Below are 44,864 nucleotides of genomic sequence, written 5' to 3' on the forward strand. Positions count from 1 at the left end.
AGATGCTCGCCGAGGGATTCGACGGGCTCATCCACTGCGAAGCCGGGGATGTCGGTCGCGATCTCGAACAGCACGCCGCCTGGCTCGCGGAAATAGACCGAACGGAAGTAGTTGCGGTCCTTCTGCTCCGTCGGCTGCTGGCCGTGGTTCTTCACCAGCTTGTTGGCCATCACCTGTTGGTCGGCATCGTCAACGGCGCGGAAGGCGACGTGATGCACCGAACCGCGGCCCTGGCGACCCGGCAGGAAGCCACCGGCTTCGTAGATATCGACGATGCCGCCTTCGACACTGTTGGCGCTCAGGCGGATGATCGAGCCTTCGCGTGCGGTTTCCTTGAAGCCGAACACGTCGGTGAGGATCGCGCTGGTCTTCTCGGCCTTCTCCAGCAACAGCGTCACGCCATGGAAGCCGCGGATCGCATGCTCGGCCGGCACGTCACCATTGCTCCAGCCGGGCTCGTTCTCGATGCCGGGAATGCCGACCAGCGCGAGGCTCATGCCGTCCGGATCGGTGAACGGAAGCACGGCTTCGCCGAAGCGCTTTTCGAGCGCTTCATGGGCAATGCCCTTTTCGATAAAGCGATGCGTCCAGTAGCCGAGCGAACGGGCAGGGACCCGGAACGAGGTCTGCTGGGTCTGGCCTACGCCGCCGCGGCCAGGGGCTGCGTGCTCCCACGGGAAGAAGGTCAGGATGGTGCCTGGCTTGCCGGTCTCGTCGCCGTAATAGAAGTGATAGGTACCCGGATCGTCGAAATTGACGGTCTTCTTGACGAAGCGCATGCCCAGCGCGCGGGTGTAAAAGTCGAAGTTCCGCAAGGCGTTACCGGCGATTGCAGTCACATGATGGATGCCTGACATGGTCTGTCTCCTAGGTTGGGAAGGCGTCTCGTCTTCCGTTGCCGGGATAATTGGGCGATCTCTAATCAAAGACAATCTGGCTATTTGTGACATGACTGTCTATAAATTAGGGACAGTCAGGAATGCCCGATGGACAAACTCAACAGCCTGCGTGCCTTCGTCAAAGTGGTCGAACTCGGCAGTTTCTCCGAGGCCGGGCGGCAGTTGCGGCTGTCGCGTTCGGCGATCTCCAAATATGTCGGCGAGCTCGAACAGGATCTCGGCGTTCAATTGCTCAATCGCACCACGCGCCACGCCAGCGCCACCGAGAATGGCCATGCCTATTTCGAACGCGCGCTCAGTATTCTGGCCGATCTCGATGCCGCCGATCAGGCGGTGGCGCACGCCCAGTCGACGCCACGCGGATTGCTGCGCGTCAATGCGCCGATGTCGTTCGGTACGCTGCAACTTGGTCCAGCCATCGCCGATTTCATGGCGCAGTGCCCGGAGCTGCAAATTCAGCTCGTGCTCTCCGACGATCAGGTCGATCCGATGCAGGGCGGCTTCGATGTCACCTTGCGCATCGCCGATCTGGAATCATCGAGCCTGATCGCGCGCAAGATCGTCGGCATCGATCGCGTGGTCTGTGCATCGCCGGACTATTTCAAGCAACACGGCACGCCGAAACTGCCGGAAGACCTACGCAACCACGCGCTGCTGACCTATGGTTTCCTGCTCACCGGCAATCAGTGGAAGTTGACCGGAAAAAATGGTGACGATCACTGGATCCAGCCGAGCTGGACGCTGTGTGTCAACAACGCCGAAGTACTGCGCGATGCGGCTATCAAGGGGAGGGGTGTCGCGCTGCTGCCGACTTTCATCGCCGGCGACGCCTTGCGCGCCGGATCGCTGCGCGGCGTGCTCAATAGCTATAAAGCGCCGCCTCTGACGCTCTATGCGATCTATCCGCCGACGCGGCATCTCGCCGTAAAGGTGCGGCTGTTCATCGATTTCCTGGTGGCGCGCTTCGCAGGCGTGCCTGAGTGGGACCTGGATCTCTAGATAAGTGCCACACACTCAGGCGTCGTCCCCGCCTAGCGCGCCGAAGGCGGGACCCACAACCAGGGTCAGCGTGCAAGGCGCTCGATCGCTAGGGTTTGGTCAAGCAGATTGGAATCGCAGCGGCAGTGTCTGTCACCTATTCCCGATGGGGAGAGGTGACAGAACGCTACAATTCGCTTCAACGTTACCGGATCACGCTCTAGCCCAGAGCTTCTGCGGAAGCCCAAGCTTCTGCGGAGAGGACGGAGGCTATGGGGCCCCCGGCTTCTGTGTGGGGGGGCGACATGGTGAGAGTGCCGCGCCTTACTGCTTCTCGATCCCTGCATCCGTGATCAGCTTCTCCCACACTTTGAGCTGATCCTTCAGGAACGCGTCGAATTCTTCCGGCGTACCGGAGAAGGCTTCCATGCCGCGGTTGGCGAGGTCTTTCTGGATATCGGGGCGCTCGACGATCTTGCGGATTTCGGCGTTGAGCTTGACGACGATGTCCTTCGGCATGTTGGCCGGGCCGAGATAACCCTGCCATGACGTAATGTCGAAGCCCTTCACGCCGGCCTCGTCCATGGTCGGCAGGTCCGGTAGCAGCTTGGAGCGATATTTCGTCGTCACCGCAAGCGACTTCAACGCCTTGGCGTTGACATGCGGCAGGCCGGTCGGCACGTCGACGAACATCATGCTGACGCGGCCGGCGATGACATCGGTGAGCGCGGGCGGGGAGCTTTTGTAGGGCACGTGGAGGAGATCGAGCTTGGCGAGGCGGGCAAAGGTCGCGCCCGAGACGATCGCCGACGAACTGCCCGATGCGTAGGAGTACTTGCCGGGCTCCTTCTTGGCGAGCGCGATCAGTTCTTCCACGGAGTTGGCCGGAATCTCGGGATTGATCACCAGCATGAAGGGCAGGTCGCCGGTGCGCGCGATCGGTGTGAAATCCTTGATCGGATCGTAGCTCATATTCTTGAGCAGATAGGGATTGGCCGAATGCGTCGTGTTCGTCGTCACGAACAGCGTATAGCCATCGGCAGGCGCGCGGGCGACGAAGCTGGCGGCGATCGAGCCGTTGGCACCGGCCTTGTTGTCGATCACGGTGTTGGCGTTCAGTGCAGTCCCGAGTTCCTTGGCGATCAGGCGCGTCGTGGTGTCGGTGCCGCTGCCGGCGGCGAAAGGGAGCACCAGCGTGATCGGCCGATTCGGATAGTTGGCCGTCTGCGCCAGTACGGCCGATGCGGAACACAGCAGCGCTCCGGCCACTGTAGCGCGTAATGCCGCGCAAACCACATTACGCATCGTTGGAAGTCCGATCATCCAGTCATCTCCCTCTATTGGCCTTGTTAGCCAGTGTTGTTGGGCGTCAAGCTAGCCGAGCTCCGTGATGCACGGAAGCGGAAATCCAGCACACGGTTGACGACGTCGTGGACGCCGGAGCCCGCCCGCTTCTCCTCGTTCAAGAGATCATGCACGCGCCAGTGCGCCCAGAAAGCTCACGTTCGTTCTGTGTCGCGCTCCGAAAGGTCTGGCTCGCGATTGCCTGCAATACGGCCAGCGTGGCTATCGTCGCGATGCGATAAACACGCCCGATAGCACCAGCACGTAACCGACGAGATGAAACAACTGCGGTTGCTCGCCGAGAAACGCGATCGCCAATACCGAGCCGAACACCGGCATCAGATGCAGAAATGGTGCAGCGCGATTCGGGCCGATCAATGCGATGCCGCGATTGAAGAACAGATAGGCCAGCGTCGACGGAAAGATCATGGCGTAGGCAAGGGTGAGCAAGGTTACCGTGTCGAAGATCAACGGCGAGCCGGAATTGAGTTCCCAGAGGCTGACCGGCACGGTCAGGATCGCGCCGCCCGCGGTGGTGAAGGTAATCAGCGACATCGGGTGGGTCACCGGTCGCCGCAGCATCAGCGCCGAATAGATGCCGAACACCAGGAGCGCTGCGAACAACATCGCATCGCCCTTGTTGATCTGGATGCTGGCCAGCGCGGTGACGTCGCCGCGCAGGATGATAATGAACACGCCGGACATGGACACGACGATGCCGAGCAATTGCGCGAGCGTCAGCCGCACGCCGAACAGGATCAGCGTCCACAGCGCGACGCAGAGCGGGCCGGACGACTGGATCAGCAGCGCGTTCAGGGCCTGTGTGTATTGCAGGCCCCAATAGGCCAGCACCGTATTGGCGGCGAAGCCGGTGAGCGCCAGCATGGCCATCAGTGGCAGATGGGCCCGCAGCACCGGCCAGTCCGTGCGCAGATGCGTCCAGGCGAAGGGCAGCAACAGGAAGAAGGCGCCGATCCAGCGCACGCAGGCCAGCGTCACCGGCGGCACGTGGCCGGCGACATAGCGGCCGAGCACGATATTCCCGGCCCAGAACAGCGAGGTGAGGCTGAGCAGGAGATAGGGCTGGTTGGCGAACCAGCCCACAAATGTTTGCCGCGGCGGGGGTGGAGAGGTCATCGGCTCAAGGGTCAATGCAGCCTTCCATAGGCGGCAGTTCGCAGAGCGGCACAAGCCACGCTGGCGCGCGGCGTCTATGCACGCCCGGGGAGCAAGCTTCGGTACATGTGTCGAATAGACGCTGGGAATGAGCCGTAATTCAGGTATTCAGATGCCGAAAAGCACGTGAAATCAGATGATTATACCTTTTCCGCCAGGCGAACATTAACGGCTTTCCAATGGCTTCCGGGTAGGACTGAATCGTTATGGTGGAACTTGTTTCTTGAATTGCGGGCCGGATACCTCGTCGACGTTGTCCAGTGGTGTGTCTGGAGCCGTTCGACTTTTGAGCGCACGACCGAGGGGTCGGTGCCCGACAGGAGATTGCAATGTCGTTGTCCGACTCCCAACCCAAATCCGGCCGCCGCCGGGGTCTCGGTCTTGGCCCGCGCATCATGTTGATGACGGTCTCCGGCATTCTCATTCTCGGCGTCTGCATCACGTTGGTCGCCAAATATGTGCTCGAACAGGGCGCCGCCAAATCCGCGACGGAACGGGTCGAGACCAACATGCGCGTCGCCTGGAACGTGCTGCGGGAGAGCGGTGACAAGTACAGTATCGCGGATGGCAAGCTGCTTGCCGACGGCAAGCCGCTGAACGGCAATTTCGCAGCGGTCGACAAGATCAAGGCGCTGGTCGGCGGCACCGCCACGATCTTCATGAACGATACCCGCATCTCGACCAATGTGATGAAGCCGGATGGCACGCGTGCCATCGGCACGCAGTTGGCGAAAGGGCCAGCCTATGACGCGGTCTTCACCGGCAAGACCGCGTTCCGTGGTGAAGTAGCGATCCTCGGCGAGCCTTATATGACCGTCTATGATCCGATCTTCGACGCCAGCCGCAACGTGATCGGTATCCTCTATGTTGGCATCAAGAAGGTCGAGTTTCTCGAGACCGCCAACGACACGCTCTGGACCATTATCTATGCGACGCTCGGCGTGATGCTGCTCGCCATTATTGTCAGCTATGTTGTGGCGCGCAGCAGCGTGGTGCGTCCGTTGAAGGCAAGCATCGCGACCATGAACCGCTTGGCGAAGGGCGATCTGTCCGTCGATATTCCGGCGACAGCGCGCCACGACGAAATAGGCGAGATCATGACAGCGCTCGGCGTGTTCAAGGCCAACGGCCTTGAAGTCGAACGCATGAAGGCCGAGCAGCTCGCCACGGAGAGCCGCACGGCCGAACAGCGCAAGGCAGACATGATGAAGCTCGCCGCCGATTTCGAAGGCGCTGTCGGTCAGATCGTCGAGACCGTGTCATCTGCTTCGAAGGAACTGGAAGGTTCGGCCACCACATTGACGGCAACATCGGATCGCTCGCAGGCTCTGGCGATCGCGGTGTCGGCGGCATCGGAAGAAGCAGCCACCAATGTGCAATCGGTTGCATCCGCCACCGAGGAGATGTCGTCGTCGGTGCACGAGATCAGCCGGCAGGTGCAGGGTGCCGCGCGCATTGCCAGCGAGGCCGTTGCGCAGGCTGACAACACCAACAACCGCGTCGGCGAGCTGGCGACGGCCGCGGCACGCATCGGCGATGTCGTCGAGCTGATCAACAATATCGCGGGACAGACCAATCTGCTCGCGCTCAACGCGACCATCGAGGCCGCGCGCGCTGGCGAGGCCGGCCGCGGCTTTGCAGTGGTTGCCGCGGAAGTGAAAGCGCTGGCCGAGCAGACCGCGAAAGCCACTGGTGAAATCAGCCAGCAGGTCAGCGGGATCCAGAAGGCGACCGAGGATTCGGTCTCGGCCATCAGGGAAATCTCGACCACCATCGGCCAGATGTCGGAAATCGCGTCCGCCATCGCATCGGCGGTTGAAGAGCAGGGCGCCACCACGCAGGAGATCTCGCGCAACGTGCAGCAGGCCGCAGCCGGCACGATGCAGGTGAGCGCGAACATCACCGACGTGCAGCGCGGTGTCGAAGAAGCAGGCTCCGCCTCGTCGCAGGTTCTGTCCGCAGCGCAATCACTGTCGAGCGAAAGCGCGCGACTAAAGCATGAGGTCGGGAACTTCCTGCGCTCGGTGCGCGCCGCGTAACCATCCACCGCGAAAGAATCACATGCGCGAAGGCGTCCTAGTTATTTCCGGACAGAAATAATCGTCGCGCCCTGGCTGCATCTCGCTGAGAAAATATCCGCTCACTTAGAACCATTAAAATCTGCGGCAGTGATGTCACACTGCTGCAGATTACTTGTTGTTTGGAACGCTTCTATTGGCCGTGACGTCGGCCACCCTCTAACCCCAATCCATCACATTGAGGCATCCGTCATCGAATATGTCGATGCGGATGGGATTTTGGGGATCGCCTTGAACACCACCATTTGCTTGTCGCGTATCGCGCTTCTGTCGTCGGTCTGCGCGCTCAGCGTCGTCACGCTCGATATGTCGCTGGCGCAGTCCAGTTCCACGCAGACGGGTGCGCAGCCTTTGCCGCCCGTGGTCGTCAACCAGCCGCAGCAGCGTCGCCGAGTGACGACCGCACCGAGCCGCACGCCGCGTGCCCGCACGGCAGTCGCGCCGCGCCCGGTGGCTCCGCGCCAGACCAATGTGTTCGTCGAAAGCCCGCGCGGTCCGATCCAGGGTTACGTCGCCAATCGCAGCTCGACCGGCACCAAGACCAACACGCCGATCAACGAAACGCCGCAGGCCATCTCGGTGGTTGGTGCCGAGCAGATTCGCGATCAAAAGCCCCGTAGCTTCGACGACGTCCTGCGCTATGTGCCGGGTGTTGCTGCTGGTACCTTCGGCTCCGACTTCCGCAACGACTGGTTCCTGATCCGCGGCTTCAAGTCCGACGATAACAGCGTGTTCCTCGACGGCATGCAGCTGTTCTACACGTCCTATGCGAGCTGGAAGCTGCAGCCATTCAACATGGAGCGCGTTGAGATTCTGCGCGGTCCTTCGGCGATCCTGTATGGCGGCTCGAGCCCCAGCGGCCTCGTCAACGTCGTCAGCAAGATGCCGCAGGCCGAGCCGATCCGTTACATCGAGACCGGCGTCGATAATTTCGGCAACGCCTATTTCGGCTTTGATATCAACACGCCGATCAAGCTGGCTCCGGGCAACGGCGAGCTCTACACCCGTATCGTCGGCCAGGTGCAGAACGGCGGCACGCAGACCGATTTCACGCCGAACAATAACTACTTCATCGCGCCGTCGGTGACCTGGAAGCCGGACGTCGACACCACGCTCACCATTCTCGGTTCGGCGTCGTATAACGAGACCCGTGCAGCGCAATTCCTGCCCTATGTCGGCACGGTGACCAACGGACCGTTCGGTCGTATTCCCACCAGCTTCTTTGGTGGTGAGCCGAATTTCGACAAGTTCAAGCGCGAGCAGGAGATGCTCGGCTACCAGTTCGAGCGCAAGCTGTCCGACAGTGTCACGTTCCGCCAGAATGCACGCTTCTCGCATGTCGACGTGAACTACACCGGCGTCACCGGCAACGGCTACGCCAACCAGACCACGGGTGACTTCGCACGCTATTCGTTTGGCACCCGCGGCATCGCCGATCAGGCGCAGATGGACAGCCAGGTCGAGTACCGCTTCAACACCGGCATTCTCAGCCACACCACGCTGTTCGGCCTCGACTTGAAGTACTACTCGATCAGCGACACCCAGGCCTTCGCATTCGGAAATCCGTCGATTAACGTGCTGAATCCAGTCTATACCGGTGCTCCGCCGCTGACCGCCGCGCCTTATCGCGATACGCAGCTGACGCAGCAGCAGCTCGGCGTCTATGTCCAGGACCAGATCAAGCTCGACCGCTTCACGCTGGTACTGTCGGGCCGTAACGACTGGGTCGACGTCAACGACGTTAGCCGCATTACTGGCACCGCGCCGCTCGGACGTAGCGACAACAAGTTCTCGGGGCGAGCCGGCCTGATCTACAACTTCGACAGCGGTGTCGCGCCGTACGTGTCGTATGCCACCAGCTACAATCCGATCATCGGCACCAACTCGTCCGGTCAGTTGCTGCTGCCCGAAACCGGCGAACAGGCCGAGATCGGCGTCAAGTTTCAGCCCGCCGGCTTCGACGGTCACTTCGGCTTCGCTTATTTCGACCTGAAGCGGAAGAACGTACTGACGACCGATCCGAACAGCATCCCGCCGAACCTGCAGATGCAGAACGCTGAGGTGACGTCGCGCGGCCTCGAACTAGAAGCCGTCGCTAACTTGGCTCCGGGCCTCAAGGTCGTCGGCTCATTCACCGCCTACAACCTGTTCAACAGTACGAACGCTGATCCGACTTTGATCGGCAAGGTGCCGACCAACACGCCGCGCCAGCTCGCGTCGGGCTGGGCTGACTACACGTTCCAGGACGGCGTCCTGCGTGGCTTCGGTTTCGGCGGCGGCGTGCGCTATGTCGGCGGCTCTTTTGCCGATACTGCGAATACACTCGCTGTGCCGTCACGGACCCTTGGCGATCTCGCGGTTCACTACGACTATCAGAACTGGCGTTTTGCTGTGAATGCCAACAACGTTACCGACGAGATCTACGTTGCGAGCTGTTCGACCGCGAATGCCTGCTTCTATGGTGATCGCCGCCGCGTGACCGGCAGTATCGGCTACAAGTGGTAACGGTGTGGGCGAGCGAGTCGGCACGACAATAGGTCGCCGCCCGTCCTGCTCGCCGCACGGTCGCCACGTCAAAATGATCGGCCAATGTCGTCTCCGGCTCACCGGAGACGGCATTTTCCGTTAGGCCGAGCAGACAGGAAAGGATCGATTCCCTGAAAGCCCGCACTGCCCGCATCTGGTCGCTGATCCACAAATGGACCAGCCTTGTCTCGACCGTGTTCCTGCTGCTGCTGTGCCTCACCGGCCTGCCGTTGATCTTTCATCACGAGATCGACGAGGCGCTCGGCTATGCGCCGAAGATGGACGTGCATGCGCCCGGCGCGGCGAAGCTCAGCCTGGATGCCGTCGGCCGCGCGGCGATCGCGGATCATCCCGGCAGCGTGTTGCTCTACATGGCCTGGGACAAGGACGAGCCCGGCATGGTCTCGACCTTCACCAACACGTCGGTGACCTCCGATCCGCAGACCACGGTGGTGAAGGCATTCGATGCCTATACGGCGAAGCCGGTGGGTCTACTCGGCACCGGCCCGATGCTGGTGATGCTGCGGCTGCATACCGACATGTATCTCGGGCTTCCCGGCAAGTGGTTCATGGGCGTCATGGGCTTCCTCTTCATTGTCGCGATCATCTCCGGCGTGGTGCTGTACTGGCCGTTCACGCGTCGACTGAATTTCGCGGCGATCCGCAAACAGAAGTCGCGCCGGGTCTTATGGCTCGACTGGCACAATCTGCTTGGCGTGGTCACCCTCGTCTGGGCGCTGGTGGTCGGCGGCACCGGCGTTATCAATGCCTATGCCGAAGTCATGCTCGGCATCTGGCAGCGCAACGAGCTGGCCGCCATGGCCGCGCCCTATGCCGGCAAGCCGACACCGACGCAACTGGCGTTGCTGGACAAGGTCGTCGGCAATGCCATGAAGACGACGCCGGGCATGGATGTCGCGTTCGTCGCCTTTCCCGGTACGCCGTTCACGTCGACGCATCATTTTGCGGTGTTCCTGCGCGGTGACACGCCGCTGACATCGCGGCTGGTAAAGCCCGTGCTGCTCGATGGCGAGACCGGAGAGGTGTCGGATACCAGCGAGCTGCCGACCTACCTGAAAGCCGTGCTGGTCTCGCAGCCGCTGCATTTCGGAGATTATGGCGGCATGCCGCTGAAGATCATCTGGGCGCTGCTCACCATGTTCACCATCATCGTGCTGGGCAGCGGGCTTTATCTGTGGGCGATCAAGCGCAGCAAGGTCAGGCGCGGCGCACGGCTGTCGGCCAGCACCACGGCCGCCCTTGGACCATCGTCATGAGCGAGGCGCCGCAGCACAGAGCGAACTGGTGGCGCGTGTTCGGTGCACCGATCGTCGTCGGCGTTTTATCGCTGGCAGGTCTGCTGTCGGCGCTGCTCGCCGGCGATCCGGGTCGGTATTTCTCGTGGTTCGCGCTTGGTGTGCCACTGGCGATCGCGGCATGGGCCTATTTGCGAAAAGCGTGAGTTACGCCACCTTCGGTTTCCGCGCCGCCACAACGATGCCGGCCAGCACCAGCGCATAGCCGATCACATGATACAGATGCAGGCTCTCGCCGACGAACACGATGGCCATCACCGAGCCGAAAACCGGCACCAGATGGAAGAACGGCGCCGAGCGGTTCGGGCCGATCAGCTGGACACCGCGATTGTAGCAGAGATAGGCCAGCGTCGAGGGAAACAGGATCACGTAGAACAACGCGAACAAGTTCAACGACGTCGCCTCCGGCAGGGGGCGCGCCGACAACTCCCAGACCAGCAGCGGCAACAGGAACAGCGCGCCGCAGCCGAACACGAAGGCCAGAAACGAGCTCTGCTGGATTACCGGGCGTTTCTGCACCAGTGCGGAATAGAGCCCAAAGATCGCCAGCGCCAGTACCACCAGCACATCGCCGATATTGAGTTCGATGGTGGCGAGCCTGGTGAGATCGCCATGCATGATGATGGTGAGCACGCCCAGCAGAGACACCAGAATTCCGGCGAGTTGGATCAGTGTCAGTCGCACGCGCAGTACGACCAGTGACCATCCCGCAAGAAACAGCGGCGTCGAGGACTGCAGCAGCAGCGCATTCAGCGCGGTGGTGTGCTCCAGCGCCGTATAGAGCATGGTGTTAAAGCAGGAGATGCCGCAGATCGCCATCACGACCATGACGCCGAGTTTGCTGCGGATCGCCGGCCAGTCGGTCTGCAGATCGCGCCATGCGAAAGGCAGGATGATCAGGAAGGCGCCGGTCCAGCGCAACACCGACAGGGTAACGGGCGGGAAATGCCCGGCGACAAGACGTCCAACGATCGCATTGCCCGCCCAGAACAGCGAGGGCAGGCAGAGCAGGATGTATGGTTGATCGTTCAGCCAACGCAGCGGACTGCGGCGGGAGATGGAAGCGGAGGACGACATCGACAAGGGCCTGACAGCAAACAACCCAGGCACGTTTGCCCAAGTTGCCTGACAGACACGGAAACACCGCGGAGTTCAATGGCTGCGGCGCATGGACCCCATGCACCGTTCTTGCTGCAGCGCAGTGCCTTACCAGCGCCGATCCCAGTTATTGTTCCAGCCGTTGTCCCAGCCGTCCGGCTGGCCGCGCATGGCGCGGCTCTTGCCGCGGCGCTGGTCGCCATAGGCCAGCATCGGATTCTGCATGCAGTCGCCGCGCTGGCCGCTCACGGTGGCCATGCACTGGTTATAGGATGTGAAGCTGCAGCTCGGATTGAAGCCGGTGGCCGAGGTGCGCGAGCACCATGGATATTCGCGGGCCATGGAGGGCGTAGCGCCCATCACGACCAGAAGTGCAGTTGCTGCCAGAACTGAGCGCATGTCGATTCTCCCTTGAGGTCCGAAATCGATAATGCGCAGCTTACATCGCCGTTCCCTCCTGCGACAGCGCGTCATGATCACAGCGTCCTGCCGGGGCTTCAAACCGCGGTGATGCGCATCAGTCCGTCAGTGTGGCCACCATCGCATCCAGCGCCGTCCGTGCTGCCTCCGGAGCGATCTCGATCTGCAACCCGCGCTGGCCCCCATTAAGATAGACGGTGGTCTCCGAAAGTGCATCCTGCTCCATGGCGACGGGCACGCGCTTCTTCTGTCCGAACGGGCTGATGCCGCCGACATGATAACCGGTCATCCGTTCTGCATCGGCCGGGCGCATCATCTTCGCGCTCTTGCCGCGAAACGCCGCGGCGAGCTTCTTCATGCTGACCTCCTTGTCGGAGGGCACGACGACGCAGACTGGCTTGCCGTCCACCTCGGCCATCAGCGTCTTCAGCATGCGCCGCGGCGCAATGCCGAGTGCCTCCGCCGCCTGCAGGCCGATGCTCTCGGCGTCCGGGTCGTAATCGTAAGTATGCAGGGTGAACGCAGCGCCGAGCTTGCTCAGCGTCTGCGTTGCGTGGGTGGTTTTCGACATGTGAGACTCAAGGGAATTGGAACGCTCAAGAGGGTGGTGAACTCAGACGACCTCGGACACGGGCTGCATGTCGATAGCAAAACTTTCGAGGAATTTCGAGGTCATGATGTAGAAGCCGACCGAGAGCTGCAATTCCACCAGCGCGCCGGGTGTCAGCTTGGTTGCGATCGCCTTGAATGTGACGTCCGTCGGGCGATGCAGCGCGACGATCTCATCGGTGAAGGCCAGCGCCGCGCGCTGCGTGTCATCGAAGCATGTAGCTGTCTGCCAGTCCTCCAGCGCGGCGTTCTGTTCGTCTGACACGCCGACATAGCCGCCGATGCGCTTGTGCGCGGCGATTTCATACGGCGCCTCGCAGAGAATGCCGGTGCGGGTGATTGCCAGTTCGCGGATGACGGGATCCAGCTCGCCCTTGTTGCGGATCGCGCCGCCGAGCCGGCAATATTGTTCGAGATAGGCTGGCGAATGCGCCATCATGCGAAAGATGTTGGCGTTGCGGTTCTTGCCGAGAATTTCGCGGGTGCGTTCGCTGGCGGAGGCGGGATCGCTGTAGTCGATACGGGCCATGTTTTCTCCCTGATGCCGTGCCGTCGCTCTCTGCAAATGAAAAGCGTTCCGACGACAACGTCGTTCTAGCCGAGCGGGGAGGCGTCTGCCAGATCACAAGCCGGCAGGGCTGTTCTTCGCTCTTGAAGCGCCGAAAGTCATTGAACAATTGATAGCTGCATCTATGGTGCTCGCGTGACAATGAAACCTCTTGCCGAGGCCGTCATGAGACCTTCACGATTTTCTGTCCTGACGCTGGTACTTGGGCTGGGTTTGTGTGCGGCCACCCTTGGCAATATGGCTATCGCTGCCGAACAGCAGCGCCCCGCCGATTGGCCGACGCAGGGCTGGCAGACATCCACGCCGGAAGAGCAGGGTATGGATCCCGTAGCGCTCGCCAGGCTGGTTGAGTCCGGTGCTCGCCAAAGCATGGACAGTATTCTGATCGTGCGCCACGGCAAGATCGTACTGGATGCGTATTACGCGCCGTACAGCGCGGACATGCCTCACGTGGTCAACTCCGTCACCAAGGCCGTGATCGGCACGCTGACGTCATTCGCCTTGAAGGATGGTCTGCTGACGGGCACCGATCAGCCGGCGCTGCCATTCTTCGGCGAGCGCAATATCCTCAACCTCGATGACAGAAAGAAAGCCATCACGCTTCAAGGTCTGCTGGACATGACCTCCGGACTGACGTGGGAGGAAGGGCTCGGCGAAGGACCACCGCTGTCGGTGATCGACATGGAGCGAAGCCGGAACTGGATCGAGTTCATCCTCAATCGACAGATGGCCGCGACGCCCGGAGACGGCTTCAATTACAATAGCGGCAATCCACATCTGCTGTCTGCGATCCTCACCAAGGTGACGGGGATGAGCGCGGAGGATTACGCCAAGGCGAGGCTGTTCGGCCCGCTGGGTATCACGGCATGGAAATGGCGGCGCGATCTGCAGGGCATCTCGACCGGCGGATACGGTCTGGCGCTGCACCCGCGCGATATGGCGAAGTTCGGCTATCTCTATCTGCGCAATGGCGAGTGGGAGGGTAAACCGCTGGTGCCGCGGGACTGGATCGACAAGGTGAACCACGCCACGGTGGACATGCACCTCTCATTTGCTCCGGCATGGCGTTATTCGAATTTCTTCTGGGCTCTTCCCGATAGCAACGTCTATTGGGCGAGTGGCTATCATTGTCAGTTGATCGTGGTCTATCCAGCGCTGGATCTTGTGGCGGTGACAACAGGCAGAAACGGCTGCGCCGTGACGACTCTCCTGCCGTCCATCGCGGCATCTATCAAATCCGAGACTGCAATACAGCCGGACACGGACGGCACAGAATTATTGGCGAGCGCCATCCGCGCCATATCGACAGAGAAGCCGTCAGAGGTCGGACCGACGCCAGAGATCGCATCGACGATCTCTGGCAAGATCTATGCGTTCGCCCGCAATCCGCTGGGCGTGAAATCGCTGACGCTGACACTGGTTGGCCCGAACCCGCATTATGATTTCGAACTCTACAGCCGCAATTCGGCGCGGCCGCCCGAGATGATCAGCGGCCCTATCGGGCTCGACGGATTGTATCGCAAGGGAAAGGACACACCCTATGGGCCGCTTGCCGTGAAGGGACGGTGGCTGGATGATCATGCGTTCGAAGTCGAGCGCATCAATATCGGCTCGAGCGAACTGTCGCGGAAATGGACGCTGTCATTCGATGGAGACAAGGTCAGTCTTCGCGGCAAGAACTATGAAGGCGTCGATGTTGCGATCGACGGACAGTCGGGCGGTTGATCGCCGAAAAGCACGGGAAATCCTGAGACCTCCCGTGCGGTCTTGCGGCGTCAGACCGGCATGATGCCTGGCGCCCGGCGCGGCCACTTGGCGATGACTTCCGGTGCGACGTTGAGATGTTGTGCGACGAGGGCCGGGGGCGTGTGCGTCAGCCAGTCGGACAGCGACACTTCCTCGTAATGCGCCGTGCGGAACACCTCGATGAATTGCAGGTCGGTGTCGCCGGTGTTCTCGATATAGTGGCCGAAGTTGCGTTTGACGTAGCCGACATCGCCCGGTGTGAAATCGATAGTGGTGGCATTCGGGCCGGAATTGAACAGGGTCATCCGCGCGCGACCCGCGAGATAATACTGCCACTCGTCGGCATTCGGATGCCAGTGCATCTCGCGCATGCCGCCGGGCTTCACCGTCACCAGCGCCACCGCGATCGTCGCCGAAGCGGTGAAGTTGCTGGTATCGGCAATCCGGATCTCGCCGTTGCGCGTGGATTTGACCGGCTTCGACGATCCCAGCGAATAGGTGAACGGATAGAGCGCGACATCCGCATCGCGATAGGACGATGCCTGATCGGCCGCGAGCGGACCGGGCACCGTGCCCTGGAAGATCCAGAGATTCTGCAGTGGGATTTTCGCGAAGCTCTCGACCGGTACACCGAAGTTCTTGGCGAGGATTTCGGGCGGCGTGTGCGCGATCCAGTCCGACAGCAGCAGCGTATTGAACTCGTTGGCCTGGCCGTCGTCGAAGCAGATCACGAATTCGCAGCCATCGGGGCCGAGGCCCTGCAGCGAATGCGGGGCGCCGGAAGGGAAGTACCAGAGATCACCGGCATTGACGTCGGCGACATAAGGCCGGCCCTGATTGTCGAGCACAGTCACGCGGCACGAGCCATAAGTCATGATCGCCCACTCGCCGGCCTGGTGCCAATGCATCTCGCGGATGCCACCCGCGGTGAGCCGCATATTAACGCCGGAGATCGTGGTTGAGATCGCAAAATCCGCCTGCGTCACCTGCCGTGCCCAGCCGCCGTTCTGGATGCGCCGCGGTGCATTGTTGAACGTCGCCCAGGGCAACGCCATGCCGCCGATATCGGTCGCTGGCGGCAATTGCGAGGATGGAAACTGGCCGGCGATGACGCGATTCTGCGGGCCAGGATCGCTCAGATTGTTCGGTCCCTTGGCGTTGATCGCGCCCTGCGGCGGCAGATCTGGATTGCCGAATGTAGCGGCCTGTGCGGACGCTGCGGCGGTCATCACGATGCCCGATGCTGTTGCTGCCATGAGATCTCTCCGTGAGAACATGGGACGTCCTCCTGTTGCGACGCGTTGCGCGTCTTGCATTTCGGATCGAGGTTGAGAGATGCGCGCCGGGTGACACCCGACGCGCATTATTGGTAAGGCGTCGCGTAGCTACTTCTTGACGCCTGCCGCAGCGAGGATCAGGTCGGCGACTTCCTTGGGATGCGAGACCAGCGAGAGATGGCCCGCATTGAGCTCGATCGTGGTCGCATTCATGCGCTTGGCGAGGAAACGTTCGAGATCGGGATTGATCGTCTTGTCCTGCTTCGAGACTGCATAGAACGAGGGCTTGTCGTGCCAGGCGGCCGCCGTGGTGCGCCCCGCAAAGATGGATGCGGCGGTTGATCCCTGCACGGCATAGAGCACTTCAGCCTGCTTGCGCGGAACGCCATTGGCGAAATATTTCAGGAACGAATCTTCGGACAGTTGCGTGTAGCCATCATGGGTCTGGATTCCGGCGCGCACCTCGCCCGTCGGGAATTTGCCGGACAGCGCCACGAAATCCTCATTGGCATCCGGTGCACGGGCCGCGACATAGACCAGCGCCGAGACCTTTGGATCGGTACCGACGTCGCTGATCACAGTGCCGGCCCAGGAATGCGCGACCAGCACGGTCGGGCCGTCCTGCAGCGCCAATGCGCGGCGCGTCGCCGCATCGGAGTCTTCCAGAGAGCTCAGCGGATTTTGCACCGCCGTGACGTGAAGGCCGGCCGCCTGCAAGCGCGGGATGACCTCAGCCCAGCTCGACCCGTCGGCCCAGGCGCCATGCACCAGCACCACGTTCTTCGCCTTCACGGGCGCTGCGGTTGCGGCTTCCGCCATCGGCGCCGTCAGCAGGCAGATGGCCGCCGTCAGCATTGCACGCAGTGTGAACTTGGAAAGGGAATTCATCAGCATTGTATCACCATTCGGTTGCCCGGCGATTGTCTCGGCCGGAAGGATGAGGGAAGAATGGATGTTGCGCTTGACGTGTTTGCGCCGCGCAGCTCGAAGGGAGATGATCGGCGTGGCACGATCTGGTTTATGGGATCGCGACGCCGCAGTGAATCGGACGGTGGTGTGCGGCCGTCATACCTAGGTTTATGGCTACGAATACGCAGCTCCGGCGCGACTGTTACGCCGGCGAACCCGGCGGTAACGGAATGGTGAGGGTTACAGGATGATCGACTACGTCACCGTGGATGTGTTCACGGATACGCGCTTCGGGGGCAATCCGCTGGCCGTGGTTCCCGATGCGCGCGACATCGACGAGACGCTGCTGCAGAAGATCGCCACCGAGTTCAATTACTCGGAAACGACCTTCGTGTTTCCGCCGGATGATCCCGCGCATACTGCACGCGTTCGCATCTTCACGCCGACCGATGAGATTCCGTTCGCCGGTCATCCCAATGTCGGCACCGCTTATGTGCTTGGCCGTCGGGGCACGGCGTTCGGCAAGCCTGTCGGTGATCATATGGTGTTCGAGGAGAAGGCAGGCCTCGTCCATCTCGATCTGTTGCGCGATGGCGGCGAGATTGTCGGCACCGGCTTCGTCGCGCCGCAGCCACTCACGATGCAGGGTGAGGTTGATCGTGACATGATGGCAGCCTGCATATCGCTCGCGTCCGATGCCATCGTCACGTCAACGCACGGGCCGCGCATGGTGTCCGTCGGTCTGCCTTTCGCGGTGGCCGAACTGGCCAGTCTCGATGCGCTGGCCTCCGCGCGACCAAGCACAACGGCCTTCGAGCAAGCCGAACGGAAACATCGGTCTCGCGACGATCGCTTCTCGGTCTTCATCTATGTCCGTACCGGCGACAGTTTCGATCACCTGCGCGCGCGGATGTTCGCGCCGCTCGACAATGTCCCTGAAGATCCGGCAACCGGGAGCGCCTCTGCGGCGCTTGCGGCCTATCTCGTTACATTCGATCCGCGCCGTGACGCGATCTGCAATATCACCATCGAGCAGGGCGTCGAGATGGGACGCCGCAGCCTCATCGAAGTTGAGGTGCGGAAGCGTGATGGACATGTCGAGAGCGTTCGCATTTCCGGCCGTTGCGTGCCGGTGATGCAGGGCCGCATCGATCTGTAAGCTGAATCACGCCTCTCCCGGCAGGTCGCTCATGCGCCACAGCGCCAGTGATTTGTCGGCATAGTCGCCACCAGCTTCCGTGCAGCCTTCGTTGATCACCGCTTCAGGCACAGGAAACAGGAACGGTGCCTGTTGAAGGTTCAGCACGCGCCAGTCGCCGTCCTCGATATCGCGATTGGCCGGTGCGTCGGGGAATGTCGTGGTCAGCAGCCAGCGCGTGCCGGAGTGTTTCAGATTGGCGATGGCGCGGTGGATGTTGGCGAAAGACAGATGCACAAGGCAGTCGCGGCACAACACGAGATCGGCAGCGGGGAGGGGATCGCTGACGAGATCGAGCAGGCGGAAGTCGACGTGGTCGGCGCGCCCGTAGCGCGCGACGTTGGAGGCGATGATGTCCGGCACGATGTCGGTGCCGAGATAGGCGATACCGCGAAGATCCATCTGCGCCATCCAGGTGAAGTCGCCGCAGGGCAGATCGAGGAGTGTTTTCACCTCAAAGCGCTTCAGAAGTTGCGACAGCTCCCGGCGCAGCATTGATGTCGCGTCCAGCTCCGAGCCGAGGCCGGACTGGGAGGTTTCGGCGCCCCACAGATTGCTGCGATGGATCAACGCAAATCGTTCGGCGAGGTCGAGGCCATCGAAATCGCGCCGTTGCTCGGTGAAGCGGAGTTCGGCCAGAACCGGAGATCGTGACTTCGGTGTGTCCATTCGCGTGCCCTTCACCGCGTCAAAGACGAGTGAAATCAACTCGTTGATCATTGGCCTTGCAAATTCCAAGCGTATCACGTATATTCTCGTCATTCGAATATATGCTCTGGCTTGTTGACCGCGCCGTAATCGGCTCTATTCCCCAAGACATCGTTGAAATCGGATCGGGCTCACGCGATGTCGCGTAGGGCTCGCGCATTCGCACATCTTGGAGAAGAGTTATGGCAGTCGGTACAGTTAAGTGGTTCAACGCAACCAAGGGTTTCGGTTTCATTCAGCCTGATGACGGCGGCCAGGATGTGTTCGTTCACATCAGTGCAGTCGAACGCGCTGGATTGGGTTCGCTCAATGAAGGCCAGAAGGTTTCCTTCGAAGCCAAGGTCGACAAGATGCGCGGCAAGACCAGCGCAGAAGATTTGCGCGCCGTCTGAGCTTGCGAATCTGCAGCTTGAAGGTCCTGAAATTTCCACGGATGTACTGGGATTTCTCGACCGGCAAGTTCTGCATCGTCTCATAGATTTGGAATGACTGAAGCCCGCCGGTGATCATCACCGGCGGGCTTCATGCTATAAGTATGATCATGCGCGCGATTTGGCGTCCGATATGAGGACCGATCAAGATGAGTGAACGTCTGGATACGCTCAAGGCGGCGCGTATGCGCATGATCGAGGAACGCGATGCTCATGCGAAAGTGCTGGCTGCGCCCTTCAATCGCGACAATGCCGAACGGGCCCGAAACAAGTTCGTCGAGATGCAGAACGTGATCGACGCCATCGATAGCGCCATTGCAGGCGAGCATCCCGCCTCATAGCGCCGGCTTTAGCCGATCAGCGCGCGCAGTTCAGCAATCATCGTCGTGGTCTCGAACGGCTTGCCGAAGAAGCGGCTGTCGTCGGCATATCGTTCTGGGCGACCTGCAAATGGCCAATGGTATTCAGGCGAGTGGCGACATCGTCTGCGCCGCATGCCCGTCGCACCACAGCCAGGCGTTGACCGCACCGTTGCGGCCGCGGATCTGCACGTCGGTCGGGCCGCTCAGCGCGCCGGTCGTGACGACCGCACAATCAGCGCCCGCCGCGCGCAGCAGATCGTCGCTCAGGGCGACCTTGGCTCCGTGGCTCGCGGCCACCTCCATGAGCCGACTGGCAACATTGACGGTATCGCCTGTCGCGGTGATGTGCTGGTAGCTCGCGCCGCCGAGACGCGATGCGACAATATCGCCGAAATGTGCACCGATCTTGAATCCGATCCGGGTGGCGATCTCAGGCGGAAGACCGGCGATCCATGTGCCGGTGCGCGTCGTGAGTTCGATACAGCAGCGCGCGGCACGAGCGGCATCGTCATCGGCGACCGCAGGCAATCCGAACAGGATCATCGCGCCGTCGCCCATGAAGGTTGTCACCACGCCGCCATGGGCGAGGGTCACCTGGTCGATCATTGCGTGGAAGGACTTTAACAGTTCGCGCACCGTATCTGCATTGAGCGTCTCGCTGAGTCCCGTGAAGCGCGACAGATCGATGAAGATGACGGCGGCATGCTGATGCACCGGCTGCAACAGGTAATCCGGATCCCTGATCAGCCATTCGCGCAGGCCCGGCGCCTGGAACTGGCGCAGCAGATCGCTGCGGGCGGCGAAACGCTGCACGCTGCGCCGGCTACTCCAGATCTGCAGCGCGCCGAACGCCATTGCCGGCGGCACGGCTGCGGCGAGCGGCAGCGCAGCGCTCATCCAGATGCCATGGCCGTAGGCGATGGTGTTGATCCCGGCCCACAGCGCGACGACTGCGACGATCGCAATGAGGCCGATGGCATTGCGTCGCCAGGCGAGCAGGGCGATGCACAGGATCGCCAGCACGATCGCAAAGCCGGCATCGAACAGCCGTATGGATGTATTGCGCAACAATGTGTCCTTGGCGAGCAGATGCGTGATCGCGGTGGATACCACTTCAACGCCGGGCATCACGGGATCGAACGGCGTCGAGAAAAAATCACCGCCGCCGGTCACGGTGACGCCGATGGCGACGACGCGATCCTCGACATCGGCACGGCGGAGTTTGCCCGCCAGAACATCCGATGCGCTGATCGTCCGGATCGTGCCGCGCGGCCCATAGAACGACATCGGCAACAAATGGCCGACATCGGTCGGGACATGGGTGCCGGCGAGGGAAAAATTATGTTCGCCAATCTGGGCGTCGTCGCGCGAGGCGGCGGATGCGACGCGCAGCGGCATCGACACCATCACGCGATCGGCCGAGCGCATCAACATCGGCATCGAACGTGGCACGCCACTGCTGTCGGTGTTGAGATTGACCACCCCGACCGTGGCCTGGTCGGCGAAGATCTTCAGCGGCAGCAGAAATCCTGACGCGACCGGCAGGTCCGCGAGTGGTCCGGCCTCTTTGGTGGCCACCATCTGTTTCGACTCGCCGAACAACGCCGCCGCAGCGATGACGGTGTTGGCCTTGCCGAGTGCCTGCGCCAGCGCGGCGTCGCTCTCCGCTGCGCCGGTATCGACCAGCAGCAGATCGAGTGCGAGCACTTTCGGTTTGTAGCGCGCAATCTCCTCGATGATCTTGGTCAGCGTGACGCGGGGCAGTGGATAGCTGCCCTGTTCGCGCGCCACCCGATCGTCGATAGCGATGATGGTGACGAGATCGGGCGGCTTCTTCACACCACGGACCTGGATGCGCAGGTCGGTCAGTGTCGCCTCTAACCGGTCGAGCAAGCCGACATCGCCGCGGTTATGGCCAAAGGCCAGCGCTGCCGCCCACACCCCCGCCAGGATCATGGCGAGCGGCGTCTGCAATGTGCTGGCCTTCATCATCGTCGTGTGTCCGGGCCGGGCAACGTCCAAGCCTTGCTAGCGTCCAAGCCTTGCTAACGTCCAAGCCTTGCTAACGTCCAAGCCTTGCCATCAATGCGGTGACGCGGGGCGCGGGCCAGCGCCGGATGTCGAGCTGTGTTGCCGATGCATCGACATCGACGCCTTCGCCAGGGCCGAGGGTCACGCTGCCGGGGCCGGTCACGCGCCTGACGCCGACGCGACCGGTCTCGACGAAGACCGACGTCTTATTGCCCTCGGCGTCCACCGCCCATCTGGTGCCACGCACCGCGGCGATCGCTTGCGGTGTCATCACCTCGAAGGTTTTACCCGCTTTCTGTTTGGATGCCTCGATGAAAACGGCCTTGTTTTGCAGGTCGACGCCGTCGACACGGCCGTTGTGGTCGCGATCGAGCAGCGTGAAACGCGCGCCGTTTTCAGCAATGATCGTCACGCCGCCGCAATGCAGGGTTTGCGGTCCGCCGGCCGACTGGCTCGATGTGCAGCCCGGACTGGCCTGCTGCGCCGATGCAGCACTGCCATACAGGCACGCCGCAGCGACCATGGTCGCCGCCAGCCTGATTGAATGGGTCATGTTGGTTACTCCTGAACGCCACATCAGTAAGGCGGGCGGCGCGCGATTACGTTCAAGATCTGTGGTCGTGCGGTATGATTGACGCTTGGAGGTGCCCATATAGGGTGACGCAGCGGCGCATCGAGGGCAGATTCGATCGGTATGGCCCATCTCACGACCATGTGAGATTGAGAGGCATTCTCAATAATCCCGCCGGGAGGTGTTGCCGCAATCCTGCCACATCTCCCCGGATTTTCAGGGGATATCAAAGGTTTGCATGGGCGTGAGAGGCCCACTTTCGGGCCGTTCGTGCTTGTTTTCCCCCCGCGCTTCCTTTATTCCCGTTTTGCATCGCAGACAGCGTCCTGAAGCCCTTGGGTAACCAAGATGATCGGCCGCGTTGAGGCGGATGCCTGGGCGTGATCCGGCAAACGGCAGACCGTTTTCCGCGCTGATCACGCTTCGACGCGTGTATTTTTCAGAGGACTAGCGCCAAATGGCCAATGTTGTCGTCGTCGGCGCCCAGTGGGGCGACGAGGGTAAGGGCAAGATCGTTGACTGGTTGTCAGATCAGGCTGACGTCGTCGCCCGCTATCAGGGCGGCCACAATGCCGGTCATACGCTGGTCATCAATGGCCAGACCTACAAGCTGGCGCTGCTGCCGTCCGGCGTTGTGCGCCAGTCCAAGCTCTCGGTGATCGGCAATGGTGTGGTGTTCGATCCGCAGGCCTTCGTCGATGAAGTCGCCAAGCTCCGCGGCCAGGGCGTCGATGTCGGCCCGCACAATCTGCGCGTGGCCGAAAACGTCACGCTGATTCTGCCGCTGCACCGCGAGCTCGATGCGCTGCGTGAGAATGCCAACAAAGCCACCGCCATCGGCACCACCCAGCGCGGCATTGGCCCGGCCTATGAAGACAAGGTCGGTCGCCGGGCCATTCGTCTGATGGATCTCGCTGATCTCGCCACGCTGCCGCACAAGGTCGAGCGTCTGCTGACGCATCACAATGCGCTGCGCCGGGGCCTCGGCCTCGAAGAATTCAAGTCGGCCGATATCGTCAAGGATCTCGCCGCATTCGCGCCGGTGCTGCTGCCCTATGCCGAGGCGGTATGGCGGCTGCTGGATAGCAAGCGTCGCGAAGGCAAGCGAATCCTGTTCGAAGGCGCGCAGGGCGCACTGCTCGACGTCGATCACGGCACCTATCCCTATGTGACCTCATCCAACACGGTGGCGGCGCAGGCGGCGACGGGCACGGGCGTGGGCCCGGGCGCGGTCGGCTATGTGCTCGGCATCTGCAAGGCCTACACCACGCGCGTGGGTGCCGGCCCGTTCCCGACCGAACTGCTCAACGAGATCGGCGAAGAGATCGGCCGTCGCGGCAAGGAGTTCGGCGTCAATACCGGGCGCAAGCGTCGCTGCGGCTGGTTCGATGCCGTGCTGGTGCGACAGACGGTCCGCACCTGCGGCATCAATGGCCTGGCGCTGACCAAGCTCGACATCCTCGACGGCTTCGACACCATCGAGGTCTGCGTCGGTTACAAGCTCGACGGCAAGGAAATCGACTATCTGCCGGCCGGCGAAGGCGCCCAGGCCCGGATCGAGCCGATCTACGAGACCATCGAGGGTTGGAAAGAGCCTACTGCGAACGCACGTTCCTGGGCTGATCTGCCGGCGCAGGCCATCAAATACGTGCGTCGGATCGAGGAATTGGTGGGCTGCCCCATTGCTTTGCTTTCCACGAGCCCGGAACGCGAAGATACTATTCTGGTGCAAAACCCGTTCGAGGCTTAACGAACTGTTACCGGATAGCCTCCAAATTGATGCACCCGCAACATTGAGTCGAGATGGCTGATTACTACCCGCTGATCGCCCGCGCCATCGCCGGACTGGACCCCAGTGCTCCCGGTGAGCAGCGGCGTGCGCTCTATGAACGCGCCCGCAGCGCCTTGATCGCGCAGTTGCGCAGCGTCGAGCCGCCGCTCAGCGAGTCCGAAATCACCCGTGAGCGCCTCTCGCTTGAGGAAGCCGTCCGCAAAGTCGAATCCGAGGCCGCGCAGCGGGCTCGCGATGCCTCGCGGCCCGCGTCGGATGGCAAGCCTCGCGCAGGCGATGCCTTCCGCAATGCCGGTCCGCGCGCGGGTGCTGCACCGGTCGATCCGTCGCCGCGTGGCCGCCAGCCCATCACGCCGACACCGCCATCTCCGCGCGGGCCGGAAGAGCCGCGTCCGCCGCGCACCTTGCGCGTCGATCCGCCGCCGATTCCGAAGCAGCAGTCCCCCAATGCTGGCGCGCAGGATCCGAACGGTCCGCCGACCCGCGAACGGTCAGGCACGCCGCGCCGTTTCGACAACAATCCTCCGCCGGCCCGCAATGATCGCGGCGATCAGGGTGATGCCGCGATGCGCGGTTTCCGCGACGTCACTGCCGACGTCGACGATCTCGGCCGAGCCGCAGCCCAGGCCAATCGCGCGGCCCGCAAGACCTACGCAAACGTGCCGTCGCCGACGCCGGAATTCGATCGTCTCGAACCCAGCATGGAAGCGCGTAGCGAGGCTTTCGGCTACGACGAGACAGCTTACGACGATCAGGCCGGCGATGAGCCGCAGATGCCGCCGTCGCGCATCAAGGATACCAAGGGCAAGAAGGCGAAGCCGCCCAAGCCTCCGAAGCCGAAACGCGTCAGCGGCGGTTTCCCGTTCAAGACCGCGCTTCTCATCGGCGTCGTGATGATCCTGATCGGCGCCGTGATCCTGGGCTGGCCGACGATCAACAAGATGGTGCGTGGCCTCGGCAGCGGTTCGGCGCCCGCCGTCACCGACAACAAGGATGCGCCGCTGGCGCCGCGGCCGAAGATCGCCGATCGTGTCGGTCAGCCGTCGTCGTCGGATCAGATCGCGCCGGTCGCGCAGCGCGTCGTTCTGTATGACGAAGATCCGGCGGAGCCGAAGGGCCGGCAATATGTCGGCACGGTGGTCTGGCGCACCGAGCAGATCAAGGCCTCGGGCGGAAAGCCCGGTGATATTGCCGTGCGCGCGGACATCGAGATTCCCGAACGCAAGTTCAAGATGACCATGTCCTTCCGCCGCAACACCGACACGTCGCTGCCTGCCAGCCACACGGCCGAACTCACTTTCGTGCTGCCGCCCGATTTCGCCGGCGGCGGCGTCGCCAACGTGCCGGGCGTGCTGATGAAGTCGAACGAGCAGGCGCGCGGCACGCCGCTGGCCGGCCTCGCGGTCAAGGTCACCGACGGCTTCTTCCTGGTCGGCCTCAGCAATGTCGAAAGCGATCGCACCCGCAACCTGCAGCTCCTGAAGGAGCGGTCGTGGTTCGATATCCCGCTGGTCTATACCAATCAGCGCCGCGCCATCATCGCGATTGAGAAGGGCTCGCCCGGCGAGCGCGCCTTCAACGACGCATTTGCGGCCTGGGGCGAGTAAAGACGAGGCCCGTCATTCCGGGTTCGCGCGAGCTACGCTCCAGAATGACGAGAAAAACTCCCACGCCGATGTGACTTGACCGGTTTTCCCGGCATTTCTATCCACGATGATCAGTCTTCTCGGATGGCCCCCCGCATGACCACGCGCCGACAGGTGATGAAGCTCGCTGCCTTTGCTGCCAGCCAAACTGCGCTGACGGGCGCGGTGCGTGCCGAGGGCGGTGTCGATTCCGGCATCATGATGCAGGCGCCGCTCCCCTTCGCGCAGCAGACGCCGATGCGGATCGGTGCCGCGGCACTTCGCGTCCGCGATCTCGGCAAGATGCGTAGCTATTACACAGACCTGCTGAAGCTCGACACCATCAACGCGGACAAGACCGAGGTCGTGCTCGGCGTCGACGGTGTCGCGCTGCTGCATCTGATCCACCGGCCCGATGCGCCGCTCGAGGCGCAGACCACGGCCGGACTGTTTCACACCGCGTTCCTGATGCCGAGCCGTGCGGATTTCGCACGTTGGCTGGTCCATGCCGCGCTGGCGCGCACACCATTCGATGGCTTTGCCGATCACCATGTCAGCGAAGCGTCTTATCTGACCGATCCCGAGGGCAACGGTATCGAGGTCTATTCGGACCGGCCGCAGTCGGCCTGGAAATGGACCGGCGATACGGTCACCATGGGCACCGATCAGCTCGACATCGACAATATCGTGGCGCTCACCGATATCACGCGCGATCAGTATCACGCTGCACCGAAGGCACTGCGCATCGGGCACATGCATCTGCGCGTCGGTGACGTCGCGCGCGGCCGAACATTCTACGAAGGCCTTATCGGCATGGAGCCGACACGGCTCAACCGCGCCGGCGTCGCCTTCCTGTCGTCAGGTCGTTACCACCATCACATCGGCATCAATACATGGCAGAGCGCTGGCAGCGGTCCGCGCAATGCGCAGGAGACAGGGTTGGCCTGGTTCTCGCTCCGCGTTTCCGATGATGTCGTGATGGCCGACCGCAGGCGCCGTCTTGCGGCGGCGGGCCTGTCAGGCGAGGCGATCACTGATGGTGTTGCGATCGCCGATCCCTGGGGCACTGAGGTACGGCTGGTGAAGGGCTAGAGCTAAACTCACGCTTCCGCCAGTTCGAAATACCGCGGCGCGTCGCGCCAGCCATGCGCTGCGGCATGCAGCGCTTTGGCGCGATAATCCAGTTCGAGATCGCTGAGCATGCCGCGCATTTCGAAGTCGCTTTCTTCGCGGGCGAGGCGATTGCAATCGTCAGCGCGGTCTCTGAAATAATTTTCTGACATAATCATCGGTATCGCTTTCATCGGCCCCAATATCGGCCCCGATGAAACTTCGCTGTCCGGTTGGGCGAAGACGTGGCGGGACGCCATCATATGTGTGGCGGTTCCATCATTTCGCGTTGCGCAAGATTGCGCAGCGCTATGGCGCGCCGTTCGCGCCTGCACTCACGGCGTGCGAGACCAGCGCATGAGCGTCGGTGATGCCGCCTGCCGCATGACGCACGATCGTTTCCGCCATCATGGCCTTTGTCGCCGGCGTGCGATGCTGTACGGCGATCTGCTCCACGGCGATATCCAGCACCTGGCGCAGTGTGGCCACATATGTCGGGTCGAACTTCGGTGACGGGGTGGTCGACATGATGCAACTCCATAGTATCAGACGGTAGTCTCAAACTGCGCGGACCGTGCTGGCGCAATGGGGCGCATCTAAGTCCGGTCGATGAAACGTCAATGACGGCTTCTGACATTGTTTTGAAGCGGTCGCCTTGAACTTCCATGAGGTGTTGCGCGACATCCCGCCACGCGCAGTACGACTTGCGCATTCGAATATAACGCAGTGCAAAAATCTTCAGGATTTGTGAACCCGGCGTGACATCGCGTGCACATTCGCGCGATCGATGACGCTGCGACTTTTCTGAATGTGGTGCTTGACTGACGCTCGGTCGTTTTTGCGCAGGCTTGCGGCGTGATGTTCGCGCCTAGCGTTCCTGCATGATGCTGAGCGGAATATTGACCTCGCAGCTGAGGCCATTGGGATCGAAGCGCAAGCGTGCTTCACCCTGCAATTGCCCGGGCAGAGCCTGTTCGATCAGACGGCTGCCAAAGCTCTTTCGGGTCGGTTCGACCACCGGTGGGCCGCCGCTTTCCTTCCAGTGCAAGACGAAACGCTTCGGCGTGTCCTGTGTCGCTGACCACGAGATCGACACCCGGCCGCCAGGCGCAGACAATGCGCCATATTTGGTGGCGTTGGTGCAGAGCTCATGAATCACCATCGACAACGAGAGCGCCGGGCCGGACGAGATCGCAATAGCGTCCCCGGTGATCGTGAACTGATCGAGACTCTTGGACTGGAACGCACGCACCGCGCTTTCGATCAGCGTACGGCAGCTCGCGCCGGTCCAGGTCTCGCGGATCAGCAAATCCTGCGCCACGGCCAGCGCCTGCAGGCGATCGCCGATGGTCTTTGATGCTTCTTCGAGGCTGCTGGCCGTGCGCAGACTCTGCGACGTGATGGCCGAGACGATGGCGAGTGTATTCTTGACGCGGTGATGCAGTTCCCCGATCACCACTTCCTGCAATTTGGCTGCGATGGCGTGCGCCTGCGCGTCGACGCCGGCTTTGGCCAGCAGTTCCTTGAGATAGTCGGGTTCGTTCTCAATCGACCGCGGCGCGGGAATGGTCATTCCCCGTACTAACAGGTCGGCGGAGCGCCGTATATTCCGAAAGTAGATGCGATGGCGCGGCGCGTGGCCGCTCACTGCCTCCTGTAGGGCAAGGGAGATGGTGCGACCTTTCCCGAGCCGGGGCTGTTCGCGTCATACCCAGCCCAGAGATGCACGGAAAAGACGCTCAAGACCGCCAACGAGCTTGAGGATTTGATCAAGCAACGCACGGTTCGGCTGCTCGGTCGATGGCCGAGGGCAGCGCAGGCGGTCATCGACCTTCGTCAAGCACCGCCCGCCATGTTTGATCGAGCGATCAAGTTCCGCGGCAAACAGCGCGGCATCGTGGGGATGGTTTACCTCAGTGAGATGGCAAGGCCCGAGAGATCGGCATTGACCATCAATCCGGTCTGGCGGCCGCTCAATTCCAGCAGCGCGCCTTTTTCGTTGGTGAGCACGATGGCGCTGACGCCGCGGCCGACGGCAGCCCCTGCGCCGCCTGCGCCATAGACGCCGGCTACATCGCCGGGGCTGTTGATGCGGCTGACGCGGCCGGACAGATAGGTCTGCGATGCGCCGAAGACGAGGCCCGCGCTCAAGCCGCCGATCGATAGCGGATAGGTCCGCCCGCGAAAGGTCAACGTGCCCGAACCGCCCGACGCGCCGATGAACCAGCCGCCCTTCAGCACATTGATGCGGATCGTGCCACTATCGGCGAAAGCCACAGAGGAAACGCTTGCGCCAATCAAGGCGAGGGCGGCGAGGAGGGTGGTGCGGAGAAGCGGGCGCGACATGGGGATTTCCTCTGGGGGATGATTCGTTGGGCGCAAAGCTAGGCCGGCACAATCCAGCAAAATCGCCGCTGGGTCCATGGGCCTTTGGCGCCCCGCGGGCGCGGCAATTGACAAATGCAGGCCCCGCAAAACACACTGGGCCATGGCCAGGACCGTCCTCTTCCTCTGCACCGGCAACTACTATCGCAGCCGCTATGCGGAAGAACTCTTCAATCACCTGGCGCGCCGTGCCGGTCTGGACTGGGAGGCGACGTCTCACGCCCTGGCCATCGAGCGGGGCAAGGACAATATCGGCCCGATGGCGCGACAGACCATCGACGCTCTGACCATCGATGGCATTGCGCCCATTGGCGTGTCGCGGATGCCGGCACCCTGCACGCATGATGCGCTGGAAGCATCCGAGATGGTCGTGGCCGTGAAGGAGGCCGAACACCGCGCTTTGCTCACCGAGCGCTTTCCGGGCTGGGAAGATCGCGTAACCTATTGGCATGTCCATGACATCGACGTGGCGCGTCCCGATGAGGCGCTGCCCGAGCTGAAAGCGCATGTCGCGCGTCTGGTGTGTGAGCTGGCTGAACCTCCCCATGTGAAACTGATCGCTCCCGCCATGTGGCAGCTCGTCGAGCGCTATGCGGGACGCGTCGGCTACAAAGGCGGCGTCAAGTCCGAAGGGCTTTCGCGCGATCCGCCGGTCATCGATTGCTCCGGCTGGGCCGCGTTGCTGCTGTCCAGCGCGATGCAAGCGATGAATGATGCATCCGAAAGCAATGTCTTCAATGCGGAGGAGATTGCGGCGATCTCGACCTGGTCCGATCGCATGATCGAGGTCATCGAGACCCGCACCGGGTTTATTCTCGAAGGCGATCGGATCAATCTCGAAAGTCTGCCGCGCTTTGCCACGATCGGCTTGCGACAAGGTGGCGGGGCATGGGCCGCGAACCATCCGCGGCCACGCGGGATCACCCATGTGGTCCAGGTCGTGCGCCGCCCCGATGATGGCGCGCCGTTCGTGACGGAGTCGCAGGGCTGGGCGACACCATATGGCATTCGGTTGCTGCCGCTGGCGGATTGGCTTGATATCAGCCGGGCGTGGCTCAAGTCCGGCGAGGCGTGGGCGGTCGATCCGTTTGCGCCGGGCGTGCATCGCGCAGGCGCGGCGTCTTATTGACTGATGATACAATGGACCAAATAGCAGCTCCGCTGTAAGCGAAGCTAAACATGGCGCGAACCTCGTTGTCGAGCTCGCGGGTCAATCAGCCACTTCTGCTTCCAGGACGTCCCCTTGCCTTCGGTCGCCGTCAGAGCGTCGCGTTGCTCGGTAACGACCAGGCGATAGGCCGTGATGTCGATGGAAGAGCTTCGAAAACGCGGCAGTGGTCTCATAGCCGACGGAGGTCGCTATCCGTGCGATCGCCTCGTCGCTTGTTTCGAGTAAGAACGCAGCCTCCGACATCCGGCGCGCGATCAGATAACTGTACATGGACTGACCGACGAGCTTGGTGAAGCGCGCCGAAAACGCCGAGCGACCTAACCCCACGCGTTGCCCGAGGTCATCGAGGGTCCAGGGCCGATCCGGTCGCTCGTGGATCAACCGAAGCGCCGGTCCGATGTGCGGGTCCGCCATCGCCCCAAGCCACCCGCCTTCTCCGGGATTAAGCGACTTGATCCAGTTTCGCAGAACCTCAACGAAGAGCACCTCTGTTAATCGTGACAACGCGACGCCCTGGCCGGGACGCTCACACGCCGACTCGCTCACCATGCGTCGCAGAATCGCCTCGAGCCACGCGCCATCCCCCGTGGGCTTCAGGAGAAGCATTGGCGGAAGTAATTCCAACACGCTGCCGCGTGAAGGCCGTGCGACAGTGAACTTGCCGCAGATCATCGTCGCATGCGGCTGCGCGTTGCCGCCGTGACGAACGACGCCACGATCCGCGGCCGATCGATCGAAGTCGAGAACCGAAAATGGCGTCGTCCGGCGATCCGAATAAATCACATGGGGCTCGCCCCGTGAGATGACGACGCAGTCGCCGGCGGCCATATGGAGTTCTTGTCCCTGTTCAAGCGAGAGGGTCGCTGAACCACGACTGAGATAATGAAACATGGCGTACGGGCGTTGTGGCAACGCCAGATTCCAGGGATGGCCGAGCTCAAAGTGGAAGAGCAGAGTCCCACCGAGACGAACGCGGTCGAGCACTTCGGCGAGGATGTCCATAGCGGCAATACTAATTCCGCGGACGATCCGACGCAATACTTGGACGATTGGGCTCTACCGTCCGAGACATCTTCATATTAGGTCCTGCCAAGCGCGCGGACGCATCGTGCAGTCATCCATTTCCGAAGCGGCAGATGGAAGACCCGTGACTTTGCTGGATCGCCTGCCATCCCCGACCTCGCGTCGTTCGTTATCCAACAGGAGCCATTCATGCGAAATCTTCTGCTTTCAACCGCCGCCGTCCTCCTGGCCGGAGCGGCATTTGCCGCCTCCGCCCAGTCGGCCGAACTGCCCAAGGGAGCCGCTCACAACATCGTGCTCGTCCATGGCGCTTTCGTCGACCAGACGAGTTGGCAGCCCGTCGCCGACATCCTCACCAAGAAAGGCTACAACGTCACGCTCGTCGAAAATCCGCTCACCTCCCTTGCCGCTGATGTCGATGCTACCAAACAGGCCCTGGCGAAGCAGAACGGCAAGACTGTTCTCGTCGGCCATTCCTGGGGCGGCGTGGTCATCACGGAAGCCGGCAACGACCCCAAGATCTCGGCGCTCGTCTACGTCTCCGCTTTCGCGCCTGACGTGGGACAATCTCTGGCGGACCTCGCCAAGAGCGGTCCCGCGACCGAAGGTGGTGCGGCGATTCATCCGGACGACAAGGGCAACCTCTACATCGATTCCAAGGTATTTCCGTCGGCCGTTGCGGCCGACCTTCCTCCGGAGATCGCCGCGCACCTGGCTAACTCGCAGCTTCCATTGAATCACGTTGCATTCGAGGCGCCCGTCGACATTGCAGCCTGGCGCGACAAGCCGACATTCTATGTCATCAGCACGAAGGACAAGGTGATCGCACCCGAGGCCCAGAAGTTTTTCGCCGGCAGGATGAAGGCTCAGACGACGGAAGTCGCCGGCAGCCATGCTTCGCTCGTTGTTCATGCGAAGGAAGTCGCGGCGGCGATTGAAAAGGCCGCGCTGGTGAAGTGACAAGAGCGCTCCCGGCACACGCGTGCCGGGAGCGCTGCACTGGTCCCTCACTTGATTACTTCGTGCCAAGCATCCGGAGGATGACATGACTGCACTCGACATCACGAGCGAGGACGCCACGCTTGAAACGGCTCCCACCCGCTACATCGAAGGCCGCGGAATCCGCTTCGCCTATCGCCGCCTCGGCCCATCGACCGGAACGCCGCTGGTGCTTCTGCAGCATTTCTCGGGCAACATCGATGCGTGGGATCCCGCCGTCGTCAACGCTCTCGCCGCCGATCGCCCTGTGATTGCCTTCGACAACGCCGGGGTCGGTCGCTCGACCGGCCAAACGCCCGACAATGTCGCGGCGATGGCACGCGACGCGGTCGCCTTCATCAACGCGCTTGGCATCTCCGAAGTCGACCTGCTGGGCTTTTCTCTCGGCGGATGCGTCGCCCAGCAGATCGCTGCCGAGCACGGACGGCTCGTCCGCAAGCTCATCCTCGTCGGCACCGCGCCCAAAGGCGGAGAGGAACACCTGGTAGCGGTTCTCCAAGAGGCGTTTTCCCAAACCGATGCACCCGACCCCCGCCTGCCGCTGTTCTTCACGAAGTCGTCCGCCAGCCAATCGTCCGGCCTGGCGTTCCTGAAGCGGACGCAGGTGCGTAAGGACGATAGGGACACCGATAACGGCAGCGCGGTCACCGATCCGCAGGCCAAGGCGCTGATCACTTGGTGCGCCACACCTGATCCCGAGCACGCCATTCTGCACGCTATCCGCCAGCCCACTCTCGTGGTCAGCGGTAGCCACGACACCATGCTTCCCGCGAACAACGCCTACGCAATGTTCAAGGAACTCAGCAACGCGCAGCTGGTCCTCTATCCCGATTCAGGCCACGGCGCCCTGTTTCAGCACCACGAGATCTTCGTCAGTCACGTCCGGACTTTCCTGAACGCGTAACCGGCAGCCGCATGATCCCCGGCGAGAGGTCGATGCGATCATACGCACTTTATCCATGAGAGTTATTTCGGAGGACAAAATGAGAATAGAGAAAGTCGAGGTCGAACGTTTCAGCCTTACGAGCTCAAAGCCATTCGATGCTGTCGTGGCCGCGCTCAGGTCGGCTGTCGGCCAGCCCGACATAGTCGAATTTTTCAAGTCGTCGAGGGCGGCAAATTCCTTCCTGGAATTGGAACGCATTGTGCACAGCGGGCTCGGCCGCACGGTTTTATGCTTTTCGCCGAATCGACTTGGGCGCGGTTCTGCGCCGCGAAACCGGTTCCAAGATGCCTAACAGCATGCGGTTTTTGGTAGGAAATCCACTCATCATGAAAGAAATGGTCAAGCACGTACCTGATGCTGGATCTTACGCGCCAGTGACGATCCTCATTGATGAACGTCCTGATGGCGTGCATCTCTCCTATGACAAAATGGAGAGCTATCTCCTGCCGTTTGGCAGCACGGAAGCGCTCGCAGTCGCACGCAATCTCGATGCGAAAATCACGACCTTGCTGCGCGAATGCGCAAGCTAAAACTTCCCGATGACGTTTCGGCCTGTGGAAGTGAGCGTCTCAAAGCGGCAATCGCGCAGCGCGAGAACGCAACTTGGGACGGGAGCGAGACGAATAGCTATTAAACCTGGAAGAGAACTCCGACATGCACAAGAAACTTCTTGCCGCCCTCACAGCGATGGCTCTTTCGACAGTGGCTGTGACGGCTGTTCCCGCCGTCAGTGCTGAGTCGCTGGATGCCACGACCCTTAACACCATCAAATCGCAGTTCGGCAGGCTCATGGAATTAGCCAACAAGCACGATTTCAAGGCTTTGCATGAGATGTTCTGGCAATCGCCCTCGACCCTGTTGGTGGCAAAGAGCGCGATCCCGTCCGAGGGAAACTGGGCCGGCTTTTGGGGCAACGAAGCTATTGATCAAAAGCTGCATGACATCGGTAGCTCCGGTCCGGTCGTGCTAGAGCCTGATTATTCGAAGCTCAAGATTGTCAGCCTGACGCGCGACGTAGCAGAGTCCTACGTGCCCATGAACATCACGGTCTCATATGCGGGGCAGGATGGAACAGCCAGGCCGTTTCTGATGATCATCAGTTGGCTTCGCGTCGGGACTGACTGGAAGGTCGCTTCTGAAATCATTCTGCCGGTGCCGCCGACACCCGCTGCGAAGGGCTAGGGCACCAGGTACCTGCTAAGCGACTTCTCGCCGAGGAGCTCAGGCCGGGAGCCAGCCTTCGGATATTTGCGGCAGACATCCTGGAGATTGAGTGTCAGCTTTGCACCAGGAGCAGCCATCGACCATCCACCACCGCGATATCGGCCTTAATGTCCTGAATCTTTCAACCAGGAGGAAATCGTCTCATTAAGATAGTCCGGTACTTCGTGCTGAATGAAGTGGCCAACTCGAGGCACGATTTTGACCGTGAGATTATCGGGGTTTTCCATCCATGACTTTTCAAGATCAAGAGTGCTCAACAAAGCATGGCCCTCCTCGATTCCGTGCACATGCAAGACTGGGCATTTGATAACGGCACCGTAGATTTTCTTCATGGTCGGATCGAAGAGGTTGAGCGCAAACTGAGAGAGACTGTAGTTGGCTTTGTAATAGGCCGTTATGGACAAGATGGACGATTTTGCGAAAGCCTCAATGTAACGACGCTTAACCTCTGGATTTAGAACCCAGTATGCCAAATCTTCCGCAGTCAGATTGTCGCCCTTGCCTCGAGCGAAGAACCGTGTGGCGTAAGCGCTGGCCTTCGTCTGCGCAACAGGATGATTCCAGGGGAGCAATTCCTTGGTGATGGCGCCAGGATGAGGAACGCTGAGGACGACAAGTCTTTCGACCAGATCTGGATTTTGCCCGGTGAATAGCCATGACAAAGCGGCCCCCCAGTCGTGCCCGATCAGGATGACCTTGCGGCCGTTTCTCTCTGCGTTGATTACGGTGCGGATGTCATCAAGGAGAACCGGAAACTTGTAGTTCTCGACGCCTTCTGGCCGATCGCTCAAATCGTATCCGCGCAGATCAAGAGCGACCACCTGATAGTTTGCTGAAAATGCCTGGATCTGATTTCGCCAAGAATACCAAAAGTCTGGAAATCCGTGCACGAACACCATCAGCGGTTTTTGATTGGATCCCATTGTGACGTAGTGGATCTTCGTTCCCGCATTGTCCGCATACTTGTGCAGAAGGTTCGGATGAGCAGGTTCTGGAGGCCATCTCAGTGATCCCGTTCGCTAGAACAGTTGCCGAAATCGAAGTTCCTCGAACTCATTTGAGTATTTCCTGCGCAGCAATCTGGGAGAGCTGCATATGCCCGCATGCAACTTCTGGATTGCGGTTTGATACGGGGATACCGAGGGACACATTTACTATGGTAATCGCCATAGTATGGCGATCACCATAGATGTGTCAAGCGAGGCGTGGTATGCTGACGGATGCCCCGTAAGACCGACGCGCGCGATCGCGCGATTGCCACTGCCGAGCGACTGTTTCGCATCCAAGGCTACACTGCGACCGGATTGAACCAGATCATTCAAGAAAGCGGCTCGCCTAAAGGATCGTTCTACTTTCACTTTCCGCGCGGCAAGGCACAGCTCGCCGAAGAAGCAATCGATCGTTACGTTGCGAGCAGAATCGCCGTATTGCGGAAGATCTCGGCGAATACGGCGGGCGATGCTCGGAATTTTGTTCATCAGATTTTCGGCACGTTCGCCGCCGAAATGGTCGCCTCCGATTTCCAGTACGGATGCCTCATGCAAAATCTGGCGAATGAGCTTCCCGCACTCGACGCTGATCTGACCAAACGGGTAGCGCGCGGATTTGTTGATTCAACCGAGATAGTTGCGGAGCATTTTAGGGGGTGCGGTTTCACATCCGCGCGCGCATCTGTTACCGCAGCGGCATTGGTAGCTGCCGTCGAAGGCGCACGAACGATCGCTCGCCTGGAACGCACGCCGGCGATATTCAAGGCTCTGGCGGATGTTAGTGTCCAGGGGTGGGCTGCCCCCAAAGGGTGATCCAGGATCAGTGTTAGCGGCGGCGCGGATAGTAGCAGCGATCCTCGACCGTCTTGGCGCTGCAATTGCTGCCACCGGCCGCCCCTAACGCCTCCTCTCGATAGCGGCGATGTCAGCTTCGGGTCTTTTCAGACGAATTCGGCGGGACGCGATCTCGTCCGCAACACGATGTCAATATGATCGATCGGCCGTTTTGCACCAAAGGCGGACGGCTTTGCTGCCGGTCGTTATCGTACCCCGATATTTACGTACGCAGACGACTGGGGCGCAATCCTTGCGCAGCCCCTACGGAACTGGATCAGACAAATTGATGCTGGATGAATTGTCCAGCTGACCTGAGCGCCAACCTTGCGTCCGTAAGACCGCCATTCCACAGCGGCCATGCATGGATCATGTCGGGCCATACCTCCAACGTCGTCGCGACGTCGGCTATCGCGGCCGCCTCCGCGAAACGTGTCGAGTCTGCGAGCAAGTTTCGGCTGACCCGACCTGAATGAGTGTTGGTGGAAATCCGGTGAGGTTCGAGAACAGCGGAGACAGAAACGGGCTCCTGCGGTCGAGCGATGCCGGAGCAACGGCGTCAGCCAGTTCGTCGAGGTAGCCACGGTGGATGATCGGATCGATCTGATCCTTGCTTTGTAGCGTCGTCCCGGACATTGAAAGATCGGTCCATGGCGAAATAAGCCAAGCGCATGCCGGCGACTCTTCATTGGCTCTGCGCAAGGCGTTGATCAGGGTAATTGTGAGATTGCCGCCAGCGCTGTCACCGCCAACTACTATATTTCCGGCGTCTATGCCCTGCTGGCGCAGATATCGCCAAGCGCTCATCGCGTCGTCGTGAGCGGCAGGAAACGGATTTTCCGGCGCGAGCCGATAGTCAATCGCCAGGGTGCTTATGCCAGCAGCCCGCCCCGCCTCTGTCACGAGGCGTCGATGACTGAGGATTGATCCCGAACAAAAACCGCCGCCATGAAAATACAGAAGCACGCGCGTCGTATCTGCCCCCGGCGAGAACGACCATTCCCCCGCGACATTTCCGCAATCGACAGTCCGCAACTCGACATCGTCGGCCACCGGCCAGATCGACCCGACTTCATCAAGTCGCTGCCGGCGCTGCTCCCACCCGACCGGGCGCGGCTTTGACAACAGTACTGCGCGAATATTCGCAATCTCACTTTCGGCCAAGGATGATCTCCCCCGAACATTGGTGAAAATTGAGCGGCAATGTCAAAATTCGCAGAAGCAAGTCTAGAGGCAACGCGGGCATTGCACCAGCGGCGGACAATCCCGCATAATCCTGAATCTGACATTGAGGGGCGACTTCTTGCTCCCGGTCGCGTGCATGACCTGCTGATGCAGGTTAGTTGGGCAGGTGCGGGCCTTGCCACGATCATTCACAATGCGCCGAAAGCGGTCAGTGACCGAAAGCCCTACTCATCGGTTGGGTTGCATGAATTCGCATCCCCCTCGGAACGAGCGCGATATCCGTCAAGGAAAGATCGTCTTCCAGTCTTTCTTCATGTCAATAACTGCCCAGCCTCGAACGGTTGCTTCGTCCAGCGCCTTGTCGAGCTTTCCGATCTTCGACTTTCGGTCGTAGGCATATTCGCGCTCGGCGTCGGTATGGTGGACGAGTCCCATGAATCGCGTGCCCGCACCGGCCGCCGTCCATTGCAGCATCTGTAGATCGCCATCCGAATTTCCGAAGGCAAAGATGGGACGACGTCCGATGAAGCGATTGATGCCGACGGGCTTGCCGGGGCCATCGTCGATGAACTCGATCTTGGATGTCTTGAGCAGCGACGGTTTGCCGGCGGCATCCATTTGGAGCGCGACAGTGCCGGACGAGCCGACCACTTGCTCCGGTGGAATGCCGTAAGCCTTTTCCACCCATGGCCGCATGAATTCGACGCCGCCGCCCGACACGATGAAAGTTTTGAAGCCGTTGGCGCGCAGATACGCGAGCAATTCCAGCATCGGCTGATAGACGAGCTGGGTATAAGGGCGATTGAAGCGAGGATGCCGGGCCGTTGCCGTCCATTCGATGACAGTTCTAGAGAACTCGTCGGTCGTCATACCGCTGTGGGCGGCGGCTACCATCTGCAGCAGGCCTTTTTCGCCCGACGCCGCGAATGCCTTCATATCGCCGTCCAAGATCGCCTTGTAAGGCTGTGTCGTCTTCCACTCAGGATGCTGCGGTGCAATGGCCCTGATGCGGTCGAATGCAAATGCGAACTGAAAGTAGATCGGCTGTTCGCACCACAGCGTCCCGTCATTGTCGAAGACGGCAATTCGCTGCTCGACGGGCACGAAATCCGGCGCCCCTTGCGCGGTCACACGTGACACGAAATCGACGATAGACTTTTTGGCTGCACTGTCATTCCAGGACGGCAGTGAATCCGACTGTGCATGAGCGGAGATTGCAGAAATGATGAATATGAAGGCCGAAATCAGGTGAATGGCACGACGCATCGCGATCCTCCCAAATGCCATGCGGCGACTATTTTGCGGCTTCATTTTTGAACAGCACGTCGATTGCTTCGATGATCTTCAACTGCGGATGAGCACCTGCACGAGGATTTCTTGTTCATGGATCGCCTTCCAGGCTCCAATGGCGGCGTTCATTCGCCGCCATCCCTTCGTGGCCCAACAGGGCGTTCGGGCTAATTTCCGCCTCTGACCTTTGCGGCCGCAGCCATCACGCGCTTCATCATCGCATTGACATCGACATCAATCGGGGACTGGCGCTGCGGGAAGTCCTTGAACGTTGCAAGGTGCTGTTCGACCAAAGTCGCGATCGGCAGAACAGTCCAGAGCTTGTTAACCGCATAATTGGGATAGTTCGGCGCCTGCATGTGTTGCTCAAACGGGTCCGAACGGAGATTGACAGGCTGCGGCACAGTCGGTGCGGCCGAGTGTCCGGCGAACCAGTCGTCCTTGGTCTCGAAATGGACCTTCCAGTTCTTGTAACGGATCGCGTAGAGACTCGTTTCGCCGTAATAGACGAACTGCTCCCGCGCGGACTCCTTGGCTTCGCCCGTCAGGTAAGGCAGCTGGTTGAAACCATCGAGATGCACCTTGTAGGTCTTTTCGCCGGTCGCGTAGCCTGCTTTGCACTTCGCGACCACGTCAGGCTCACCTGCTGCGGCGAGGACCGTCGGGAGCACGTCTTCATGCGACGTGATGCCGTTGAAGACACGGCCGGGCTGGATCTTGCCGGGCCATCGGATCAGGAACGGGACTCTAAAGCCACCCTCCCAGCCGAGCCCCTTTTCACCACGGAACGGCGATGTGCCACCGTCCGGCCAGGTGAATTTTTCTGCGCCATTGTCGGTCGTGAAGATAACCAGCGTGTTGTCGGCGATGCCGAGATCATCCAGTTTTTTCAGCAGGCCGCCGACGACGTAATCAAGCTCCTGCATGCCGTCCGAATACAACCCGAGCCCGGTCTTTCCGTCCCATCGTTTGGAGAGACGTGTCCAGACATGCATGCGGGTCGTATTGTGCCAGAGAAAGAACGGCTTCCCGGCCTTGGTGGCGCGATCCATGAAGTCCGTCGAGCGCCCAAGCAGGTCATCTTCGACAGTTGTCATGCGCTCTCGTGTCAGAGGCCCGGTATCCTTGATGGTCTGCTTGCCGATCCGGCCAAAACGCCGGTCTTCGGTCGGATCGTCTTTGTCGGTGGCTTTGCATTCGAGGACGCCGCGAGGACCGAACGTCTCCTTGAATTTCTCGTTTCCCTTCGGATAGTCGTCCTGCTCAGGCTCCTCTTCCGCATTGAGATGATAAAGGTTGCCGTAGAACTCATCGAATCCATGCACGGTCGGCAGATGTTCATTGCGATCGCCGAGGTGATTTTTTCCGGTCTGGCATGTCATGTAGCCCATGGGCTTCAGTAGATCGGCAATAGTGGGATCTTCGGCCTGCAATCCCTGCTTGGCGCCGGGCATGCCAACAGTGGTCAGGCCGGTGCGCATCGGAATTTGTCCAGTGATGAAGGCCGCGCGTCCGGCAGTGCAGCTCGCCTGTCCGTAATGATCGGTGTGCAGCGCGCCTTCTGCGGCGATGCGATCGATGTTGGGGGTCGCCCCTCCCATCATTCCGCGGTTATAGGCTCCCACATCGAACCACCCGATATCATCGGCCAGGATCAGCAAGATGTTCGGGCGGCGTGTCGAACTGGCGATTGGCGCCGATTTCTGCGCCTGAGCCAAAGCGGCGGATGTCAGTGTTACAGCCGCGACAAGCGCTGAGCTGCCCAGCAACAGGTTTCTGCGGTTGAGCGCGTGGTCTTCCGTGTCTCGCGATGAGGCTTCGTTGGGCTGTTCCGTTCGAACGTCGCTGGCCATTCAAGTCTCCATCTTTCAAGGAAAACATACGTCTGCTGCTAGTTTCGAATGATGCATCTGAAACCCACATGGCTTGCCGACGTATCGATCGGCTCGGCGTGCCGCGCTGCGGGACGATAACGGCGGCAGTAATTCGGCGCGCAGAGATGCGAGCCGCCTTTCAGAACCTTGCGGGGGATGCGGATGTTCGGCTGATGCGGGTCGTAGCTGGCGTCCTCCTGTCCGCCGCGCGGGTTCCGCGGAATGCAGCAGGTCTTCGGCGCATCGGCTTCGTGCCTCGGTGTGTACCAGTCGCTGGTCCACTCCCACACATTACCGATCATGTCGTGCAGTCCGTAGCCGTTCGGCGGGAATGCCTTCACCGGAGATGTGCGTTCGTAGCCATCGTCGGCGCGATTTTGCGTCGGAAATTCGCCTTGCCACGTGTTGGCAAGATGCCGGCCGGCGGGCGTGAACTCGTTGCCCCAGGCAAATTCGGCAGCCTCCAGCCCGCCGCGTGCGGCAAACTCCCATTCCGCTTCGGTCGGCAGCTCTTTCCCGGCCCATGCCGCATAGGCCATCGCGTCCGCAAACGAGACATGGACGACGGGATGGTGGTCCAGGACGTTGATGTTGCTTCCGGGGCCATAGGGATGACGCCAATCCGCGCCCTTCAGAAATGACCACCACTGGCTCCAGTCGCCTAAATCAACGGCATGCCTGGGAGGCATGAATGCCAGCGACCCGGCATAGAGCATATGCGGCAGAGCGCCGGGATAATCCTTGGGGTCCGGAGCGATTTCCGCGGTCGTAACGTAGCCGGTCGCCTTCACAAATGTCTTGAACTGGCGGTTCGTGACAGGCGTTGCATCGATCCAGAAATCGCTCACGCTCACGCGGTGCGCGGGCGCTTCTTCCGGGTAATGGCAATCTGATCCCATCCGGAATGTGCCGCGGGAAATCCTGACCATGTCGCGGCAGTGCATGCGATTGGCAACAGACGTGTCAGAAGTCTTGTCAGGTAACGATGCTACATCCATGACATTCCCACCGACTTGCATGCTGCACTAGCGCGGACAGGCGTCCCAGAACCCCTGCTGCCTGCTGGCATCTGTGTAGTACCAGCAGTAGCCCGGCGCGGGCGGAGCACCGGCCCAAGCGACGGCAGTTGCCGCGGTTACGAAACCCAGCGCAGCGCCTGCAGCAATCGCACCGCCGGGTGCCCAGCGATACCAGGTCGGGCGTACCCACGCCCCGGGCCGTACCACGCCGGGCCGTACGACGGCCCCACGGCGCACCACGGTTCTGCTTGCCACGCCGCCGCGCGGCCCGACGACTGTTGTGCGCCGCGCGACAGCGCCGCGTCGCACAACAACAATTGGAATCATTGCACCCTCGCCATCGTGCCGCAAGACAGAGGTCGCTGTCGGGACGATTCCCATCGCCGACCCATCAGAGATATTTATGGCAAGTGCTGACGTAACGACCGTGACGGCGAATAAAAGGCGACCAGCACAGCTTCTTTTGATAGTTGGGAATGATACGCAGTTCATTGGCCCCCCCCCCCTTTCGTGTACGGACGCGCACGCTTAGTCAGAGACATCTGCGTCAGCGCTTCTTCCCTATTAAATTGAGGATATGAACTGCAGGACAAGCTCTTCCTCGGTCTATTCCGATGAGTGTAGCAGAAGCTCTGCAATTCTGTGATGTCCAGTTTGTGCCAATCTGCGTTCCAGCAGGACGCAGGCTTAAGATATTTCGTCGCAGGCCTTACAAACTGTCCGATCAATATCGATAAAATTTCGCGATCACGACGCTCTTTTGCAACAGTCGGCAATCGGGATTGCGCCCACGGTTGAATTGTGGTGACGAACATTGTTTTCCGCGTATGTTGATTCCGTTCGATTTGTAGTCTGCTTGTCGGTGGGGTTTTACGATGCGCGCTCCGTTTGCTGCCGCGGCCATTTCTTCAGTCATGTGCCTCTCATGCTTGTCGCCAGTAATGGCAGCCGAAGGCGGCGTCGGTGTTTTTCTATTGGGGTCGCATGCCACTGGCGCAGGCATAACACCGCCACCCGGCGTCTTCTTTCAGAATGATTTCTATTATTATGATGGGAAGCTCGGCGGCGGCCGCACCCTGCCGACAGGCGGCCTCCTTGTGGCAAATGTTTCGGCTCAAAGCTGGATCGAATTGCCGACGACCCTCTGGGTCACGCCCGCCAAAATTCTCGGCGGCGATCTTGCCTTCTCGCTGACGGTTCCCGTAGGTGAACCGCGCGTGAATGCAAATCTTCTCGTGAACTCTCCGCGCTTCGGTCCGATTGGCTTGAGCGTCACAGACTCGCGGGCCAATCTCAGCGACTTCTTCCTGCAGTCCTTCGTTGGATGGCATGCCGGGAATTTCCACTGGCAGCTCGGTGTCGGCGGCGTCATCCCGTCCGGAACCTATGTCGCCGGGCAGCTATCAAATGCCTCACTTAACAGACCTGCACTGGATGTGTTCGGTACGCTCACCTGGCTGGATCCTGCCATCGGCTGGGATTTGTCTGCGGCGGTTGGCGTGACATTCAACCAGACCAACACAGCCACGGACTACAAGAGTGGCGATGAATTCCATCTCGAATGGGCCGCAACGAAATACATCACCAAGGAGTTCACGCTTGGCCTCGTTGGCTACTATTACCAACAGCTCACTGCTGACTCCGGCACAGGCGCCCGTCTTGGCGGCTACGAAGGGCGCGTCGTGGCATTGGGGGGATCGATCGGCTACACATTCGAGATCGGAAAGCTCCCGGTCTCGACGCGGCTCAAGGTCTATCGCGAATTTGATGCGGTCAATCGCATGGAAGGCACGGCCGGATACTTCACGGTGTCGGTTCCCGTCGCAATCGATACGAATGCCGTTGCCCTTGCTCAGGGACGTACGATCAAAGCCAAATTCTGACGCCGTCGGAATTTGGGGCGCTAACTGGACGATCCGTCAGATCAATTCCGAAGGAACTGGGGTTCGATGGCAGGCATATCCGTCAAGACCCTGCAGCTTACAAACTTCGAAGAGCTCGCATCGACGGTCCAGGGAGCTCGCAGTGAAATTATTCAACTCGATCCGGGCCGTGTAAGCGGTTTCATTTCAAACCTCTCTATCGGCGGGCTGCCTGTCAATGTCGGCTCGTTTTCCGTAGGCGTGAGAACGAGGGGGGTTCTGAGTCCGGATCGAACGACGATAGGGATGCTGACATCGACCAATGGGCGTGTCGTGCACTGGTCCCGCGACATGGCTGTGGGCGATGTCTTGGTCACTCCTCCGGACGTTGAGTATGGCGGGCGATACTTTGGAGGGGCGTCCGTCTTGACCATATCGCTTTCCGACAGCGACATACGCTCCTTCTTTGCGCATGAGCCTCGCATGTGCGATCCGGATTCCTGGAGGAAGACCCACATGCGCGGCGTTCCGGACCCGGGCTTTGTTCCGTGCCTTCTGGACATATTGCGACAAGCGATGGCCATGCATTCTATTCTGACAGATGACGCCATCGGGTTTTGGCGACGCGCGATCATCGAAATGATGACCCTTCCTGTGGTTCGCAACGTTCCGGCGGACACGCCTGGTCCTCTAGCGTCGGCGCTAAAAATCGTGCGAGAAGTGGAAGACTATGTCGATAGAAACGGCCTGAAGCCGATCCATATTTCGGAGGTCTGTAACAGGCTGAAGGTTTCGAGACGGAGTCTTCACAGGGCTTTTCATGAGACGATCGGCGTGGGACCCGTCACTTTTTTGCGCCGCAAGAGATTGTGTTCGATACATACCGCATTACGAGAGGCAGAGCCCCGCGTGACCACGATCGCCGAGATCGCCATGCAGTACGGCTTCTTCAATCTCGGCCGCTTCTCCGGCGACTATCGCGAGATGTTCGGCGAATATCCGTCACATACGCTTGGTGAAGATTTGCGGAAGTCTGGATCAATCCGGTGTCCCGACCTGTCTCTGGGCAACATGGTCCGCCCCGTTACGGCATAACGATACATCGAGAACTCACGAGCTCGACTTTCGAAGAGCGTCAAGATCGGCTCCACGTAGCAACGTCCGCTAATGGGATGGACCGGCTGCTTCCCCCGCGCGGCAGTCGGCCTAGACTGCTGCGTTTCAACCGGAGAAGCAGCCCATGGATACGACCATTGCGCCCCTCGCCTCGATCGGCATCGATATTGGTAAG

General features: G+C 60.8%; 43 protein-coding genes and 2 pseudogenes (1 of these 45 only partly in view). 21 read left to right on the forward strand and 24 right to left on the reverse strand.

Annotated elements, in window-relative coordinates:
• Positions 1 to 857, reverse strand: the 5' portion of a protein-coding gene (locus CIW50_RS19305) for a ring-cleaving dioxygenase (RefSeq protein ID WP_149532807.1). Its footprint begins 85 nt before the window's first position; 857 of the gene's 942 nt are visible here — the first part of the coding sequence; it begins with the start codon at positions 855 to 857; its stop codon lies beyond the left edge, outside the window.
• 129 nt (positions 858 to 986) lie between these two features.
• Between CIW50_RS19305 and CIW50_RS19310 the strand changes: the two genes are divergently transcribed.
• On the forward strand, positions 987 to 1,898 hold the full coding sequence (locus tag CIW50_RS19310) for a LysR family transcriptional regulator (RefSeq protein WP_149532808.1): 912 nt from the start codon (positions 987 to 989) through the stop codon (positions 1,896 to 1,898).
• A 303-nt stretch (positions 1,899 to 2,201) separates the two neighbouring features.
• Here the strand turns inward: CIW50_RS19310 and CIW50_RS19315 are convergent, their stop codons facing one another.
• Together CIW50_RS19315 and CIW50_RS19320 are read right to left on the reverse strand one after the other, a co-directional pair.
• Positions 2,202 to 3,182: a Bug family tripartite tricarboxylate transporter substrate binding protein gene (locus CIW50_RS19315; protein ID WP_149532867.1), complete on the reverse strand. Its 981-nt coding sequence runs from the start codon at positions 3,180 to 3,182 to the stop codon at positions 2,202 to 2,204.
• Between the two features lie 261 nt (positions 3,183 to 3,443).
• Positions 3,444 to 4,358: a DMT family transporter gene (locus tag CIW50_RS19320; protein ID WP_149532809.1), complete on the reverse strand. Its 915-nt coding sequence runs from the start codon at positions 4,356 to 4,358 to the stop codon at positions 3,444 to 3,446.
• Positions 4,359 to 4,726: 368 nt separating this feature from the next.
• Here CIW50_RS19320 and CIW50_RS19325 point away from each other — a divergent pair, with 368 nt between their 5' ends.
• The 4 genes from CIW50_RS19325 (at position 4,727) to CIW50_RS19340 (ending at position 10,463) form a co-directional block, all read left to right on the forward strand.
• The gene (locus CIW50_RS19325) at positions 4,727 to 6,436 is read left to right on the forward strand and encodes a methyl-accepting chemotaxis protein (RefSeq protein ID WP_246664357.1); all 1,710 of its coding nucleotides are present in this window, start codon (positions 4,727 to 4,729) and stop codon (positions 6,434 to 6,436) included.
• A 288-nt stretch (positions 6,437 to 6,724) separates the two neighbouring features.
• Entirely contained in the window at positions 6,725 to 8,980 is a 2,256-nt protein-coding gene (locus CIW50_RS19330; protein ID WP_149532869.1) for a TonB-dependent siderophore receptor, read from the forward strand.
• A gap of 185 nt (positions 8,981 to 9,165) precedes the next feature.
• On the forward strand, positions 9,166 to 10,278 hold the full coding sequence (locus tag CIW50_RS19335; protein WP_283808853.1) for a PepSY-associated TM helix domain-containing protein: 1,113 nt from the start codon (positions 9,166 to 9,168) through the stop codon (positions 10,276 to 10,278).
• A complete protein-coding gene (locus tag CIW50_RS19340) occupies positions 10,275 to 10,463 on the forward strand; it encodes a hypothetical protein (RefSeq protein WP_149532811.1) in 189 nt (62 codons plus the stop codon). The genes CIW50_RS19335 and CIW50_RS19340 overlap by 4 nt, the downstream gene beginning before the upstream one ends.
• Before the next feature lies 1 nt (position 10,464).
• Here the strand turns inward: CIW50_RS19340 and CIW50_RS19345 are convergent, their stop codons facing one another.
• From CIW50_RS19345 to CIW50_RS19360, 4 genes are all read right to left on the reverse strand, one after another.
• The gene (locus CIW50_RS19345) at positions 10,465 to 11,394 is read right to left on the reverse strand and encodes a DMT family transporter (protein ID WP_149532812.1); all 930 of its coding nucleotides are present in this window, start codon (positions 11,392 to 11,394) and stop codon (positions 10,465 to 10,467) included.
• 129 nt (positions 11,395 to 11,523) lie between these two features.
• Positions 11,524 to 11,814, reverse strand: a complete 291-nt coding sequence (locus CIW50_RS19350; protein ID WP_172980387.1) for a DUF3551 domain-containing protein — start codon at positions 11,812 to 11,814, stop codon at positions 11,524 to 11,526.
• A 118-nt stretch (positions 11,815 to 11,932) separates the two neighbouring features.
• Positions 11,933 to 12,406 (reverse strand): Cys-tRNA(Pro) deacylase, encoded by a 474-nt coding sequence (gene ybaK / locus CIW50_RS19355; RefSeq protein WP_149532814.1) that lies wholly within the window; start codon positions 12,404 to 12,406, stop codon positions 11,933 to 11,935.
• Between the two features lie 42 nt (positions 12,407 to 12,448).
• Positions 12,449 to 12,973, reverse strand: a complete 525-nt coding sequence (locus tag CIW50_RS19360) for a carboxymuconolactone decarboxylase family protein (RefSeq protein ID WP_149532815.1) — start codon at positions 12,971 to 12,973, stop codon at positions 12,449 to 12,451.
• Positions 12,974 to 13,177: 204 nt separating this feature from the next.
• Here CIW50_RS19360 and CIW50_RS19365 point away from each other — a divergent pair, with 204 nt between their 5' ends.
• Positions 13,178 to 14,737, forward strand: a complete 1,560-nt coding sequence (locus CIW50_RS19365; RefSeq protein WP_172980388.1) for a serine hydrolase domain-containing protein — start codon at positions 13,178 to 13,180, stop codon at positions 14,735 to 14,737.
• Between the two features lie 50 nt (positions 14,738 to 14,787).
• Here the strand turns inward: CIW50_RS19365 and CIW50_RS19370 are convergent, their stop codons facing one another.
• Positions 14,788 to 16,035, reverse strand: coding sequence for a cupin domain-containing protein (locus CIW50_RS19370; RefSeq protein ID WP_149532817.1), 1,248 nt, complete (start codon positions 16,033 to 16,035; stop codon positions 14,788 to 14,790).
• 108 nt (positions 16,036 to 16,143) lie between these two features.
• Entirely contained in the window at positions 16,144 to 16,923 is a 780-nt protein-coding gene (locus CIW50_RS19375) for an alpha/beta fold hydrolase (protein ID WP_246664359.1), read from the reverse strand.
• A 268-nt stretch (positions 16,924 to 17,191) separates the two neighbouring features.
• Here CIW50_RS19375 and CIW50_RS19380 point away from each other — a divergent pair, with 268 nt between their 5' ends.
• Complete coding sequence (locus CIW50_RS19380) at positions 17,192 to 18,103, forward strand: PhzF family phenazine biosynthesis protein (RefSeq protein WP_149532818.1); 912 nt, start codon at positions 17,192 to 17,194, stop codon at positions 18,101 to 18,103.
• A gap of 6 nt (positions 18,104 to 18,109) precedes the next feature.
• Here the strand turns inward: CIW50_RS19380 and CIW50_RS19385 are convergent, their stop codons facing one another.
• Entirely contained in the window at positions 18,110 to 18,811 is a 702-nt protein-coding gene (locus CIW50_RS19385; RefSeq protein WP_149532819.1) for a class I SAM-dependent methyltransferase, read from the reverse strand.
• A 221-nt stretch (positions 18,812 to 19,032) separates the two neighbouring features.
• On the opposite strand from CIW50_RS19385, the gene CIW50_RS19390 reads away from it, so the two are divergent.
• Both CIW50_RS19390 and CIW50_RS19395 read left to right on the forward strand, forming a co-directional pair.
• Positions 19,033 to 19,242, forward strand: a complete 210-nt coding sequence (locus CIW50_RS19390; protein WP_116663775.1) for a cold-shock protein — start codon at positions 19,033 to 19,035, stop codon at positions 19,240 to 19,242.
• Between the two features lie 188 nt (positions 19,243 to 19,430).
• Positions 19,431 to 19,622 carry a hypothetical protein gene (locus CIW50_RS19395; RefSeq protein WP_149532820.1) on the forward strand — a complete coding sequence of 64 codons (192 nt, stop codon included), beginning with the start codon at positions 19,431 to 19,433 and terminating at the stop codon, positions 19,620 to 19,622.
• Positions 19,623 to 19,745: 123 nt separating this feature from the next.
• Here CIW50_RS19395 and CIW50_RS19400 read toward each other — a convergent pair whose 3' ends face one another.
• Complete coding sequence (locus CIW50_RS19400; protein ID WP_349636747.1) at positions 19,746 to 21,635, reverse strand: CHASE2 domain-containing protein; 1,890 nt, start codon at positions 21,633 to 21,635, stop codon at positions 19,746 to 19,748.
• A 70-nt stretch (positions 21,636 to 21,705) separates the two neighbouring features.
• A complete protein-coding gene (locus tag CIW50_RS19405) occupies positions 21,706 to 22,227 on the reverse strand; it encodes a FecR domain-containing protein (protein WP_149532821.1) in 522 nt (173 codons plus the stop codon).
• Positions 22,228 to 22,702: 475 nt separating this feature from the next.
• Between CIW50_RS19405 and CIW50_RS19410 the strand changes: the two genes are divergently transcribed.
• From CIW50_RS19410 to CIW50_RS19420, 3 genes are all read left to right on the forward strand, one after another.
• The gene (locus CIW50_RS19410; protein WP_149532822.1) at positions 22,703 to 23,995 is read left to right on the forward strand and encodes an adenylosuccinate synthase; all 1,293 of its coding nucleotides are present in this window, start codon (positions 22,703 to 22,705) and stop codon (positions 23,993 to 23,995) included.
• A gap of 53 nt (positions 23,996 to 24,048) precedes the next feature.
• A complete protein-coding gene (locus tag CIW50_RS19415) occupies positions 24,049 to 25,644 on the forward strand; it encodes a hypothetical protein (protein WP_149532823.1) in 1,596 nt (531 codons plus the stop codon).
• Positions 25,645 to 25,779: 135 nt separating this feature from the next.
• A complete protein-coding gene (locus tag CIW50_RS19420) occupies positions 25,780 to 26,754 on the forward strand; it encodes a VOC family protein (protein ID WP_149532824.1) in 975 nt (324 codons plus the stop codon).
• A gap of 8 nt (positions 26,755 to 26,762) precedes the next feature.
• Here the strand turns inward: CIW50_RS19420 and CIW50_RS19425 are convergent, their stop codons facing one another.
• From CIW50_RS19425 to CIW50_RS19440, 4 genes are all read right to left on the reverse strand, one after another.
• Positions 26,763 to 26,951 (reverse strand): hypothetical protein, encoded by a 189-nt coding sequence (locus tag CIW50_RS19425; protein ID WP_149532825.1) that lies wholly within the window; start codon positions 26,949 to 26,951, stop codon positions 26,763 to 26,765.
• Between the two features lie 130 nt (positions 26,952 to 27,081).
• Positions 27,082 to 27,300 (reverse strand): hypothetical protein, encoded by a 219-nt coding sequence (locus CIW50_RS19430; RefSeq protein ID WP_149532826.1) that lies wholly within the window; start codon positions 27,298 to 27,300, stop codon positions 27,082 to 27,084.
• A gap of 340 nt (positions 27,301 to 27,640) precedes the next feature.
• Positions 27,641 to 28,345, reverse strand: coding sequence for a sensor histidine kinase (locus CIW50_RS19435; protein ID WP_149532827.1), 705 nt, complete (start codon positions 28,343 to 28,345; stop codon positions 27,641 to 27,643).
• Positions 28,346 to 28,680: 335 nt separating this feature from the next.
• A complete protein-coding gene (locus tag CIW50_RS19440; protein ID WP_149532828.1) occupies positions 28,681 to 29,118 on the reverse strand; it encodes a lipid-binding SYLF domain-containing protein in 438 nt (145 codons plus the stop codon).
• A 142-nt stretch (positions 29,119 to 29,260) separates the two neighbouring features.
• Here CIW50_RS19440 and CIW50_RS19445 point away from each other — a divergent pair, with 142 nt between their 5' ends.
• Positions 29,261 to 30,286 (forward strand): arsenate reductase/protein-tyrosine-phosphatase family protein, encoded by a 1,026-nt coding sequence (locus tag CIW50_RS19445; RefSeq protein ID WP_149532829.1) that lies wholly within the window; start codon positions 29,261 to 29,263, stop codon positions 30,284 to 30,286.
• Positions 30,287 to 30,367: 81 nt separating this feature from the next.
• Here CIW50_RS19445 and CIW50_RS19450 read toward each other — a convergent pair whose 3' ends face one another.
• Entirely contained in the window at positions 30,368 to 31,330 is a 963-nt protein-coding gene (locus tag CIW50_RS19450) for an AraC family transcriptional regulator (protein ID WP_149532830.1), read from the reverse strand.
• A gap of 210 nt (positions 31,331 to 31,540) precedes the next feature.
• Here CIW50_RS19450 and CIW50_RS19455 point away from each other — a divergent pair, with 210 nt between their 5' ends.
• The 4 genes and pseudogenes from CIW50_RS19455 (at position 31,541) to CIW50_RS19470 (ending at position 34,478) form a co-directional block, all read left to right on the forward strand.
• On the forward strand, positions 31,541 to 32,311 hold the full coding sequence (locus CIW50_RS19455; protein WP_149532831.1) for an alpha/beta hydrolase: 771 nt from the start codon (positions 31,541 to 31,543) through the stop codon (positions 32,309 to 32,311).
• Positions 32,312 to 32,396: 85 nt separating this feature from the next.
• Positions 32,397 to 33,254 carry an alpha/beta fold hydrolase gene (locus CIW50_RS19460; RefSeq protein WP_149532832.1) on the forward strand — a complete coding sequence of 286 codons (858 nt, stop codon included), beginning with the start codon at positions 32,397 to 32,399 and terminating at the stop codon, positions 33,252 to 33,254.
• Between the two features lie 79 nt (positions 33,255 to 33,333).
• Positions 33,334 to 33,826, forward strand: a pseudogene (locus CIW50_RS29820) (DUF302 domain-containing protein).
• A 124-nt stretch (positions 33,827 to 33,950) separates the two neighbouring features.
• Positions 33,951 to 34,478 carry a hypothetical protein gene (locus CIW50_RS19470; RefSeq protein ID WP_149532833.1) on the forward strand — a complete coding sequence of 176 codons (528 nt, stop codon included), beginning with the start codon at positions 33,951 to 33,953 and terminating at the stop codon, positions 34,476 to 34,478.
• A gap of 146 nt (positions 34,479 to 34,624) precedes the next feature.
• Here the strand turns inward: CIW50_RS19470 and CIW50_RS19475 are convergent, their stop codons facing one another.
• Complete coding sequence (locus CIW50_RS19475) at positions 34,625 to 35,443, reverse strand: alpha/beta fold hydrolase (protein WP_149532834.1); 819 nt, start codon at positions 35,441 to 35,443, stop codon at positions 34,625 to 34,627.
• Between the two features lie 297 nt (positions 35,444 to 35,740).
• Here CIW50_RS19475 and CIW50_RS19480 point away from each other — a divergent pair, with 297 nt between their 5' ends.
• A complete protein-coding gene (locus CIW50_RS19480; RefSeq protein ID WP_149532835.1) occupies positions 35,741 to 36,322 on the forward strand; it encodes a TetR/AcrR family transcriptional regulator in 582 nt (193 codons plus the stop codon).
• 298 nt (positions 36,323 to 36,620) lie between these two features.
• On the opposite strand, the pseudogene CIW50_RS19485 reads toward CIW50_RS19480, so the two are convergent.
• Positions 36,621 to 37,507 (reverse strand): annotated as a pseudogene (locus CIW50_RS19485) (alpha/beta hydrolase).
• Positions 37,508 to 37,810: 303 nt separating this feature from the next.
• On the reverse strand, positions 37,811 to 38,794 hold the full coding sequence (locus tag CIW50_RS19490; RefSeq protein WP_246664360.1) for an HAD family hydrolase: 984 nt from the start codon (positions 38,792 to 38,794) through the stop codon (positions 37,811 to 37,813).
• On the opposite strand from CIW50_RS19490, the gene CIW50_RS29120 reads away from it, so the two are divergent.
• Entirely contained in the window at positions 38,781 to 39,002 is a 222-nt protein-coding gene (locus CIW50_RS29120; protein WP_172980367.1) for a hypothetical protein, read from the forward strand. The two genes, CIW50_RS19490 and CIW50_RS29120, sit on opposite strands and share 14 nt — an antisense overlap.
• Here CIW50_RS29120 and CIW50_RS19495 read toward each other — a convergent pair.
• The 4 genes from CIW50_RS19495 to CIW50_RS29125 form a co-directional block, all read right to left on the reverse strand.
• Positions 38,986 to 40,671: an arylsulfatase gene (locus CIW50_RS19495; protein WP_149532837.1), complete on the reverse strand. Its 1,686-nt coding sequence runs from the start codon at positions 40,669 to 40,671 to the stop codon at positions 38,986 to 38,988. The two genes, CIW50_RS29120 and CIW50_RS19495, sit on opposite strands and share 17 nt — an antisense overlap.
• Positions 40,672 to 40,709: 38 nt before the next feature.
• Positions 40,710 to 41,636, reverse strand: a complete 927-nt coding sequence (locus tag CIW50_RS19500) for a formylglycine-generating enzyme family protein (RefSeq protein ID WP_502707509.1) — start codon at positions 41,634 to 41,636, stop codon at positions 40,710 to 40,712.
• 81 nt (positions 41,637 to 41,717) lie between these two features.
• Complete coding sequence (locus CIW50_RS29565) at positions 41,718 to 42,038, reverse strand: hypothetical protein (protein WP_246664361.1); 321 nt, start codon at positions 42,036 to 42,038, stop codon at positions 41,718 to 41,720.
• A 397-nt stretch (positions 42,039 to 42,435) separates the two neighbouring features.
• On the reverse strand, positions 42,436 to 42,627 hold the full coding sequence (locus tag CIW50_RS29125) for a hypothetical protein (protein ID WP_172980368.1): 192 nt from the start codon (positions 42,625 to 42,627) through the stop codon (positions 42,436 to 42,438).
• 181 nt (positions 42,628 to 42,808) lie between these two features.
• On the opposite strand from CIW50_RS29125, the gene CIW50_RS19510 reads away from it, so the two are divergent.
• Both CIW50_RS19510 and CIW50_RS19515 read left to right on the forward strand, forming a co-directional pair.
• Positions 42,809 to 43,594, forward strand: a complete 786-nt coding sequence (locus CIW50_RS19510; RefSeq protein WP_246664362.1) for a SphA family protein — start codon at positions 42,809 to 42,811, stop codon at positions 43,592 to 43,594.
• Positions 43,595 to 43,660: 66 nt separating this feature from the next.
• Positions 43,661 to 44,668: a helix-turn-helix domain-containing protein gene (locus CIW50_RS19515; RefSeq protein ID WP_149532840.1), complete on the forward strand. Its 1,008-nt coding sequence runs from the start codon at positions 43,661 to 43,663 to the stop codon at positions 44,666 to 44,668.
• Positions 44,669 to 44,864 lie beyond the last annotated feature (196 nt).

Origin of the sequence: Tardiphaga sp. P9-11, from assembly GCF_008329525.1 — a bacterium.
In the GTDB taxonomy this organism is placed as follows: Bacteria; Pseudomonadota; Alphaproteobacteria; order Rhizobiales; family Xanthobacteraceae; genus Tardiphaga.

Bases quoted from the DNA above. Each gene is read 5' to 3' on its own strand.
- CIW50_RS19385 (WP_149532819.1), bottom strand. From the start codon at position 18,811: ATGGACACACCGAAGTCACGATCTCCGGTTCTGGCCGAACTCCGCTTC.
- CIW50_RS29125 (WP_172980368.1), bottom strand. From the start codon at position 42,627: ATGACTGAAGAAATGGCCGCGGCAGCAAACGGAGCGCGCATCGTAAAA.
- CIW50_RS19435 (WP_149532827.1), bottom strand. From the start codon at position 28,345: ATGACCATTCCCGCGCCGCGGTCGATTGAGAACGAACCCGACTATCTC.
- CIW50_RS19490 (WP_246664360.1), bottom strand. From the start codon at position 38,794: ATGCGTCGTGCCATTCACCTGATTTCGGCCTTCATATTCATCATTTCT.
- CIW50_RS19400 (WP_349636747.1), bottom strand. From the start codon at position 21,635: ATGATGAAGGCCAGCACATTGCAGACGCCGCTCGCCATGATCCTGGCG.
- CIW50_RS19345 (WP_149532812.1), bottom strand. From the start codon at position 11,394: ATGTCGTCCTCCGCTTCCATCTCCCGCCGCAGTCCGCTGCGTTGGCTG.
- CIW50_RS19415 (WP_149532823.1), top strand. From the start codon at position 24,049: ATGGCTGATTACTACCCGCTGATCGCCCGCGCCATCGCCGGACTGGAC.
- CIW50_RS19475 (WP_149532834.1), bottom strand. From the start codon at position 35,443: ATGGGATCCAATCAAAAACCGCTGATGGTGTTCGTGCACGGATTTCCA.
- CIW50_RS19470 (WP_149532833.1), top strand. From the start codon at position 33,951: ATGCACAAGAAACTTCTTGCCGCCCTCACAGCGATGGCTCTTTCGACA.
- CIW50_RS19315 (WP_149532867.1), bottom strand. From the start codon at position 3,182: ATGCGTAATGTGGTTTGCGCGGCATTACGCGCTACAGTGGCCGGAGCG.
- CIW50_RS19420 (WP_149532824.1), top strand. From the start codon at position 25,780: ATGACCACGCGCCGACAGGTGATGAAGCTCGCTGCCTTTGCTGCCAGC.
- CIW50_RS19460 (WP_149532832.1), top strand. From the start codon at position 32,397: ATGACTGCACTCGACATCACGAGCGAGGACGCCACGCTTGAAACGGCT.
- CIW50_RS19450 (WP_149532830.1), bottom strand. From the start codon at position 31,330: ATGGACATCCTCGCCGAAGTGCTCGACCGCGTTCGTCTCGGTGGGACT.
- CIW50_RS19455 (WP_149532831.1), top strand. From the start codon at position 31,541: ATGCGAAATCTTCTGCTTTCAACCGCCGCCGTCCTCCTGGCCGGAGCG.
- CIW50_RS29565 (WP_246664361.1), bottom strand. From the start codon at position 42,038: ATGATTCCAATTGTTGTTGTGCGACGCGGCGCTGTCGCGCGGCGCACA.
- CIW50_RS19430 (WP_149532826.1), bottom strand. From the start codon at position 27,300: ATGTCGACCACCCCGTCACCGAAGTTCGACCCGACATATGTGGCCACA.
- CIW50_RS19480 (WP_149532835.1), top strand. From the start codon at position 35,741: ATGCCCCGTAAGACCGACGCGCGCGATCGCGCGATTGCCACTGCCGAG.
- CIW50_RS19380 (WP_149532818.1), top strand. From the start codon at position 17,192: ATGATCGACTACGTCACCGTGGATGTGTTCACGGATACGCGCTTCGGG.
- CIW50_RS19350 (WP_172980387.1), bottom strand. From the start codon at position 11,814: ATGCGCTCAGTTCTGGCAGCAACTGCACTTCTGGTCGTGATGGGCGCT.
- CIW50_RS29120 (WP_172980367.1), top strand. From the start codon at position 38,781: ATGGCACGACGCATCGCGATCCTCCCAAATGCCATGCGGCGACTATTT.
- CIW50_RS19440 (WP_149532828.1), bottom strand. From the start codon at position 29,118: ATGTCGCGCCCGCTTCTCCGCACCACCCTCCTCGCCGCCCTCGCCTTG.
- CIW50_RS19495 (WP_149532837.1), bottom strand. From the start codon at position 40,671: ATGGCCAGCGACGTTCGAACGGAACAGCCCAACGAAGCCTCATCGCGA.
- CIW50_RS19340 (WP_149532811.1), top strand. From the start codon at position 10,275: ATGAGCGAGGCGCCGCAGCACAGAGCGAACTGGTGGCGCGTGTTCGGT.
- CIW50_RS19425 (WP_149532825.1), bottom strand. From the start codon at position 26,951: ATGATTATGTCAGAAAATTATTTCAGAGACCGCGCTGACGATTGCAAT.
- CIW50_RS19360 (WP_149532815.1), bottom strand. From the start codon at position 12,973: ATGGCCCGTATCGACTACAGCGATCCCGCCTCCGCCAGCGAACGCACC.
- CIW50_RS19390 (WP_116663775.1), top strand. From the start codon at position 19,033: ATGGCAGTCGGTACAGTTAAGTGGTTCAACGCAACCAAGGGTTTCGGT.
- CIW50_RS19370 (WP_149532817.1), bottom strand. From the start codon at position 16,035: ATGTTCTCACGGAGAGATCTCATGGCAGCAACAGCATCGGGCATCGTG.
- CIW50_RS19375 (WP_246664359.1), bottom strand. From the start codon at position 16,923: ATGAATTCCCTTTCCAAGTTCACACTGCGTGCAATGCTGACGGCGGCC.
- ybaK (WP_149532814.1), bottom strand. From the start codon at position 12,406: ATGTCGAAAACCACCCACGCAACGCAGACGCTGAGCAAGCTCGGCGCT.
- CIW50_RS19325 (WP_246664357.1), top strand. From the start codon at position 4,727: ATGTCGTTGTCCGACTCCCAACCCAAATCCGGCCGCCGCCGGGGTCTC.
- CIW50_RS19445 (WP_149532829.1), top strand. From the start codon at position 29,261: ATGGCCAGGACCGTCCTCTTCCTCTGCACCGGCAACTACTATCGCAGC.
- CIW50_RS19405 (WP_149532821.1), bottom strand. From the start codon at position 22,227: ATGACCCATTCAATCAGGCTGGCGGCGACCATGGTCGCTGCGGCGTGC.
- CIW50_RS19320 (WP_149532809.1), bottom strand. From the start codon at position 4,358: ATGACCTCTCCACCCCCGCCGCGGCAAACATTTGTGGGCTGGTTCGCC.
- CIW50_RS19310 (WP_149532808.1), top strand. From the start codon at position 987: ATGGACAAACTCAACAGCCTGCGTGCCTTCGTCAAAGTGGTCGAACTC.
- CIW50_RS19515 (WP_149532840.1), top strand. From the start codon at position 43,661: ATGGCAGGCATATCCGTCAAGACCCTGCAGCTTACAAACTTCGAAGAG.
- CIW50_RS19365 (WP_172980388.1), top strand. From the start codon at position 13,178: ATGAGACCTTCACGATTTTCTGTCCTGACGCTGGTACTTGGGCTGGGT.
- CIW50_RS19395 (WP_149532820.1), top strand. From the start codon at position 19,431: ATGAGTGAACGTCTGGATACGCTCAAGGCGGCGCGTATGCGCATGATC.
- CIW50_RS19500 (WP_502707509.1), bottom strand. From the start codon at position 41,636: ATGCACTGCCGCGACATGGTCAGGATTTCCCGCGGCACATTCCGGATG.
- CIW50_RS19410 (WP_149532822.1), top strand. From the start codon at position 22,703: ATGGCCAATGTTGTCGTCGTCGGCGCCCAGTGGGGCGACGAGGGTAAG.